52 protein-coding genes (1 of these 52 cut by a window edge) are annotated in these 56,371 nt (G+C 72.7%); 13 read left to right on the top strand and 39 right to left on the bottom strand.

Annotated features, from left to right (window positions below):
• The 4 genes from ACFRAC_RS10880 to ACFRAC_RS10865 form a co-directional block, all read right to left on the bottom strand.
• Positions 1-943, bottom strand: partial view of a serine/threonine-protein kinase gene (locus ACFRAC_RS10880; protein WP_382923337.1) — the 5' portion only. 704 nt of this gene lie to the left of the window's left edge; only the first 943 of its 1,647 coding nucleotides appear in the window; the start codon lies at positions 941-943; the stop codon falls past the left edge of the window.
• Positions 944-1,106: 163 nt separating this feature from the next.
• Positions 1,107-3,587, bottom strand: a complete 2,481-nt coding sequence (locus ACFRAC_RS10875; RefSeq protein ID WP_382923335.1) for a protein kinase — start codon at positions 3,585-3,587, stop codon at positions 1,107-1,109.
• A gap of 183 nt (positions 3,588-3,770) precedes the next feature.
• The gene (locus ACFRAC_RS10870; RefSeq protein WP_382923333.1) at positions 3,771-5,804 is read right to left on the bottom strand and encodes a serine/threonine-protein kinase; all 2,034 of its coding nucleotides are present in this window, start codon (positions 5,802-5,804) and stop codon (positions 3,771-3,773) included.
• Between the two features lie 240 nt (positions 5,805-6,044).
• The gene (locus tag ACFRAC_RS10865) at positions 6,045-7,751 is read right to left on the bottom strand and encodes a glycerol-3-phosphate dehydrogenase/oxidase (RefSeq protein WP_382923331.1); all 1,707 of its coding nucleotides are present in this window, start codon (positions 7,749-7,751) and stop codon (positions 6,045-6,047) included.
• Between the two features lie 258 nt (positions 7,752-8,009).
• On the opposite strand from ACFRAC_RS10865, the gene ACFRAC_RS10860 reads away from it, so the two are divergent.
• A complete protein-coding gene (locus tag ACFRAC_RS10860) occupies positions 8,010-9,218 on the top strand; it encodes a nucleotide sugar dehydrogenase (RefSeq protein ID WP_382923329.1) in 1,209 nt (402 codons plus the stop codon).
• A gap of 135 nt (positions 9,219-9,353) precedes the next feature.
• Here the strand turns inward: ACFRAC_RS10860 and ACFRAC_RS10855 are convergent, their stop codons facing one another.
• The 4 genes from ACFRAC_RS10855 to ACFRAC_RS10840 all read right to left on the bottom strand — a co-directional run bounded on the left by ACFRAC_RS10855 (position 9,354) and on the right by ACFRAC_RS10840 (position 13,758).
• Positions 9,354-10,478: a GuaB3 family IMP dehydrogenase-related protein gene (locus ACFRAC_RS10855; RefSeq protein ID WP_382923327.1), complete on the bottom strand. Its 1,125-nt coding sequence runs from the start codon at positions 10,476-10,478 to the stop codon at positions 9,354-9,356.
• 108 nt (positions 10,479-10,586) lie between these two features.
• Positions 10,587-12,089: an IMP dehydrogenase gene (guaB, locus tag ACFRAC_RS10850; protein WP_382923325.1), complete on the bottom strand. Its 1,503-nt coding sequence runs from the start codon at positions 12,087-12,089 to the stop codon at positions 10,587-10,589.
• A gap of 140 nt (positions 12,090-12,229) precedes the next feature.
• Positions 12,230-12,817: a sigma-70 family RNA polymerase sigma factor gene (locus tag ACFRAC_RS10845; protein WP_055622496.1), complete on the bottom strand. Its 588-nt coding sequence runs from the start codon at positions 12,815-12,817 to the stop codon at positions 12,230-12,232.
• Positions 12,818-13,146: 329 nt separating this feature from the next.
• The gene (locus ACFRAC_RS10840; RefSeq protein WP_003948568.1) at positions 13,147-13,758 is read right to left on the bottom strand and encodes a response regulator transcription factor; all 612 of its coding nucleotides are present in this window, start codon (positions 13,756-13,758) and stop codon (positions 13,147-13,149) included.
• A 380-nt stretch (positions 13,759-14,138) separates the two neighbouring features.
• On the opposite strand from ACFRAC_RS10840, the gene ACFRAC_RS10835 reads away from it, so the two are divergent.
• A complete protein-coding gene (locus ACFRAC_RS10835; protein ID WP_062663964.1) occupies positions 14,139-14,468 on the top strand; it encodes a WhiB family transcriptional regulator in 330 nt (109 codons plus the stop codon).
• 42 nt (positions 14,469-14,510) lie between these two features.
• Here the strand turns inward: ACFRAC_RS10835 and ACFRAC_RS10830 are convergent, their stop codons facing one another.
• A complete protein-coding gene (locus ACFRAC_RS10830; protein WP_382923322.1) occupies positions 14,511-15,434 on the bottom strand; it encodes a LysR family transcriptional regulator in 924 nt (307 codons plus the stop codon).
• Positions 15,435-15,515: 81 nt separating this feature from the next.
• On the opposite strand from ACFRAC_RS10830, the gene ACFRAC_RS10825 reads away from it, so the two are divergent.
• From ACFRAC_RS10825 to ACFRAC_RS10815, 3 genes are all read left to right on the top strand, one after another.
• Positions 15,516-16,184 (top strand): MOSC domain-containing protein, encoded by a 669-nt coding sequence (locus ACFRAC_RS10825; RefSeq protein WP_382923320.1) that lies wholly within the window; start codon positions 15,516-15,518, stop codon positions 16,182-16,184.
• Between the two features lie 116 nt (positions 16,185-16,300).
• Positions 16,301-17,074, top strand: a complete 774-nt coding sequence (locus tag ACFRAC_RS10820; RefSeq protein ID WP_382923318.1) for an SDR family NAD(P)-dependent oxidoreductase — start codon at positions 16,301-16,303, stop codon at positions 17,072-17,074.
• A 151-nt stretch (positions 17,075-17,225) separates the two neighbouring features.
• Positions 17,226-17,858, top strand: coding sequence for an ester cyclase (locus ACFRAC_RS10815; protein WP_382923317.1), 633 nt, complete (start codon positions 17,226-17,228; stop codon positions 17,856-17,858).
• A 173-nt stretch (positions 17,859-18,031) separates the two neighbouring features.
• On the opposite strand, the gene groL is transcribed toward ACFRAC_RS10815, so the two are convergent.
• The 4 genes from groL to ACFRAC_RS10795 all read right to left on the bottom strand — a co-directional run bounded on the left by groL (position 18,032) and on the right by ACFRAC_RS10795 (position 22,121).
• A complete protein-coding gene (gene groL / locus ACFRAC_RS10810; protein WP_382923315.1) occupies positions 18,032-19,657 on the bottom strand; it encodes a chaperonin GroEL in 1,626 nt (541 codons plus the stop codon).
• Positions 19,658-19,779: 122 nt separating this feature from the next.
• Complete coding sequence (groES, locus tag ACFRAC_RS10805; protein ID WP_013001368.1) at positions 19,780-20,088, bottom strand: co-chaperone GroES; 309 nt, start codon at positions 20,086-20,088, stop codon at positions 19,780-19,782.
• A gap of 207 nt (positions 20,089-20,295) precedes the next feature.
• A complete protein-coding gene (locus ACFRAC_RS10800) occupies positions 20,296-21,120 on the bottom strand; it encodes a polysaccharide deacetylase family protein (protein WP_382923312.1) in 825 nt (274 codons plus the stop codon).
• Positions 21,117-22,121, bottom strand: coding sequence for a polysaccharide deacetylase family protein (locus tag ACFRAC_RS10795; protein ID WP_382923310.1), 1,005 nt, complete (start codon positions 22,119-22,121; stop codon positions 21,117-21,119). Before ACFRAC_RS10795 ends, ACFRAC_RS10800 begins: the two co-directional genes overlap by 4 nt.
• A 52-nt stretch (positions 22,122-22,173) precedes the next feature.
• Between ACFRAC_RS10795 and ACFRAC_RS10790 the strand changes: the two genes are divergently transcribed.
• On the top strand, positions 22,174-23,385 hold the full coding sequence (locus ACFRAC_RS10790; RefSeq protein ID WP_382923308.1) for a methyltransferase domain-containing protein: 1,212 nt from the start codon (positions 22,174-22,176) through the stop codon (positions 23,383-23,385).
• Here the strand turns inward: ACFRAC_RS10790 and ACFRAC_RS10785 are convergent, their stop codons facing one another.
• From ACFRAC_RS10785 to tsaB, 8 genes are all read right to left on the bottom strand, one after another.
• Complete coding sequence (locus ACFRAC_RS10785) at positions 23,386-24,645, bottom strand: RNA polymerase sigma factor (protein WP_382923306.1); 1,260 nt, start codon at positions 24,643-24,645, stop codon at positions 23,386-23,388.
• Between the two features lie 47 nt (positions 24,646-24,692).
• Complete coding sequence (locus tag ACFRAC_RS10780; RefSeq protein ID WP_382923304.1) at positions 24,693-25,049, bottom strand: YciI family protein; 357 nt, start codon at positions 25,047-25,049, stop codon at positions 24,693-24,695.
• A gap of 109 nt (positions 25,050-25,158) precedes the next feature.
• A complete protein-coding gene (locus tag ACFRAC_RS10775; protein ID WP_382923302.1) occupies positions 25,159-26,208 on the bottom strand; it encodes an LCP family protein in 1,050 nt (349 codons plus the stop codon).
• A 118-nt stretch (positions 26,209-26,326) separates the two neighbouring features.
• Complete coding sequence (locus ACFRAC_RS10770) at positions 26,327-27,421, bottom strand: LacI family DNA-binding transcriptional regulator (RefSeq protein ID WP_382923300.1); 1,095 nt, start codon at positions 27,419-27,421, stop codon at positions 26,327-26,329.
• A 122-nt stretch (positions 27,422-27,543) separates the two neighbouring features.
• Positions 27,544-27,807 (bottom strand): hypothetical protein, encoded by a 264-nt coding sequence (locus ACFRAC_RS10765; RefSeq protein WP_382923723.1) that lies wholly within the window; start codon positions 27,805-27,807, stop codon positions 27,544-27,546.
• A 14-nt stretch (positions 27,808-27,821) separates the two neighbouring features.
• On the bottom strand, positions 27,822-28,922 hold the full coding sequence (gene tsaD / locus ACFRAC_RS10760) for a tRNA (adenosine(37)-N6)-threonylcarbamoyltransferase complex transferase subunit TsaD (protein WP_382923298.1): 1,101 nt from the start codon (positions 28,920-28,922) through the stop codon (positions 27,822-27,824).
• On the bottom strand, positions 28,915-29,412 hold the full coding sequence (gene rimI / locus ACFRAC_RS10755) for a ribosomal protein S18-alanine N-acetyltransferase (RefSeq protein WP_382923721.1): 498 nt from the start codon (positions 29,410-29,412) through the stop codon (positions 28,915-28,917). The genes tsaD and rimI overlap by 8 nt, the downstream gene beginning before the upstream one ends.
• A gap of 50 nt (positions 29,413-29,462) precedes the next feature.
• Positions 29,463-30,119, bottom strand: a complete 657-nt coding sequence (gene tsaB / locus ACFRAC_RS10750) for a tRNA (adenosine(37)-N6)-threonylcarbamoyltransferase complex dimerization subunit type 1 TsaB (protein ID WP_382923296.1) — start codon at positions 30,117-30,119, stop codon at positions 29,463-29,465.
• Between the two features lie 111 nt (positions 30,120-30,230).
• Here tsaB and ACFRAC_RS10745 point away from each other — a divergent pair, with 111 nt between their 5' ends.
• Positions 30,231-30,782, top strand: coding sequence for a hypothetical protein (locus ACFRAC_RS10745; protein WP_382923294.1), 552 nt, complete (start codon positions 30,231-30,233; stop codon positions 30,780-30,782).
• A gap of 9 nt (positions 30,783-30,791) precedes the next feature.
• On the opposite strand, the gene ACFRAC_RS10740 is transcribed toward ACFRAC_RS10745, so the two are convergent.
• The 5 genes from ACFRAC_RS10740 to ACFRAC_RS10720 form a co-directional block, all read right to left on the bottom strand.
• Complete coding sequence (locus tag ACFRAC_RS10740; protein ID WP_382923292.1) at positions 30,792-30,968, bottom strand: hypothetical protein; 177 nt, start codon at positions 30,966-30,968, stop codon at positions 30,792-30,794.
• Between the two features lie 149 nt (positions 30,969-31,117).
• The gene (tsaE, locus tag ACFRAC_RS10735) at positions 31,118-31,630 is read right to left on the bottom strand and encodes a tRNA (adenosine(37)-N6)-threonylcarbamoyltransferase complex ATPase subunit type 1 TsaE (RefSeq protein WP_382923290.1); all 513 of its coding nucleotides are present in this window, start codon (positions 31,628-31,630) and stop codon (positions 31,118-31,120) included.
• Positions 31,596-32,840, bottom strand: coding sequence for an alpha/beta fold hydrolase (locus tag ACFRAC_RS10730; RefSeq protein ID WP_382923288.1), 1,245 nt, complete (start codon positions 32,838-32,840; stop codon positions 31,596-31,598). Before ACFRAC_RS10730 ends, tsaE begins: the two co-directional genes overlap by 35 nt.
• Positions 32,841-33,018: 178 nt before the next feature.
• Complete coding sequence (gene alr / locus ACFRAC_RS10725) at positions 33,019-34,185, bottom strand: alanine racemase (RefSeq protein WP_382923286.1); 1,167 nt, start codon at positions 34,183-34,185, stop codon at positions 33,019-33,021.
• A gap of 63 nt (positions 34,186-34,248) precedes the next feature.
• Positions 34,249-35,136, bottom strand: coding sequence for a L,D-transpeptidase family protein (locus ACFRAC_RS10720; protein ID WP_382923284.1), 888 nt, complete (start codon positions 35,134-35,136; stop codon positions 34,249-34,251).
• Positions 35,137-35,221: 85 nt separating this feature from the next.
• On the opposite strand from ACFRAC_RS10720, the gene ACFRAC_RS10715 reads away from it, so the two are divergent.
• Positions 35,222-35,593 (top strand): holo-ACP synthase, encoded by a 372-nt coding sequence (locus ACFRAC_RS10715; protein ID WP_361347689.1) that lies wholly within the window; start codon positions 35,222-35,224, stop codon positions 35,591-35,593.
• A gap of 42 nt (positions 35,594-35,635) precedes the next feature.
• Positions 35,636-37,072 carry an NAD(P)H-hydrate dehydratase gene (locus ACFRAC_RS10710; RefSeq protein WP_382923282.1) on the top strand — a complete coding sequence of 479 codons (1,437 nt, stop codon included), beginning with the start codon at positions 35,636-35,638 and terminating at the stop codon, positions 37,070-37,072.
• Positions 37,073-37,222: 150 nt separating this feature from the next.
• On the opposite strand, the gene glmS is transcribed toward ACFRAC_RS10710, so the two are convergent.
• Positions 37,223-39,070, bottom strand: a complete 1,848-nt coding sequence (gene glmS / locus ACFRAC_RS10705; protein ID WP_382923280.1) for a glutamine--fructose-6-phosphate transaminase (isomerizing) — start codon at positions 39,068-39,070, stop codon at positions 37,223-37,225.
• Between the two features lie 165 nt (positions 39,071-39,235).
• Here glmS and coaA point away from each other — a divergent pair, with 165 nt between their 5' ends.
• Positions 39,236-40,225, top strand: coding sequence for a type I pantothenate kinase (gene coaA, locus ACFRAC_RS10700; protein WP_361347699.1), 990 nt, complete (start codon positions 39,236-39,238; stop codon positions 40,223-40,225).
• A gap of 16 nt (positions 40,226-40,241) precedes the next feature.
• Positions 40,242-41,180, top strand: coding sequence for a DUF389 domain-containing protein (locus ACFRAC_RS10695; RefSeq protein ID WP_382923277.1), 939 nt, complete (start codon positions 40,242-40,244; stop codon positions 41,178-41,180).
• A 74-nt stretch (positions 41,181-41,254) separates the two neighbouring features.
• Here the strand turns inward: ACFRAC_RS10695 and glmM are convergent, their stop codons facing one another.
• From glmM to ACFRAC_RS10675, 4 genes are all read right to left on the bottom strand, one after another.
• Positions 41,255-42,613: a phosphoglucosamine mutase gene (gene glmM / locus ACFRAC_RS10690; protein ID WP_382923275.1), complete on the bottom strand. Its 1,359-nt coding sequence runs from the start codon at positions 42,611-42,613 to the stop codon at positions 41,255-41,257.
• A 237-nt stretch (positions 42,614-42,850) separates the two neighbouring features.
• Complete coding sequence (rpsI, locus tag ACFRAC_RS10685; RefSeq protein WP_019754544.1) at positions 42,851-43,363, bottom strand: 30S ribosomal protein S9; 513 nt, start codon at positions 43,361-43,363, stop codon at positions 42,851-42,853.
• A 42-nt stretch (positions 43,364-43,405) separates the two neighbouring features.
• Positions 43,406-43,849 (bottom strand): 50S ribosomal protein L13, encoded by a 444-nt coding sequence (gene rplM / locus ACFRAC_RS10680; protein ID WP_382923273.1) that lies wholly within the window; start codon positions 43,847-43,849, stop codon positions 43,406-43,408.
• Positions 43,850-44,122: 273 nt separating this feature from the next.
• Positions 44,123-45,331, bottom strand: coding sequence for a glycosyltransferase 87 family protein (locus tag ACFRAC_RS10675; RefSeq protein ID WP_382923271.1), 1,209 nt, complete (start codon positions 45,329-45,331; stop codon positions 44,123-44,125).
• A gap of 73 nt (positions 45,332-45,404) precedes the next feature.
• Here ACFRAC_RS10675 and ACFRAC_RS10670 point away from each other — a divergent pair, with 73 nt between their 5' ends.
• Positions 45,405-46,289: a hypothetical protein gene (locus ACFRAC_RS10670; protein ID WP_382923269.1), complete on the top strand. Its 885-nt coding sequence runs from the start codon at positions 45,405-45,407 to the stop codon at positions 46,287-46,289.
• A 49-nt stretch (positions 46,290-46,338) separates the two neighbouring features.
• Here ACFRAC_RS10670 and ACFRAC_RS10665 read toward each other — a convergent pair whose 3' ends face one another.
• The 5 genes from ACFRAC_RS10665 to ACFRAC_RS10645 all read right to left on the bottom strand — a co-directional run bounded on the left by ACFRAC_RS10665 (position 46,339) and on the right by ACFRAC_RS10645 (position 53,363).
• Positions 46,339-47,409 (bottom strand): C40 family peptidase, encoded by a 1,071-nt coding sequence (locus tag ACFRAC_RS10665; RefSeq protein WP_382923267.1) that lies wholly within the window; start codon positions 47,407-47,409, stop codon positions 46,339-46,341.
• Between the two features lie 17 nt (positions 47,410-47,426).
• The gene (locus ACFRAC_RS10660) at positions 47,427-47,909 is read right to left on the bottom strand and encodes a poly-gamma-glutamate biosynthesis protein PgsC/CapC (protein ID WP_062664017.1); all 483 of its coding nucleotides are present in this window, start codon (positions 47,907-47,909) and stop codon (positions 47,427-47,429) included.
• 72 nt (positions 47,910-47,981) lie between these two features.
• Positions 47,982-49,712: a poly-gamma-glutamate synthase PgsB gene (gene pgsB / locus ACFRAC_RS10655; protein WP_382923265.1), complete on the bottom strand. Its 1,731-nt coding sequence runs from the start codon at positions 49,710-49,712 to the stop codon at positions 47,982-47,984.
• Between the two features lie 6 nt (positions 49,713-49,718).
• The gene (locus ACFRAC_RS10650; protein ID WP_382923719.1) at positions 49,719-51,983 is read right to left on the bottom strand and encodes a HAMP domain-containing protein; all 2,265 of its coding nucleotides are present in this window, start codon (positions 51,981-51,983) and stop codon (positions 49,719-49,721) included.
• Positions 51,984-52,193: 210 nt separating this feature from the next.
• Positions 52,194-53,363, bottom strand: a complete 1,170-nt coding sequence (locus ACFRAC_RS10645) for a CapA family protein (RefSeq protein ID WP_382923263.1) — start codon at positions 53,361-53,363, stop codon at positions 52,194-52,196.
• Between the two features lie 125 nt (positions 53,364-53,488).
• Between ACFRAC_RS10645 and ACFRAC_RS10640 the strand changes: the two genes are divergently transcribed.
• A complete protein-coding gene (locus ACFRAC_RS10640) occupies positions 53,489-54,379 on the top strand; it encodes a hypothetical protein (protein WP_382923261.1) in 891 nt (296 codons plus the stop codon).
• A gap of 2 nt (positions 54,380-54,381) precedes the next feature.
• Here the strand turns inward: ACFRAC_RS10640 and truA are convergent, their stop codons facing one another.
• The 3 genes from truA to ACFRAC_RS10625 all read right to left on the bottom strand — a co-directional run.
• The gene (gene truA, locus ACFRAC_RS10635) at positions 54,382-55,239 is read right to left on the bottom strand and encodes a tRNA pseudouridine(38-40) synthase TruA (RefSeq protein WP_382923259.1); all 858 of its coding nucleotides are present in this window, start codon (positions 55,237-55,239) and stop codon (positions 54,382-54,384) included.
• Between the two features lie 72 nt (positions 55,240-55,311).
• Positions 55,312-55,803: a 50S ribosomal protein L17 gene (gene rplQ / locus ACFRAC_RS10630; protein ID WP_382923257.1), complete on the bottom strand. Its 492-nt coding sequence runs from the start codon at positions 55,801-55,803 to the stop codon at positions 55,312-55,314.
• A 164-nt stretch (positions 55,804-55,967) separates the two neighbouring features.
• Positions 55,968-56,371 (bottom strand): DNA-directed RNA polymerase subunit alpha C-terminal domain-containing protein (locus tag ACFRAC_RS10625; protein ID WP_382923255.1); only part of this gene is annotated, 404 nt, incomplete at its 5' end.

Raw genomic sequence — 56,371 nt, 5'->3', positions numbered from 1 at the left:
ACGCCGTCGGCCCGGTGGTCGGGGGGTACGGCGTGGAGCTGTGGACACCGGCCTGGTCGAGGGCGAGGCGCACCTCCGGCTCGTACCGGTTGCGCTGGGTGGGCACATAGGCCTGCGCCCCGCTGGGCCGCCGGCCCTCCGCCGCCTCGGCCAGCAACTGCTCCGCCTCGGCGGCGTCGGGCCGGGTGCCCGGATCCTTGCGCAGCAGGGCGGTGATCACGGGCCCCAGGGGCCCGGCCTGGTGGGGCTCCCCCGCGTCCTCCTCGACGACCGCCTGCATCGTGCTCAGCGGAGAGGTCCGGCGGAAGGGCGAGCGGCCCTCGACCGCCGTGAAGAGCGTGGCGCCCAGCGCCCACAGGTCCGACGCCGGACCCGGGTCGTGCCCGCGGACGCGCTCGGGCGCCAGATAGTCGACGGAGCCGACGACCTCCCCGGTGCGGGTGATCGTCGTGTCGCCCTCGATCTGGGCGATGCCGAAGTCGGTGAGCAGGACGCGGCCGTCGTCGGCGAGCAGGACGTTGCCGGGCTTGATGTCGCGGTGCAGGACGCCGGCGGTGTGCGCGGCACGCAGCGCCCGCAGCACCCACAGCCCGATCCGCGCGGCCTCGGCGGGCTCGACGCGCCCCTCCTCCTTGACCGCGTCGGCCAGCGAGCGGCCCTCGATCAGCTCCATCACGATCCACGGGCGCCCGTCGTGCTCCAGGACGTCGTGCACGGTCACCACGGCGGAGTGGTTGATGCGCGCGGCGGCCCGCGCCTCGGCCCGCGTCCGGGCGAGCAGCCGCTCCTGGTCGTTCTCGGAGACGTAGAGCGCGGCGGTGAGTTCCTTGATCGCCACGGCCCGGTGGAGCACCTCATCGTGCGCACGCCAGACGCGGCCCATACCGCCGCTGCCGATGGCCTCGGTGAGCCGGTAGCGGCCCGAGACGAGCTGGCCCTGCATCTTATTCACGTTGCCCCGCAATGTTCTTGACAGGGTCAGGTTAGGGACCGGACCATCCGACCGGAACCGCGGGGGTGCCAAGGAGACCGCACTGTGACAGTTCTCGCCTTCCGCTCGCCGAAGCAACCCCAACACCGTTGTCACACACGGTTTTCGGGCCGCCTCACCTGGTGATGCGGTACGTCGTCGACGCCTGCTCGAACAGCCGTGTGACCTCGTCCCGCTCGGCCTCCGGCCCCCGCACCTGGACCACGTGGTACCGCCCGTCGGCGAGGATCGCCAGGTTCCGCACGAACAGTTCGCGTCCTTGGCCGTCGGTCCAGGTGAACTGCCCCTCCGCCATCTTGCGTTCGCCGACCTGAATGGTCTTCAGCCCGCCTGAGGAGGCCCAGCTGGAGTCCCGGTACGGCTGCAACTCCTGCTCGTGCTCCCGCTGGTAGACCATCGGGTCGCCCCCGTACTGCTTCGCGGTGTCCCGGCCGGCCACGACGATCAGGTCGAAGTCGCCGTGCGCGTAGACGACCTGACCGCGTCCGCTGCCGCCGCTGCGGCTCCAGCCGTTGGCCACGGCGACCTCGAAGCCGGCCGGGTCCTTGCGGACGGTGAAGCCGTCGGAGACCTCGGGCCCGGTGGTCTGCGTCTCGTCGGACCCGGCCGACTCCGAGGAGCCGTCGCCGGGAGTCGGCGAGGTCTGCTCGGGGCGCGGCGCGCTGCTCGCCTCGGCGGATTGCTCGGGCGGCGCCTGGCCCGCGGCGGGGGTGCGCCCGGCGTCCGCGCCGGCGCCGCTGTCCCGGTCGTCCTTGGGCATGAACAGCATGGCGTACGCGATCGCCGCGGCCATGCCGAGCAGGACGAGCAGCAGCAGGGTGCGGCCGAGCCGGCGCGGTGAACGCGCCTCCTGGCGGGCCCGCTTGTGCCGGCCTTGGTGGGCGGGCAGCCGGGCCCGCCGTCTGCGCACCAGCTCTCCACGGCGCCGCACGATCGGCAGGCGGTTCGGGTCGACCGGTGGGGCGGCGACGACGTGCGCGCCGGCCTCCGGTTCGGGCGCCGACCGCACGAGGGAACGCAGCCAGCCGCGCAGCTCCTCGAAGTCGGGTCGCTCGGTGGGGTCCTGACGCAGCAGCGATTCCACGACGGGGCGCAGCGGGCCGCACTCCTCGGCGAACGCGGGCGGTTCGGCGCACACCATCTGCACCAGCTCGGCCGTCGACTCCTCCGGGTACGGCGCGTGCCCCTGCACGGCCCGGAAGAGCAGCGCGCCGAGTCCCCACAGGTCGGTCGCCGGCCCGATCGGCGCGGCCAGCTGCCAGTTCTCGTGGACGGGCCCGGCCTGCTCCGGCGCCCACCGCTCGGTGACGGGCCCGACGACGGCCATCCTGGCCTGCCGGGCCCGCTCGGCGGCCAGCGCGGTGCCGGGCCCCTTGCGAGCGGCGGCACCGGACACCAGTTCGTCCCAGCGGGTCCCGGAACGCGTCGGGGGCAGGACGGCCTGGGTCCCCGCCGGGCCGTCCGCGGCGGGCGCGCTGTCGTCCCGTGGGGCGAAGCCCGGCTGGGAGCTCGCGGGCGGGAGCGCCGCACGGCCGCCGTCGGCGTCGGTGGGGGCGCGCCCGGTCCCGGGGCGGGGAACCACGCCCTGCCAGGACGCGGCCCGCACCCCGTACGGGTCGGCGATCTGCCCCGGCGGTGTGCTGCCGCCGCTGCCGGAGAGGTACGCCTGCGGCGTCCGGCCCTCCGGGGCGGTGCGGGCGCCGGGCAGGGCGGCGCGTTCGCCCTGCTGGGCCTCCTGCACCCGGGCCGCGGCACGGGCGCCCGCCCGGTAGGCGGCGATCGCTCCGGCCCGGGCGGCCCGGACGTCGGCGCCGGTCTCCAGGACGCCGCCCGGTGCCGGGCCGGGGCCGTCGGTGCCGGGGACCGGCCGGGTCCCGTTCGTGCGCGCCTCTATGGCGGCCCGCCGGGCCGCCTCCGGGTCGGTGTCCGGGCGGGGGACGGAGCCGGTGGGGCCGGTGCCCGCGGCGGGCGCCGGGCCCGGGTCGTCACCGTCCTCGGGAGGCACCGGGTCGTAGCCGCACAGCGCCTCCTCGGCGGCGCCGGCCGCGAGCCCGGTGAGCATCACCCGGCCGTCGTCGCAGACCAGGACCGTCCGGGCGGTGATGTTGCGGTGCACCCAGCCGTGGGCGTGCAGGACGCGCAGCGCCATGAGGACGTCGGAGGCCACCTCGGCCGCCCGGTACGGCGACAGAGGCTGCTCCGCGAGCAGCGCGGCGAGCGGCCGGGCCGCCACCAGCTCGCTGACTATCCACAGCGAACCGCCCTCGGCGAACACGTCGAAGACCTGGTCGAGGCGGGGGTGGTCGGGGATGCGGGCGGCGGCCTGCGCGGCCTCGACCGCCCGGCGCACGGCGGGGTCGGCGGGCCGGCGGCCGGTGTCGCGGGCCCGCGCGTCCCGGGCGGTGAAACCGTCGGGCAGCCCTTCGGCGTCGAGCACCTCGGCCTCGACGACCTCGGGCAACGGCACCTGCCGGACGAGGACTTCCTGTCCGCTGTAGGTGTCGAAGGCGCGGCTCTCGGTGAGTTCGTACGTGTCGGAGGGCGGCAGCGGCAGGCGGTAGCGGTCGGCGAGCACCCGGCCCGCGTAGTCGTCCACGTTGCCTCCCCCGGCCGCCCGGTCGGTCAATTCCGTTCGCCTCGTGTCGCGTTCCGGACGTCTGAAGGGATGCGTACGGTCCGCAAGCTTTCACGATACGTGCCGGAGACAACTCGCAAAGAGAGGTTGCCGTATCTCACGGCGCAATACCGGTGGCCTCCCCCCGGAGGGGAGGCCACCGCTTCACGCCTTCGGCTTGAACGTGCCCGTGAGCGCCTTCCATGTGCCCTTGCGCAGATCGCTGTCCCAGTCCGCGGCCTTCGCCGTGTACATCAGGGCGTACCCGGAATGGTCGTTCACGACGAACCCACGGTCGATCGTGCGGTACTTCGTGCCGCCCTCGACGTAGGTGAACTCCCAGTCGGCGGCGTTCCAGCCGCGGTAGTCCACCTGCTCTATGCGGATCTTCTTGTACTGGGAGCGCACCATGTAGCGCTCCTGGCTCTTCCAGTCCGCCACCGGGTCGCCCTTGGGCGTCGACGTCCAGGCCACGAGCAGCTTCTGCCCGTCCGGCCCGGTGAACCGGTCGCCGGCCGAGCCCGTGGACTGGAACTTCCAGCCCTTCGGCAGCCCGATCGAGTATCCCTGGCCGCCCTTGTGGGTGGACTCCACCCCGGCGCCGCCCGAGCCCCGTCCGTCACCGCCGTCACCGCCGGCGGTCGCGCTCGGCCCGGCGCTCGGCTCGGTCCCGCCGCCCTTGCCGGAGCCGGAGTCCTGGCCCGCCGTGGACTTGGACTCGTCGTCCCCGCGGTCCGTGCCGCCTTCGTCGTCGCGCTTGGTGTCGGGGGTCTCCTTCGACGCGGACGAGGAGCCGGCCCCTCCGCCGTTCCCCGACGCCTCGGAGCCGCCGTCGTCGCCCAGCGTCAGCGCCAGCACCACACCGAGGACGGCGACCAGGACGACGACCGCGACGACCAGCAGCGTCCGCTTCGGGACGACGTCGGTCAGCGGTGCCCGCTGGACGGGCCGCGCGGGCAGGTCCGGCGGCGTCATCACGGGCCAGCCGGAACTCGGCCCCGAACCGGCGTCGCCGGACGTCCTGGCGTCCTTCTCGGAGGAACTCGCGTCGGTGGACGCGGAGGTACCGGTCGTCGCCGAGGGCGACCCGGTGGCCGCGTCGGCCCCGGCCTTCCCCTCGCCGGACGCGGTGCGCGCCGCTCCGGCCGCCCCCGCGCCGACCGCGGCCTTGCGCACCGAGCGCAGCGCTCCGCGCAGCCGGTCGCCGGCCTCCTCGGCCTTCTTGCCCGCGGAACCGGCGCCCGAACGCCCCTTGCGCGACGGCGCGTCGGACTGCGACGGCAGCGGTACGACCTTGGTCGCGTCCGGCGCCTCGGCGGCGGAGTCGGTCCGCGGCGCCTGGATGACGGCGTTGAGCATCGCCCGCGCACGGGCGTCGTCGATGCGGTTCTCGGGGTCCTTGGTGAGCAGGCCGTAGATGACGTCCCGCAGCGGTCCGGCGTTCTTCGGCTCCTCCAGCGGCTCGGTCATCACGGCCGTGAGCGTCGCGATCGCGGAGCCCTTGTCGTACGGCGGCACGCCCTCGACCGACGCGTACAGCAGACCGCCGAGCGACCACAGGTCGGCGGCGGGGCCCGGCTTGTGGCCGCGCGCCCGCTCCGGGGAGATGTAGGAGGGGGCGCCGACGAGCATGCCGGTCGACGTGATGGACGGGTCGCCCTCGACCTGGGCGATCCCGAAGTCGGTGAGCACGACCCGGTCCGTGTCGGACTCCAGCAGCACGTTGGACGGCTTCACGTCACGGTGCAGGATGCCCTCGCGGTGCGCGGAGCGCAGGACGTCCAGCACGGCCAGGCCGACCTGGGCCGCCCGCCTGGGCTCCAGCAGGCCGTCCTCCCGGATGACCTCGGCGAGCGACTTGCCCTCGACGAGCTCCATCACGATCCAGGGCCGGTCGTCCTCGTCGACCACGTCGTACACCGTGACCGCGCTGTTGTTCCGGATCCGGGCGATCGCCTTGGCCTCGCGCAGCGTGCGGGTGATGAGCCGCCGCTTCTCCTCCTCGTCGATGTTCGACGGGAAGCGCAGCTCCTTGACGGCGACGGTCCGCCCGAGCGTCTCGTCGACGGCACGCCAGACCGTGCCCATGCCGCCCCTGCCGAGCACGCCTCCCAACCGATACCGCCCCGCGAGGAGACGCTCGTGGTCGTCCTGACGAGTCTCCTGACGAGATGTGCCCGCCCGCTCCGCCTCCGACATGCGTCCCCTCATACAACCCGCCCTGACAGAGCCTTCATTGTCCCTCACCCGACAAGCGCCTGACGCCCAGGGTGCCCCTCGTGCCGCAACTTGTTCGAATGCACCCGGACGACGGGAGCCGAGGGAGGCCGAGCCGTCCGAAGCGCGCGCTCCCCCGGCACGGTGGGACGGCGCCGGCCGCAGTGGCCGGACCGCCCACGACGTGCGGAGGCAGGGCGACTTCGGGCCCGGCCCCCTCCCCTACCGCGGCACGATGTCCGGCGCTCCCAGGCGGGCCGCGTCCGCGGTCAGGTCGTCGGGCTGGCGCTGGGACTCGCGTTCGGCCTCCACGCGCTTGTGGTAGTGCTCGACCTCCCGCTCGATCTGCTCCTCGTCCCAGCCCAGCACCGGCGCCATCAACTCGGCCGCCTCGCGGGCGCTCCGGGTGCCCCGGTCGAAGGTCTCGATGGAGATGCGGGTGCGCCGGGTCAGGACGTCGTCCAGATGCCGCGCGCCCTCGTGGGAGGCGGCGTAGACGATCTCGGCCCGCAGATAGTCGTCGGCGGCCTGGAGCGGTCGGCCGAGGGTCGGATCGGCGGCTATGAGCTCCAGGATCTCCTCGGTCAGCGATCCGAACCGGTTCAACAGGTGCTCCACGCGCACCACATGAAGGCCCGTCCGCTCCGCGAGGCGCGCCCGGGCGTTCCACAGGGCGCGGTAGCCCTCGGCGCCCAGCAGCGGGATGTCCTCCGTCACGCACTCCGCGACCCGCATGTCGAGGCCGTGCGCCGCCGCGTCCACGGCGTCCTTGGCCATCACGCGGTAGGTCGTGTACTTGCCGCCGGCCACGACGACGAGGCCCGGCACGGGGTGGGCGACGGTGTGCTCGCGCGAGAGCTTGCTGGTGGCGTCCGACTCACCGGCGAGCAGCGGACGCAGTCCCGCGTACACGCCTTCGACGTCGACTCTGGTCAGGGGGACCGCCAGCACCGAGTTCACATGGTCGAGCACATAGTCGATGTCGGCGCTGGACGCCGCCGGGTGCGCCTTGTCGAGGTCCCAGTCGGTGTCGGTGGTGCCGACGATCCAGTGCCGCCCCCAGGGGATGACGAACAGCACGGACTTCTCGGTGCGCAGGATCAGCCCGGTCGTGGAGTGGATGCGGTCCTTGGGCACGACCAGGTGGACGCCCTTGGACGCGCGGACGTGGAACTGGCCGCGCTCCCCGACCATCGCCTGGGTGTCGTCCGTCCACACCCCGGTGGCGTTGACGACCTGCTTGGCGCGGATCTCGTACTCGCCGGCGCCCTCGGCGTCCTGGATGCGGACCCCGACGACGCGCTCGCCCTCCCGCAGGAACGAGGTGACCCGCGCGCGGTTGGCGACCTTCGCGCCGTAGGCCGCCGCGGTCCGCACCAGGGTGGCCACATAGCGGGCGTCGTCCATCTGGGCGTCGTAGTACTGCAGGGCGCCGACCAGCGCGTCCTTCTTCAGGGCGGGAGCCACGCGCAGGGCTTGACGGCGGGTCAGGTGCCGGTGCATGGGCAGGCCCCGGCCGTAGCCGCTGGCCATCGACAACGCGTCGTAGAGGGCGACGCCCGCGCCCGCGTACAGGCGCTCCCAGCCCCTGTGCTGCAGCGGGTACAGGAACGGCACCGGCTTCACCAGGTGCGGGGCCAGCCGCCCCAGGAGCAGCCCGCGCTCCTTCAGGGCCTCCCGGACGAGGGCGAAGTCGAGCATCTCCAGATAGCGCAGGCCGCCATGGATGAGCTTGCTGGACCGGCTGGAGGTGCCGGACGCCCAGTCGCGGGCCTCGACCAGCCCGGTGGAAAGTCCGCGGGTCGCCGCGTCGAGAGCCGTGCCCGCGCCGACCACTCCGGCGCCCACGACCAGCAGGTCCAGCTCGCGCTCGGTCATGTCCGCCAGGGACGCGGCCCGCTCCGCCGGCCCCAGTGTCGCTGTCCTCACCGCTGCCTCCCGATGATCGGTCGGTAAGCCGCACCCGTGGGGCGAAGCCCGTCTCGTTCCCCCTGCCCAGAATTCTGACCGGGTTGCCCGAGTTCGGCCACCACGTACCCCAGCTTGTGGACAACACTCCCGGAAACGCGATCATTCAATGCGGCAAATCGGTCATATTTACTCCTAGTCTGACATTGCGCTCCCTCGTCCTGGCCACCGGGGTTGCGCACCAGCCCCATGTCGGTTACTGGGAAGGACGGCCCACGTATGCCCGCAGATCTCGCCGTCATCGGACTAGGCCCGTACGGCCTGCCCCTGGCCAAGGCCGCCATCGCCGCCGGTATCCCCACACTCGGTTACCGCACCGGTCCGGAGGCCGCCTCTCTCAGTCCCGCCGAACTGCGCCGGATGCTCTCGGGGGGCTTCCGGCACGCCACCAGCCCCGCCGACCTCGGCCGGGTCCGCACCGCCGTCATCTGCTCGCCGACGCCGCTCGGGGCGGACGGCGCGCTGGACCTGAGCGAGGTGGAGGCCGCCGCGCGCGCCCTCGCGGCCCGTCTGCGGCCGCACTCGACGGTCATCCTGGAGTCGCCGGTGCCGCCCGGCACGACGGAGAGCGTGCTGCTGCCCCTGCTGGAGGAGGGATCGGGGATGCGCGCCGGCCGCGACTTCCACCTGGCCTACTCGCCCAGCCGCGTCGACCCCGGCAACCGCGACTTCCACCCCGCCAACACCCCCAAGGTGATCGGCGGCCTCACCCCCGCCTGCACCGAGTCGGCGGCCGCCTTCTACGGCCGCCTCACGGACAAGGTGGTCCGCGCGCGGGGTCTGCGCGAGGCGGAGACCGTGCAGGTGCTGGAGACCAACTTCCGGCATGTGAACATCGCCCTCGTCAACGAGATGGCCGTGCTCTGCCACGACCTGGGTGTCGACCTGTGGGACGTCGTGCGCTGCGCCGAGACCAAGCCCTTCGGCTTCCAGGCGTTCCGTCCGGGCCCCGGCGTCGGCGGGCACGCCGTCCCGCAGGGCCTGACGGCCCCCACGGGCCGCTCCCTGCGCATGGTCGAACTGGCTCAGCAGGTCAACAGCCAGATGCCCCGTTACGTCGTCCAGCGCGCCGCCACCCTGCTCAACGAGCACGGCAAGTCCGCGCGCGGCGCCCGCATCCTCCTCCTCGGCGTCACGTACAAGCCGGACCTCGCCGACCAGCAGTCCACCCCCGCCCAGGAGGTCGCCGTCCGCCTGCTGGAACTGGGCGCGTCCATCAGCTACCACGACCCGTACGTGCCGTCCTGGAGCGTCCTGGACCGCCCGGTCCCCCGCGCCGACTCCCTCTACGAGGCCGCCGCCGACGCCGACCTGACGATCCTGCTCCAGCAGCATCGCACCTACGACCTCCAGGGCCTGTCGGTGAAGGCCCAACTACTCCTCGACACCCGGGGCGCGGCCCCCACAGGGGCGGCGCACCGGTTGTGAGGAGGGGCGCACAGCGCAGGCGGACGCCGACCCGCGGCCGGTGGCACGCGCCGGCGGCCCGGGTTGCGCTCGGGGCATGGGAAAGGGGCCGGTCGCCGCTCGGGCGACCGGCCCCTCAGGGCGTACGGGTGTCGGCTAGCGCTGGTGCTGGGAGTCCGCCACCGTGACCTCGACCCGCTGGAACTCCTTGAGCTCGCTGTAGCCGGTCGTGGCCATGGCGCGGCGCAGGGCGCCGAAGAAGTTCATGGAGCCGTCGGGGGTGTGCGAGGGGCCCGTCAGGACCTCCTCGATCGTGCCGACCGTGCCCAGGTCGACCTTCTGGCCGCGCGGCAGCTCATCGTTCACGGCCTCCATGCCCCAGTGGCAGCCGCGCCCCGGCGCGTCCGTGGCACGGGCCAGCGGGGAGCCCATCATCACGGCGTCGGCGCCGCAGGCGATCGCCTTGGGGAGGTCGCCGGACCAGCCGACTCCCCCGTCCGCGATGACGTGGACGTACCGGCCGCCGGACTCGTCCATGTAGTCGCGCCGCGCCGCGGCCACGTCCGCGACCGCCGTGGCCATCGGGACGCGGATGCCGAGGACGTTGCGTGTGGTGTGCGCGGCGCCGCCGCCGAAGCCGACCAGGACGCCGGCCGCGCCGGTGCGCATCAGGTGCAGGGCCGCGGTGTAGGTGGCGCAGCCGCCGACGATCACCGGGACGTCGAGCTCGTAGATGAACTGCTTCAGGTTCAGCGGCTCGTGCGAGGAGGAGACGTGCTCCGCGGAGACCGTCGTGCCGCGGATGACGAAGATGTCGACGCCCGCGTCGACGACCGCCTTGGAGAACTGGGCGGTGCGCTGCGGGGAGAGCGCGGCGGCCGTGACGACGCCGGAGTCCCGCACCTCCTTGATGCGCTGCCCGATCAGCTCCTCCTTGATCGGAGCGGCGTAGACCTCCTGGAGGCGGCGGGTGGCGGCCTCCGTGGGCAGCTCGGCGATCTCGTCGAGCAGCGGCTGCGGGTCCTCGTACCGGGTCCACAGGCCCTCGAGGTTCAGCACGCCGAGGCCGCCGAGCTCGCCGATGCGGATGGCGGTGGCCGGGGAGACGATCGAATCCATGGGGGCGGCCAGGAACGGCAGCTCGAAGCGGTAGGCGTCGATCTGCCAGGCGATCGAGACCTCCTTCGGGTCCCGCGTACGGCGGCTGGGGACGACGGCGATGTCGTCGAAGGCGTACGCCCGGCGGCCGCGCTTGCCGCGCCCGATCTCGATCTCAGTCACGTCTGTGGCCTTTCCCTGATGCGTTGCAGCGTCTTCCAGTATCGCCGACGGGCACGACGAGGGCGGCCCCGGATACGTCCGGAGCCGCCCTGTCGCGGGAGCCGGCGGCTACTTGTTGCTGTAGTTCGGCGCCTCGACCGTCATCTGGATGTCGTGGGGGTGGCTCTCCTTCAGACCCGCCGAGGTGATGCGGACGAAGCGGCCCTTGGACTCCATCTCGTCGATGGTGGCCGCGCCGACGTAGCCCATGGTCTGGCGCAGACCGCCGACGAGCTGGTGCAGCACGTTGGCCAGCGGGCCGCGGTAGGGGACCTGGCCCTCGACGCCCTCGGGCACCAGCTTGTCGTCGGAGGAGACCTCCGCCTGGAAGTAGCGGTCCTTCGAGTACGACTTGCCCTGGCCGCGGGACTGCATGGCGCCGAGCGAGCCCATGCCGCGGTAGGACTTGAACTGCTTGCCGTTGATGAAGAGCAGCTCGCCCGGCGACTCCTCGCAGCCCGCGAGCAGCGAGCCCAGCATCACGGTGTCGGCACCGGCGGCGAGCGCCTTGCCGATGTCACCGGAGTACTGCAGGCCGCCGTCGCCGATCAGCGGGATGCCGGCGGGGCGGGCGGCGAGGGAGGCCTCGTAGATGGCGGTGACCTGCGGGACGCCGATACCGGCGACGACACGGGTCGTACAGATGGAGCCCGGTCCGACACCGACCTTGATGCCGTCGACACCGGCGTCGATCAGGGCCTGCGCGCCGTCGCGGGTGGCGACGTTGCCGCCGATCACGTCGACGGAGACGCTGGACTTGATCTTCGACATCCAGCTGAGGGCGTTGCTGTTGTGGCCGTGCGAGGTGTCCACGACGAGGAAGTCCACCCCCGCCTCGGCGAGCGCCTGCGCCCGCTCCAGCGCCTCGGGGCTGGCGCCGACGGCGGCACCGACCAGGAGGCGGCCCTCGGCGTCCTTCGCGGCGTTGGGGTACTTCTCGGCCTTCACGAAGTCCTTGACCGTGATCAGGCCCTTGAGGGTGCCCTGGTCGTCGACCAGCGGCAGCTTCTCGATCTTGTGCCTGCGCAGCAGCTCCATGGCCTCGACGCCGGAGATGCCGACCTTGCCCGTGACCAGCGGCATCGGGGTCATGACCTCGCGCACCTGGCGGGAGCGGTCCGGCTCGAAGGCCATGTCGCGGTTGGTGACGATGCCGAGCAGCTTGCCGGCCGGGTCGGTGACCGGGACGCCGCTGATGCGGAACTTGGCGCACAGGGCGTCCGCCTCGCCGAGGGTCGCCTCCGGGTGCACCGTGATGGGGTCGGTGACCATGCCGGACTCGGACCGCTTCACCAGGTCGACCTGGTTGACCTGGTCCTCGACGGAGAGATTGCGGTGCAGCACACCGACGCCGCCCAAGCGGGCCATCGCGATCGCCATGCGGGACTCGGTGACCTTGTCCATGGCGGCGGAGAGCAGGGGGATGTTGACCCGTACGTTGCGGGAGATGCGGGACGAGGTGTCGACCGCGTTGGGCAGGACCTCGGAGGCGCCCGGCAGCAGCAGCACATCGTCGTAGGTAAGCCCGAGTGTCGCGAATTTGGCGGGCACTCCGTCGACGTTGGCAGTCATGACACCTTCCCCAAATGGCCTTGATCGGTGCGGATGTCCATGCTAACGGGAAGCCGCGGTGGCAAATTCCACAGTTCCTGACGGCCGTCTGCTTCGTATGTTCGTACGGAAGCCGGGCAACGCCCGTTCACCCGAGGCGACTACTGCTCGGCGAGTGCCCGCAGTCTGCTCAGGGCCCGATGCTGGGCGACCCGGACGGCCCCGGGTGACATTCCCAACATCTGGCCGGTCTCCTCCGCGGTCAGCCCCACCGCGATCCGCAGCAGCAGCAGCTCCCGCTGGTTCTCGGGCAGGTTGGCCAGGAGTTTCTTGGCCCACTCGGCGTCGCTGCTCAGCAGCGCGCGCTCCTCGGGGCCCAGCGAGTCGTCCGGCCGCTCGGGCATCTCGTCCGAGGGGACGGCCGTGGAGCCGGGGTGCCGCATCGCCGCACGCTGGAGGTCCGCGACCTTGTGCGCGGCGATGGCGAAGACGAACGCCTCGAAGGGGCGGCCGGTGTCCTTGTAGCGCGGCAGCGCCAGCAGGACGGCGACGCAGACCTCCTGGGCGAGGTCCTCGACGAAGTGCCGGGCGTCCCCCGGCAGGCGGGACAGCCGGGTGCGGCAGTACCGAAGGGCCAGCGGGTGGACATGCGCGAGAAGGTCGTGTGTGGCCTGCTCGTCCCCGTCCACCGCGCGATGGACGAGTGCACCGATCGCCCCTGCGGCGTGAGCCGCCTCGTCGTCGCGCATCGGTCCATGGTGCCCTGCGGCCGCGGCGTCCGCGGCATCGCGGCCGTCGTTGTGCACCGAAGCGTTATGAGCAGGTGCGCCGGAACTCATCTCCTGCGCCCTCCCCTTCCGCTCGACCGACTCGTCCCCGAGAGACTCCACACCTCAAGGATGCGGCATCCGCGGCGAAACGAGCACCGGGCACCGACCGGACCCGCTGCCCGGCCTCGAAGCCGCGCCCCCACGGGGGCGCGGGCCGAGACATGGTGCGGCCGTGCCGCGCGCACGCGACCAGCCACGACGAACCCGGGGTCACCGGCCGACACGACGCGGGCCCCACGGCGGGACGCTCAGCGCACCAGGCCCCATCGGAACCCGAGCGCCACCGCGTGGGCCCGGTCCGAGGCGCCGAGCTTCTTGAACAGCCGGCGGGCGTGGGTCTTCACGGTGTCCTCGGACAGGAAGAGCTCGCGGCCGATCTCTGCGTTGGAGCGGCCGTGGCTCATGCCCTCCAGCACCTGGATCTCCCGTGCGGTCAGCGTCGGCGCGGCGCCCATCTCGGCGGAGCGCAGCCGGCGCGGGGCGAGCCGCCAGGTCGGGTCGGCCAGTGCCTGCGTGACCGTGGCCCGCAGCTCCGCGCGCGAGGCGTCCTTGTGCAGATAGCCGCGGGCACCGGCGGCGACCGCGAGGGCCACGCCGTCCAGGTCCTCGGCGACGGTGAGCATGATGATGCGCGCACCGGGGTCGGCGGACAGCAGCCGCCGGACGGTCTCCACGCCGCCCAGACCGGGCATGCGCACGTCCATCAGGATCAGGTCCGAGCGGTCGGCACCCCAGCGGCGGAGGACTTCCTCGCCGTTGGCCGCCGTCGTCACGCGCTCGACGCCGGGCACGGTCGCGACCGCGCGGCGGAGCGCCTCTCGGGCAAGCGGGGAGTCGTCGCAGACGAGGACGGATGTCATGGCCGCCCTCCGCAGCTGATGCACGTCACCTTGAGCCTCCAGGCTGGTACGAAATGTCACCTGTGCGGTCGACCGTCTCGGACGCCTGCCCGAGCGCTTCTTCCTTCAACCGCCTCCGCCTTCTCAACGACGGTCACTCGAAAGAGTTACGGGGACATGTGTCGTCTTCAGCACTCTACGTGAGGGGACGGATACAGGACCCACATGCGGGGCGGACCCTCCCCGTTTCATCACAAGCGGTGCCCCATTCAGCCCTTTTTCTTCCTGTTTCACGGCGTTTGGGGCTAGATTCGCAATGAGTCATATTTTCATCTTCTTAGATCGTAGATGTACGGTCGTAGACACCGTATCCGGCCAGAACGGCTACAAGGGGTCACGCAATGGCAGATTTCTCCCGCCTTCCCGGACCGAACGCGGACCTGTGGGACTGGCAGCTGCTGGCTGCATGCCGCGGGGTGGACAGCTCCCTCTTCTTCCATCCGGAGGGCGAGCGCGGGGCGGCCCGGAGCGCTCGAGAGAACTCGGCCAAGGAGGTCTGCATGAGGTGCCCCGTGCGCGCACAGTGCGCGGCGCACGCGCTGGCGGTACGCGAACCGTACGGCGTATGGGGCGGCTTGACCGAGGACGAGCGCGAGGAGCTCATGGGGCGGGCACGCAACCGGCTGGTGTCGGCGTCGACCACCGGCGGGGACGCGGGTCCCGACCACTGAAGGAACGTTTCTCCGATCAGGGCACGCATTGCGTGCCCTCTCTCATGCCCGGGGCTCCCCCGGGCCCCCGGCGGCGCGGGCGAGCTGGTCCAGGGTCGCGGCCACGGCCGGCACCTGGGCGAGGTCCGGCAGCGTGAGGGCGACGATCTCGCGGCGGACCGCCGGTTCCAGCGCCACCACGCGCACGCCCCGCGGCCGTACGGACTCCACGGCCAGCTGGGGCAGGACCGCCACGCCGAGACCGGCGCCCACCAGGCCGACCACCGCCGGGTAGTCGTCGGTGGCGAAGTCGATGCGCGGGGTGAAGCCGGCGCTCGCGCACACCTCGACCAGCTGACCGCGGCAGCGCGGGCACCCGGCTATCCACGGCTCGGCCGCCAGATCGCCGATGGCGACCGACGCCGGTGATGCCGCGCGGGCGAGCCGGTGCCGCTCCGGGACCAGCCCGACCAGGCGGTCGGTGAGCAGCGGGCGGACCACGAGGTCGTCCCATTCCTCGGTGCCGGCGGCGCTCTCGTACCGGAAGGCCAGGGCCACGTCGCAGTCGCCCTCGCGCAGCATCTCGACCGACGTCGGCGGCTCGGCCTCCTCCAGGGAGACACGGGTGCCGGGGTGGGCGGCGCGCAGGGCGGCGAGGGCGGTCGGGACGAGGGTGGAGCTGCCGCTGGGGAAGGAGACGAGCCGGACCCGTCCGGCGCGCAGACCGGCGATGGCGGCGACCTCCTCCTCGGCGGCGGTCAGTCCGGCCAGGATGCCGGTGGCGTGCCGCACGAGCGCCTCGCCGGCCTGGGTCAGCCGCATCGCGCGCCCGGTGCGGATCAGCAGTGGGGTGCCGACGGCCGTCTCCAGTGCCTTCATCTGCTGGCTCACGGCGGGCTGGGTGCAGCCCAGCTCGCGGGCGGCCGCCGAGAAGGAGCCGGTGGTCGCGACGGCGCGCAGGACACGGAGATGACGGGCTTCGAGCACGTCTTCGAGCATAAGCCGCGCTTGGAGAGCGCGGTTCATATCGCGTCGACACTTTGACCACTGGTCGCCTACCGTGCCGCCATGAAGCTTCTGTCAGTCAATCTCGGCCGCCCTGAGGCGGTGCCGTACACGGACCACGCCGAGGGTGTGACCGGCATCGACAAGCGCCCTGTCGAGGGCCCGGTGCGGGTGACGGCACCCGGCGCGAAGGGCGTCGGCGGGAGCGGTCTGGCCGGGGACGCGGTGTGCGCCAGGCAGCATCACGGCGGTGACGACCAGGCCGTGTACGCGGTGGCGCGGGAGGACCTCGACGCCTGGGAGCGCGAGCTGGGGCGCCCGCTGCGCAACGGCGTGTTCGGCGAGAACCTCACGACGTCCGGGGTGGACGTCTCCGGGGCGCTGATCGGCGAGCGCTGGCGGGTGGGGCCCGACCTGCTGCTGGAGGTCACGAGCGGCCGTATCCCCTGCCGCACCTTCCAGGGCCATCTGGGTGAACGGCAGTGGGTCAAGCGGTTCACGGCACAGGCCGCGCCGGGGGCGTATCTGCGGGTGATCGAGCCGGGAGAGATCCGGGCGGGCGACGCGATCGAGGTCGTCCACCGGCCGGACCACGAGGTGACGGTGGCGTTCCAGTTCCGGGCGGTCACGACCGAGCGGACGCTGCTGCCGCGCGTCCTGGCCGCGGCCGAGTGGCTGCACCCGGAGGCGGTGGAGACGGCGAGGAAGTACGTGGCGAAGTACGGGTCCTGACGCGACGCCGCGTGAAGGGACGCGGGAGCGGGTCGCCGTCGGGTACGGCCGCAGCCGGTGGCCCGCCGGGCGGCCGGGGGGCGGAACGGGCCGGTCCGGGTCACTAACCTTGCGCCATGACAACGGCATTGATCACGGGATCGACGGCGGGCCTGGGCTCCGCGTTCGCGCGACGGCTGGCCGCCGACGGACATGACCTCGTCCTGGTGGCCCGGGACACCAAGCGGCTGCGCGAGCAGGCCACCGAACTGCACGACCGGCACGGCGTCGAGGCGGAGGTGCTGACGGCGGACCTCGCCGAGGACGCCGGCATCGAGTCGGTCGCCGCCCGCCTCGGCGACCGCCGCAACCCGGTCGACCTGCTGATCAACAACGCGGGGTTCGGCAACAAGGGCCGCTACCTCGACGTGTCCATGGCCGACGAGCTGCGGATGCTGAAGGTGCACTGCGAGGCGGTGCTGCGGCTGACCTCGGCGGCGGCCGAGTCGATGCGCGAGCGGGGCCGGGGCGGTGTCGTGAACGTCGCCTCGGTGGCGGCCTTCGTGCCGCGCGGGACGTACGGCGCGTCCAAGGCGTGGGTCGTGCAGTTCACCCAGGGCGCGGCGCGGGACCTGGCCGGCAGCGGGGTGCGGCTGATGGCGCTGTGCCCGGGGTTCGTACGGACCGAGTTCCACGAGCGCGCGGGCATGGGCACGGACAACATCCCCGGGTGGATGTGGCTGGACGCCGACAAGGTGGCGGCCGCCGCGCTGGAGGACCTGGCGCGAGGGCGGACGCTGTCCGTCCCGGACCCGCGCTACAAGGTGCTGCTGGGCGCGGCGAAGCTGGTGCCGCGGGGCATGCTCGGCACGATCTCGTCGCGGACGGGCCGCAAGTACGGGCCGCAGTAGCGGGCGGTCCCGGCGGGAGGCGCCGGGCGGCCCCGGCGGGGAGAATGATGCTGTCCAGCCGCACCCAGGGGGACCGGGAGGCGCCGGCGTCAGGACGTTCCTACAGCTCATCGACTGCAGGACGGACCGGTTCGACGAGATGAACCGGCTGATGGACAGGTGGGTCGAGCAGACCAAGGGGAAGCGGACGGTCAGGCACGACGTCATCGGCCGGGACCGGTCCGACGCCTCGCACTTCGTGGAGATCGTGGAGTTCCCGTCGTACGACGAGGCGATGCGCAACTCGCGCCTCCCGGAGACCGGGCGGATCTACGAGGAGATGGTGGCGCTGTGCGACGGGCCCCCGGTCTTCACCGACCTGGACGTGGTGCGGGACGAGCAGGTGAACGTCCTCACCGCGCGCGCCTTCTTCACGGCGCTGGGCCGCAGGCCCCCGGAGCGGATCATCGAGCACCTCACGGACGACTACGTCGACCACGATCCGTCCTCCCCGCGCCCCGTCCAGGGCCTGGACGGGATGCGGGCGGTGCTGGAGGGCTGGTACGGCGCCTTCGACTTCACGTTCCGCATCGACGACCAGGTGGCCGAGGACGACCGGGTGTGCAGCCGCTGGACCCTGACGGGCCGCCACAAGGGCGAGTTCCTGGGCATCCCGCCGACCGGCCAGGACGTGAGGATGCAGGGCATGACCTGGCAGCGCTTCCGGGACGGCCGCATCCGCGAGGGCCACTGGATCTACGACCGCGCGGGACTGATGGAGCAGTTGGGGGTACTCGGCGCATGACCGCGAAGGGGAAGGCCCCGCTCCCGTCCTGAGGACGGGGCGGGGCCTTTGTCCGCCCGAGGGGTGACCGTCGCGTCCTGGGCCGGGATCACACGGGGCAGGGTGCGGCGAGGGCCCGGCGCCCCCGTGGCGGGGGTGCCGGGCCCTCGTGCGTCGTCCTAGGAGCCGCTCACTCAGTGGGCGTGGCCGTGCCCGTGGCCGGCCGCGGCCGACTCCTCCTCTTCCTTCTTCTCGACGACCAGGGTCTCGGTCGTGAGCAGGAGGGAGGCGATGGAGGCGGCGTTCTCCAGGGCGGAGCGGGTGACCTTGACCGGGTCGATGACGCCGGCCTTGACCAGGTCGCCGTACTCGCCGGTGGCGGCGTTGAAGCCGTGGCCCTTCTCGAGCTCGGCGACCTTGGAGGTGATGACGTAACCCTCCAGGCCGGCGTTCTCGGCGATCCAGCGCAGCGGCTCGACGGCGGCCCTGCGGACCACGGAGACACCGGTGGCCTCGTCACCGGTCTTGCCGAGGTTGTCCTCGAGGACCTTCACGGCGTGGACGAGCGCGGAGCCGCCACCGGAGACGATGCCCTCCTCGACCGCGGCGCGGGTCGCGGAGATGGCGTCCTCCAGACGGTGCTTCTTCTCCTTCAGCTCCACCTCGGTGGCGGCGCCGACCTTGATGACGCACACGCCGCCGGCCAGCTTCGCGAGGCGCTCCTGGAGCTTCTCGCGGTCCCAGTCGGAGTCGGTGTTCTCGATCTCGGCCTTGATCTGGGCGATGCGGGCCTGGACGTCCTCGGACTTGCCGGCGCCGTCGACGATCGTGGTGTCGTCCTTGGTGACGGTGACGCGGCGGGCGGAGCCGAGCACGTCGAGGCCGACCTGGTCGAGCTTGAGGCCGACCTCCTCGGAGATGACCGTGGCGCCGGTGAGGACCGCGATGTCCTGCAGCATCGCCTTGCGGCGGTCACCGAAGCCGGGGGCCTTGACCGCGACCGCGTTGAAGGTGCCGCGGATCTTGTTGACGACCAGGGTCGACAGGGCCTCGCCCTCGACGTCCTCGGCGATGATCAGCAGCGGCCTGGAGGCGTTGCTCTGGATGATCTTCTCCAGCAGCGGCAGCAGGTCGGCGATGGAGGAGATCTTGCCCTGGTTGATGAGGATGTACGGGTCCTCCAGGACGGCCTCCATGCGCTCCTGGTCCGTCACGAAGTACGGCGACAGGTAGCCCTTGTCGAAGGCCATGCCCTCGGTGAAGTCCAGCTCCAGACCGAAGGTGTTGGACTCCTCGACGGTGATGACACCGTCCTTGCCGACCTTGTCCATCGCCTCGGCGATGAGCTCGCCGACCTGCTGGTCCTGGGCGGACAGCGCGGCGACGGCGGCGATGTCGGACTTCTGGTCGATCGGGCGCGCGGTCGCGAGGAGGTCCTCGGAGACGGCGGCGACGGCGGCGTCGATGCCCCGCTTCAGCAGGGCCGGGGAGGCGCCCGCGGCGACGTTCTTCAGACCTTCGCGTACCAGCGCCTGGGCGAGCACGGTGGCGGTGGTGGTGCCGTCACCAGCGATGTCGTTGGTCTTGGTCGCCACCTCCTTCACCAGCTGGGCGCCGAGGTTCTCGAACGGGTCCTCGACCTCGACCTCACGGGCGATGGTCACACCGTCGTTGGTGATGGTGGGAGCGCCGAACTTCTTGTCGATGACGACGTTGCGGCCCTTGGGGCCGATCGTCACCTTGACCGTGTCGGCAAGCTTGTTGACGCCGCGCTCGAGGGCGCGACGGGCGTCCTCGTCGAACTTCAGGATCTTCGCCATGACAGCGGGAGCCCTCTCGGATTCTGTGGGTTCTCAACAAAAGACACTGCGCCCCGGGCGCCCGGTTCTTATGTGGTCGCGGGGGCCAGGGGCGCAGCTGGAAGCAAGAGCTTCGAGGTGTCTTACTTCTCGATGACCGCGAGCACGTCGCGGGACGAGAGGACGAGGTACTCCTCGCCGTTGTACTTCACCTCGGTGCCGCCGTACTTGCTGTACAGCACGATGTCGCCGACCTTCACGTCGAGCGGAAGGCGCTCGCCGTTCTCGAAGCGGCCCGGACCGACGGCGAGGATGACGCCCTCCTGGGGCTTCTCCTTCGCGGTGTCCGGGATGACCAGGCCAGAGGCGGTGGTCTGCTCGGCGTCGAGCGGCTGGACCACGATGCGGTCCTCAAGCGGCTTGATGGCAACCTTGGAGCTGGTGGTCGTCACGATCCGACCTCCCCCTTCGGAGATCTCACGGGGTTAACTGTCTGAGGTGGCGACCAGGTCGATCCGTCGTCGCGGGTGCCGGACCTGCCCGTCGCGTGTTGGCACTCTCCAGTGGGGAGTGCCAAGACCGAGACTATGACCGCGATTAGCACTCGGTCAAGCGGAGTGCCAATTCGCCGTGGCGCGGCGCGCCGTGGACGGTGCTCGTCAGACGTAGTCCTCGAGGCGGCCCACGGTCAGCCCCCGCTCCTGAATTGCCTGCAGCAGCAGGGTGGTGCGCTCGCGCAGCGGCAGCCCGCCCGGCTCACCCGAGGGGATGGAGACGACGTCGCCGGGGCGCAGCCGCGCGGGCCCTTTCGCGAACGTCAGCCGGCCGTCGCCCGCCATCGCCGCCCGCCACAGCACGACGGCGGTGACCCCGCAGTCGGCGGCGGCGCGCAGCGTGGTGGTGTCGTAGGTGCCGTGGGGCGGCCGGAAGAGCCGGGGGCGGACGCCGAAGCGGGCGTGCAGCTTGTCCTGCTGGCCGCAGATCTCGGCGCGCTGGCCGGCGTAGGGCAGTCCGCGCAGGGCGGCGTGGTCGAGGGTGTGGTTCTGCAGGGACGCGCCGACCGCGCGGAGCCGCGCGAAGTGCCCGTATCCGGGGCCGACCACGCTGTCCGTGAGGAACATGCTGACCGGCAGCCGCAGTTCGCGGACCATGTCGATGAAGCGGGGGTCCTTCTCGGCGCCGTCGTCGTAGGTGAGGAAGACGACCCGGTCGCGGGTGGGGACGCGGTGCAGGACGGGCGGCGGGCCGCCGGGGCGCCGCGCCACCCGCCGGGCGGGTGGCGGGGGCGGCGCGGGCAGCGGGTCGCTCAGGCCCCAGCGGCGGTGCGGCTGCGCGGCGTGCGTGGCGTTCTTCGCCGAGCGCGTCGCCTCGTGCGCGGTCCCGGCGCGGGGGCCGGTGGCGGAGGTGCCGGCGGCGCATCCGGCGAGCAGGAGGGTCGCCAGGGCCACGGCGACGGGCGCGCGTGTCCGCCGCGGCGGCGTCACAGGTAGTCCTCCAGCCGGGCCACCGCGAACCCCTCGGCCGTGACCCTGTCCAGGAACCGGCGGATCATGTCGGGCATTGTGCCCTTCCACTCGTCCCGGCCCCGGAAGTGACTGAGCACGATGTCACCCGGACGGATCCTGCGGTCTTCCTCCCGGTGGTCCCAGCGGTCGACGAAGACCTCCTCGTTCCACAGGGCGACATACCGCACCCCGCAGGACCTGGCCGCGCGCAGGGTGTCGCGGTTGTAGTTGCCGAAGGGCGGCCGGAACAGCACGGGGCGTTCGCCGTAGCGCTCCTCCATGACCTCCTGCATGCCGCAGATCTCGTACTGCTGGTGGCGGTAGGACAGGGCGGGCAGGTAGCGGTGGTGGAGGGTGTGGTTGTGCAGATCGGCCCCCGCGCGCTGCAGCCGCCGGAAGTAGCCGTAGTCGTCCTTGATCACGTAGTCGCTGAGGAAGGCGGTGTACGGCACCTTCAGGTCGCTCATCATGCGCAGGAACGCAGGGTCCTTCTCGGCGCCGTCGTCGATGGTCAGGAAGACGACCTTCCGGTTCGTGGGGACGGTCGTGAAGACCGGCGGGAGGCCCGACTCCTCGTGCCCGTCGACCTCGAAGCCCTTGCGGGTGGTGATCCGCGGCTTGACCGCGGGCGGCGGCGGGGGCACCAGGGGGACGCGGGCGAGCCGCCAGCGCCGGGCAGCGGCGACCCGGGCGGCGTGGGCCTGCTGGGCGGACTGCGGCTTCCTGCCGTCCGGCGTCCGGGTGGCGCTCGGAGGCGACACCGGTACGGCCGAGCGGCTCGGCACGGGACCTCCCGCCGGGGAGGTGCCGACCGCCGGATCGGCGATACCGCCCTGCGCGCAGCCCGAGGCGACGGCGGCGACCGCGAGCCCGGCGACGGCACCCCGCAGCCGCGTTCGCCGGACCGCCCGGGCGACGGGACGGCTCCAGGCCGCGATCCCCAGGAGCCCCTTTTTGTCATTTTGTCCTACAAGTCGCATGGAGCCGGATCCTGACAGGCGCCCCCGCCCGGACCGGGCCGACAGCGCCGCCATGGAGCCGACCATCCTCCGACTGGCCGACAATGACCCGGTGAACGACCACCTCGACGCCTTCACCGCCCTGCTCGCCCCCGAGGGCCGCGCCCTCCTCGACGCCGTGCGCGACACCGACCCCGCCGACGAGCTCGCCGTCGCGACCAGGCTGCGCCGCGGGCACCCGGCCGGGCTGGTGTCCGCGGCCCTCGGGCAGGCCCGGCTGCGGCAGCGGGCGGCGGCGAAGTTCGGCGCCGAGGACGCGGGGCGCATGTACTTCACGCCCAACGGCGTCGAGCAGTCGACGCGGGCGAGCGTGGCGGCGTACCGGGCGGCCCGGATGCGGGAGCTGGGCATCGGCTCGGTCGCCGACCTCTGCTGCGGCATCGGCGGCGACGCGATCGCGCTCGCGCGGGCCGGCATCCGGGTGCTGGCCGTCGACCGGGACCCGCTGACGGTGGCGGCGGCCCGGGCCAACATGGCGGCGCTCGGACTGGCGGACCTGGTCGAGGTGCGCCAGGCGGACGTCACCGAGGTCGCGACCGCCGGCTTCGACGCCGTGTTCGTCGACCCGGCCCGGCGCGGCGGACGCGGCCGCATCTTCGACCCGGAGGCGTACTCGCCGCCGCTGTCCTGGGCCGTCGAGGCGGCCCGCACCGCACCCCACGCCGCCCTGAAGGTGGCACCCGGCATCCCGCACGAGGCGGTCCCCGGCGACGCCGAGGCCGAGTGGATCTCCGACGGCGGGGACGTCAAGGAGGCGGTGCTGTGGTTCGGCACGGCCCCCGGAGCCATCCGCGCCACACTGCTGCCGGGCCCGCGCTCGCTGCTCTCCCGCGGCCTGCCCGATCCGGCGGTGCGACCCGTCGGACGGTATCTCTACGAGCCGGACGGCGCCGTCATCCGGGCCCATCTGGTCGCCGAGGCCGCCGAGTCGCTGGACGGCGGGCTGGTCGACGCGACCATCGCGTACATCACGGCGGACGCGCTGCGCCCCACCCCGTACGCCACCGCGTACGAGATCACCGACCAGCTGCCGTTCAACGTGAAGCGGCTGAAGGCGCTGCTGCGGGAGCGCGGGGTGGGCACGCTGACCGTGAAGAAGCGCGGTTCGGCGGTCGAGCCGGAGGAACTGCGCCGCAAGGTCAAGCCGCAGGGGCCGAACGCGGCCACCGTGTTCCTGACCCGGGTGGCGGGCGCGCCGACCATGCTGGTGGGGCGCCCCGCGTAGTCACGGCCCGGCCTCCGCCGCCCGTCGGCGCAGCATCTCCCGCTCCGCCTCGTTGCGCGTCAGCGCCGCCGCGCGCTCGAACTCCGCCCGCGCCTCGGCCGTGCGGCCGAGGCGCAGGAGCAGGTCGCCGCGCACGCTCGGGAGCAGGTGGTAGGCCCGCAGCGCCGGTTCGCCCGCGAGGGCGTCGACGATCTCCAGGGCGGGCCCGGGGCCCTCGGCCATCGAGACGGCGACCGCCCGGTTCAGCTCCACCACCGGCGACGGCGACCGGGCGGCGAGCAGCCGGTACAGCGTGGCGATGGACCGCCAGTCGGTGTCCTCGTAGCGGAACGCGTGCGCGTGGCATGCGGCGATGGCGGCCTGGAGGGCGTACGGGCCGGGGGCGCCCGTCGCCGTCGCGCCCGCCCGGTCCAGGGCGGTGATGCCCCGGGCGATCAGCATGCGGTTCCAGCGGCGCCGGTTCTGGTCGCGCAGCAGGACGGGCGTGCCGTCGGAGGCGGTGCGGGCGGCCGTGCGGGACGCCTGGAACTCCAGCAGCGAGGCCAGTGCGTGCACCTCGGGCTCCTTCGGCATCAGCGCGGCCAGCTGCCGGGCCAGCCGCAGCGCGTCCTCGCACAGCGCGGGGCGCAGCCAGTCGTCGCCGGCGGTCGCCGCGTACCCCTCGTTGAAGATCAGGTAGATGACGTCGAGGACGGAGCCGAGCCGCGCCTCGCGGTCGGGTCCGTACGGCACCTCGAAGGCGACGTTCCGGGTGGCCAGGGTGCGCTTGGCGCGGACCACGCGCTGGGCGACCGTGGCCTCGGGGACCAGGTAGGCGCGGGCGATCTCGGCCGTGGTCAGACCGCCGGCCAGACGCAGGGTGAGAGCCGTGCGGGCCTCCGGGGACAGCACGGGATGGCAGGTGGTGAAGACGAGCCGGAGCAGGTCGTCGTCGATGGCGTCGGGGTCGGCGGGCTCCGGCGGCGGCACGTCCTCCAGGTTCCGGCCGATCTCCCGGAGCTTGCGGGCGTAGTTCTCCCGGCGGCGGACCAGGTCGACGGCGCGGTGGCGGGCGGCGGCGGTGAGCCAGGCGCCCGGCCGGTCGGGCACGCCGTCGCGCGGCCATTTCTCCAGCGCGGCGACCAGGGCGTCCTGGGCGAGTTCCTCGGCGATGCCGACGTCCCGGACGACCCGGGTGACGGCGGCGACGACGCGGGGGAACTCCAGCCGGAAGACGGTCTCGAGGGTGGACCGGGTGTCGATGGTGCGCGGTGTCTCCACAGCCCACCATCGAACACCCTGCCCGTCCCGCGGCCCAGCGGGAGCGGTCACCCCTCGGCGATCTCCCGCACCTCGCAGGTGACGGTCCAGAACTCCTCGTGCACCTTCAGGAACCGGGTGGCCCACTCGATGGCCTCGGCCCTGTCCTTGCACTGCATGATCGCGTACCCGCCGACGACCTCCTTGGCCTCGGTGAAGGGCCCGTCGGTGACGGAGATCCTTCCGCCCTCCCAGTGCACCCGGGTGCCCTGCGCGGACGGCAGCAGCCCGGCGGTGTCGAGCATGACGCCGGCCTTGGTGACCTCCTCGATCAGCTCCCCCATGCGCCGCATCAGTTCGGGGCTCGGGCCCTCGGCGGGGGCGGACGCCTCGTCGATCTTCACGAGCGACAGGTATCGGGGCATGGTGACTCCTCGTGCTGCGGTGACCGGGCCCTTCCCGGCCTCTCACCCCTGCGTCGAACGGCCGGCCGCCGGATCGACACGTCCCCCGGGATCTCTGAGAAGTTTTCTCTCAGCGCAGCGACTCCCACAGCTTCCCCGCCTCCGGCTCGTCCGCCACCACCCGGTTGTGGTTGGACGGCGCCGGCACCACCGGCATGGTCAGGGTCCTGACACCGGCCGACGTCAGCCCCCGCAGGCTCTGCCCGAGGCCGGTCAGCTCGCTCAGCGAGTCGAGTCCCGTGTCCGTGGTCAGGGCGCCGGTCACCGCGTCGGCGACCCGGTAGAGCCGGGCGGGCTCGGTGAGCAGGTCGGTGGCGGAGATCTGGTCGAGCAGCGCCTTCACCAGCTTCTGCTGGAGCTCGATGCGGCCCAGGTCGCTGCCGTTGCCGATGCCGTGCCGGGTGCGGGCCAGGGCCAGCGCCTGCTCCCCGTCCAGGTGGTGCGTGCCGGCCGCCAGGTCCAGATGGCTGTCCTCGTCCTGGATGTCCTGGTCCGTGGTGACCGTGACCCCGCCGAGGGCGTCCACCAGCTTCGCGAACCCGGAGAAGTCGAGCTCGACGTAGTGGTCCATCCGCACGCCGGTCAGGGACTCGGCCGTCTTGACCGCGCAGACCGGACCGCCCAGCGCGTAGGCGCTGTTGAACATGGCCTGGTACGCCTGCCGGGTCGACCCGCCCGACGGCAGCGGGCAGGACGGCCGGGTGACCAGGGTGTCGCGCGGGATGCTCACGACCGTGGCCGTGGTGCGGCCGGCGTCGATGTGGAACACCATCGCGGTGTCCGAGCGGGCGCCCCCGCTGTCGCCCCCGCCGAGCTTCCTGTTGGCGGCGCCGCTGCGCGAGTCGGAGCCGAGGACCAGGATGTTCAGCGCGTCCGTCGGCAGCGGTGACGCCGACGGCGTCGGGGTCGTCATCGCCCGGGGCGGGCGGTCGTCGCCCAGCGCCTGGTCGATGTCGACACCGGTGATGTTGTCGTCGAGATGCCGGTAGGCCCAGGCCGCCGCCCCGATCGCCAGGGCCAGTAAGGCCGCGAGGGCGATCCCCGCCCTTCGCCACACGGACGCCCGCCGGTCCCCGCGTCCCGCGTCGTCCTCGCCCGTTCCCCGCCCGCGTCCCCTCATAGGTAGGAACGTACGTCCGAATTATTACGGCCAGGGAGCCCAGGGCGGGTTTTCGCGCGAAATTCTCAGACTTCTCTCAGAAAGGAGCCGAAAGTTTCGCGCCGGGCCCCGGCGGGCGTCACAGCCGGGGCGCCGGGGCCGTGCTGCTCCGCACCACCAGGCTCGTCGCCAGGTCCACCCTGGTCGCCGAGGGGGTGCCCTGCTCGCGGGCGAGGTCCAGCACCAGCTTCGCCGCCGCCTCCGCCATCTCCGTCAGCGGCTGCCGCACGGTCGTCAGCGGCGGCCCGACCCACCGCGCGACCGGCAGGTCGTCGAACCCGACCACGCTCAGGTCCTCCGGCACCCGCAGCCCGAGCTCCCGCGCGGCCTCGTACAGCCCGAGCGCCTGCAGGTCGTTGCCGGCGAAGACCGCGGTGGGCCGGTCGGGGCGGCGCAGCAGTTCCAGGCCCTGCCGGTAGCCGGTCTCATGGTGGAAGTCGCCGGTCCTGACCAGGTCCTGGTCGACCGTCAGCCCGGCCGTCTCCAGGGCGGCGCGGTAGCCGTCGAGGCGGGCGCGGCTGCACATCATCCGGGACGGTCCGGTGATCGCGCCGATCCGCCGGTGGCCGAGCTCGATCAGATGCCGGGTGGCGGCGAGGCCGCCCTGCCAGTTGGTCGCGCCGATGGACGGCACGTCGGCGCCCGGGTCGCCCGCCGGGTCCATCACGACGAACGGGATCGAACGGCTGGTCAGCAGCGCGCGCTGGGACTCGTCGAGGTCGGACAGCACGAGGATCACGCCGTACGGGCGGCGGGCGGCGACCTGGTCGGCCCAGGTCCGGCCCGGAGTGAGGCGCCCCGCGCTCTCGCTGAGCACGACGCTCAGCCCCGCGTCCCGGGCCACGTTCTCGACGCCCCGGATGACCTCCATCGCCCACGCGCTCTCCAGCTCGTGGAAGACCAGGTCGATCAGGGGCGAGCGGCCGGTCTCGGCCCGCCGGCGGCGGTAGCCGTGGGCGCGCAGCAGCTCCTCGACACGGCTGCGGGTGCCCGGGGCCACGTCCGCGCGTCCGTTGAGGACTTTCGAAACAGTCGGCGCCGAGACGCCGGCCTCGCGGGCGATCTCGGCGAGCGTGGCCGTCCGCCCGGACCGGCCGGTCGTCGCTGCCGTCGACGGTGCCGGCCGGTTCTCCGGCTCTGCCGTCCGGGATGCGGCGGTCTCACGGGCTGTCATGGCGGCGATCGTAACCCCGCCCGGCCCGGCGACGAACCCTTTCCGGCCCAGTCCGCATCCCGGAACATTCGACAGGCACCACGAAACCTTCGAGGCATGGGACCGCACGCGTGACGGCTCTCTCAGCCGCCGGACCGGCCGGGACCCTCCGTACCGAGCGACTCGAACCGCCACCGGTGCACGGCCCGCGTGACCAGCTCGCCGTCGGGTTCCGGCAGTTCGGGGACCTCCGCGTCGGCGTCCGCCTCCCACCACGTGATGACGAGGACCCGGTCCTGCGCCGCCCGGAGAGTCTCCCGGCGCAGGGGCGGCCGCGGCAGCTCCTGCGCCCGCGCCCAGGCGAGCAGGTCCCCGCCCCGCCCGGGCACCGCCCGCGCCTCCCACATCAGGGCGACGACGCTCACGAGTACAGGTTCTCGTTGCTCACCTCGTGCACGTGGTCGTGCCCGGCGCCCGGCACATGCGGCTCCGTCACCGGCAGCGAGGAGTCCGCCGACAGGTCCCAGTCGGAGGCCGCCCGGTTGCGCGCGATCATCTCGGCGCCGAGCGCGGCGACCATCGCGCCGTTGTCCGTGCACAGCTTCGGCCGGGGCACCCGCAGCCGGATGCCGGCCGCCTCGCAGCGCTCCTGGGCCAGGGCCCGCAGCCGGGAGTTCGCGGCCACGCCGCCGCCGATCATCAGGTGGTCGACGCCCTCGTCCTTGCAGGCCCGTACGGCCTTCCGGGTCAGCACGTCGACGACCGCCTCCTGGAAGGAGGCCGCGACGTCCCGCACCGGCACCTCCTCGCCCGCGGCCCGCTTCGCCTCGATCCAGCGGGCGACGGCGGTCTTCAGGCCGGAGAAGGAGAAGTCGTACGCCGGGTCGCGCGGGCCGGTCAGACCGCGCGGGAACGCGATCGCGTTCGGGTCGCCCTCGCGGGCGTAGCGGTCGATGACCGGTCCGCCGGGGAAGCCGAGGTTCAGCACGCGGGCGATCTTGTCGAACGCCTCGCCCGCCGCGTCGTCGATGGTCGCGCCCATCGGGCGGACGTCGGAGGTGATGTCGGAGGACAGCAGCAGCGAGCTGTGCCCGCCGGACACCAGCAGCGCCATCGTCGGCTCCGGTAGTGGCCCGTGCTCCAGCTGGTCCACGCAGATGTGCGAGGCGAGGTGGTTGACGCCGTACAGCGGCTTGCCGAGCGCGTAGGCGTACGCCTTGGCCGCCGACACGCCGACCAGCAGCGCGCCCGCGAGGCCGGGACCGGCCGTGACCGCCACGCCGTCGAGGTCGCGCGCGCTGACGCCCGCCTCCTTCAGCGCCCGGTCGATGGTCGGGATCATCGCCTCCAGATGGGCCCGGGAGGCGACCTCCGGCACGACGCCGCCGAAGCGGGCGTGCTCCTCGACGCTGGAGGCCACGGCGTCGGCGAGCAGGGTGGTGCCGCGGACGATGCCGACGCCGGTCTCGTCGCACGAGGTCTCGATGCCCAGAACGAGGGGTTCGTCCCGCGAGTCAGCCATTGATCTCAGTTCCTTGTACGGAGTCGTCACCCGCGGCGCTGCCGCTGTCGGGCGCTGTGGTCAGTCGCATCACCAGGGCGTCCACGTTCCCCGGCTGGTAGTAGCCGCGCCGGAAGCCGATGGCCTCGAATCCGAAGCGCTCGTAGAGCTTCTGCGCGCGGACGTTGTCCACCCGGCACTCCAGCATCACCTCGGCGCACTCGAACTCGGTGGCCGCGCGCAGCAGCTCGGCCAGCATCCGCCCGCCGAGGCCGGTCCCCCAGCAGTCGCGCGCGACGGCGATGGTCTGGACGTCCCCCAGGTCGCCGGCGGCGGCGAGCCCGGCGTAGCCGACCAGGCGCCCGTCCTGCTCGGCGACGACATAGCGGCGGGTGGCCTCGGCCCCTCGGGAGTGGGCCAGTTCGGACCAGAACATGCCCCGGGACCAGGCGTCCTCGGGGAAGAGCGCCTTCTCCAGCTCCAGCACGGGGTCGATGTCCCACCAGCGCATCTCGCGCAGTTCGGGGCCCTCGGCGCCGCCGGGGGTGGTCACGGGTCCGGTCACTTGGGGGTGACCACCTTGTAGTTCTTGGGGACCTGGGCGTCGGGGCGGCGCAGATACAGCGGCCGCGGCGCGGGCAGTTCCTCCCCCGCGGCCAGCCGCTCGGCGGCCAGGGCGGCCAGGGCGGCCGCCGACACGTGCTCGGGCTCGTGGGTCCACGGGAACGTGTCGGGGTAGAGCAGGGCGCCGGCGCCGACGGCCGGCAGTCCGGCCACCTCGGCGGCGATGTCGGCGGGCCGGTCGACGGCCGGGTCGGTCAGCCGGGTGCGGGAGTCGGCGTACCGGGCCCAGTAGACCTCTTTGCGCCGGGCGTCGGTCGCCACGACGAAGGGGCCCTTCTCGATGTCGGCGGCGTAGGCGAGACCGTCCAGCGTGCACACGCCGTGCACGGGGACGCCGAGGGCGAACCCGAAGGTGTCGGCGGTCATCAGGCCGACGCGCAGCCCGGTGTAGGGGCCGGGGCCGATGCCCACGACGACGCCGGTGACGGCGTCCAGCCGGACACCGGCCTCGGCGAGGACCCGGTCGACGGCCGGCAGCAGCAGCTCGCCGTGCCGGCGCGCGTCCACCTGGCTCGAGGAGGCGATGACGTCCGTGCCGTCGTGCAGCGCGACGGTGACGGCGGGGGTGGCGGTATCCAGAGCGAGCAAGAGCACGCAAACAGCCTACGGCGCCCGGGGCTCCGGAAGTGCCGCCCCGGTCGGGCGGGCGGTGACTGCTACGGTCGGCATGATCACGTGGCGCGAGCGAACGCTGAGGTGGTGACGGTGGCGGGCAGCAGTTCCGGATTCGTCGTGGGCCTGGCCGCGGCCGCCCTCGCCGCGGTCGGCTTCCTCACCTTCCAGGCCGCCGCGAACGTCCCGCCCGACCTGGGCGAGCCCCCCGGCGGGGCGCTCGCGGCGAGTACCTCCGAGGCCCCCCGGGAGGCCGCCGACCCCGAGGCGCTGCCCGCCCTCTCCGGCACCGGGGAGCGGGTCGTCTACTCCCTGGGCGACGACCGGGTGTGGCTGGTCGGGAACGGCGACAAGGTCAGGAGGACGTTCCGGGTGACCCCCGGATCGGTCGACCCGGCACCGGGCCTCTACCCGGTCGTGTCGCGCTCCGGCTCGGTCACCGGGACCGACGGGCTGCCGGTGGAGCACGTGGTGCGGTTCGCGGCGGTGGACGGCGTGACGATCGGCTTCAGCGCGGCCGTGCCGGGCGGCACCCCGCAGCCGGACCCGACCGCGCGGACGGGCGGCATCCGCGAGTCACGTGGTGACGGGACCGCCATGTGGGAGTTCGCGACGATCGGCCGCATGGTGGTCGTGATCCCCTGACCGCCCTGGTCAGGCCGCCTCGGGCCGAGGCTCGGCGACCGGATGGGGCTCGGGCGCGCGCGGAGGTGTCGAGACGAGCCGCGCGGCGGCGTTGGCCGCCAGCAGGTCGCGCACGGACAGCGAAACGCCGTGGGCCGGCGGGTGCGGCCGCGCCTCACCGTCGGGCGTGTTCTCCGGTACCGGCATGGGGCGCCTCCTGAGGTCGGGGGCGGGCGTGGTTAGGCACGCCTAACCACTGGCTGGATACCATGTGACCACGCCCACGACCGCGAACGCAACGGTTTCCCGACACGTTGTCGGAACGGCCTCGCGGGCCGGCTCCGGCCCGGGGCGTGTCAGGCGGACAGCACGCTCAGGTCCACGGCCGCCCAGCGCTCGCCGAGCCCGGTCACCGTCACCTGCCGCACCTCGTCCGTCGTGTCGCCGACGGCCCGGTGGATCACGACCTGGAGGCGCTCCTCGGTCAGCTCCTCGACCTTGCCCTCGCCCCACTCCACGACGACGACCGACTCGGGCAGCGAGACGTCCAGGTCGAGGTCCTCCATCTCGTCCAGGCCGCCGGACAGCCGGTAGGCGTCGACGTGGACGAGCGGCGGGCCGTCACCGAGCGACGGGTGCACCCGGGCGATCACGAAGGTCGGGGACGTCACCGCGCCCCGGACCCCCAGGCCCTCGCCGAGCCCCCGGGTCAGCGTCGTCTTGCCCGCGCCGAGCTCCCCGCTGAGCATCAGGAGGTCGCCGGCGCGCAGCAGCTTGGCGAGTCGCCGGCCGAGCTCCCGCATCTGATCGGGGGAGGTGACGGTCAGCTGTAGGTCACCCGCGTTGTGCGGTGCTGCTGGTGCTTCCATAGCCACTAACCGTAGCCCCTGCGGGCACGGCGCCCGCGCGGGTGAGGAGGTCGGCGAGGCGGTCGGTGACCACCTCCGGGTGCTCCAGCATCACCAGGTGCCCGGCGTCCGGCACCAGCACCAGTTCGGCGTCCGGCAGCAGGTCGGCGATGGCCTCGCTGTGCTCGCTCGGCGTGACCAGATCGCCCACACCGGCGAGGACGAGCACGGGCATCTCGGTGAACAGGGCGAGCGCCTCGGTCTTGTCGTGGTCGGTGAAGGCCGGGTAGAACTCGGCGACCACGTCGATCGGGGTCCCCTCGATCATCCGCTCGGCGAACCGGACGATGGCCGGGTCCACGTCCCGCGACGAGAACGAGTACCGCTTGATGATCCCCGCGAACAGGTCGGCGGTGGCCCGGCGCCCCTTCTCCACCAGCTCGGCGCGCTGCCCCAGCGCCTTGAGGACACCCGGCAGCACACGGCGCACGGCGTTGACCCCCGCGACGGGCAACCCGAAGTTGACCTCGCCGAGCCGCCCGGACGACGTACCGACCAGGGCGGTGGCGACGACCCGCTCGCGGATCAGCTCCGGGTACTGGTCTGCCAGCGCCATCATGGTCATCCCGCCCATGGAGTGCCCCACCAGGACGAGCGGCCCCTCGGGCGCCGCCGCGTCGATGACGGCCTTCAGGTCCCGGCCCAGCTGCTCGATGTCGACGTGCCGGCCCTCCTGTGTCTGGGCGACCCCGCGCCCGGACCGCCCGTGGCTGCGCTGGTCCCAGTGCACGGTGCGCACGACGCCCCGCAGCGCCGCCCGCTGGAAGTGCCAGGAGTCCTGGCTGAGGCAGTAGCCGTGGCTGAAGACGACGGTGACGGGGGCCGGCGCCTTGCGCCCGAACAGCCGGCGCCGGCGGGGGCTGAGCGCGGGCGCGGACTCGGGGTCGACGTCGTCGACCTCGTAGTACAGCAGGGTGCCGTCGTCGGCGTACGCCTTGCCGGGCGTGCCGCGCAGCGAGCCGTACGGTCCCGCCGAGTCCAGGGCGAGGCGCGCCTTCTGGCGCATGCCGCGGCCCACGGTCATCCGCTCTATGGCGACGCCGGCGGCCGCGCCGGCCGCGACCACGCCTATCGCCGCGCCGGCGAGACCGGTCGCCCTGCGCCAGCTCGCGGCCGCCCCCGTCGCGGAGGCGATGGCCGCGACGCCGGCCTCCGCGCTGCTCTCGCTCACGTACCGCTCCTCTTCGCTGGGTCCGGTGCCGGTATGACGACGGTGGTGGACCGTCCCGTGGTCCGAGCGGGGTCCCGCTACGGGGTACCCCTCTCGTTCCTCCTTCACATGAATGTACTCAGTGGTAGCAACCGCGTGGCCGCACACACCGCGGTTCGCCCGGAACCAGCGGCCGCGGCTACCGGCCCTCGTCCACATAGACGCGGGGAACGCGCGCGGAGATGCGTGTGACGACCTCGTAGGCGATGGTTCCCGTGGCCTGCGCCCAGTCCTCGGCCGTGGGCTCCCCGCCGTCGCCCGGTCCGAACAGCACGGCCCGCGCGCCCGCCTCCGGCTCGTCCCCGCCGAGGTCGACGACGAACTGGTCCATCGCGACCCGCCCGGCGACCGTCCGCCACTTGCCGCCGGCCAGGACGGGCCCGGCACCGGAGGCGTGCCGCGGGATGCCGTCGGCGTAGCCGAGCGGGACGAGGCCGAGGGTGGTCTCGCCGGGGGTGACGTAGTGGTGCCCGTAGCTGACGCCGTGCCCGCCGGGCACGTGCTTGACCAGGGCCAGGGACGCCGAGAGGGTCATCACCGGACGCAGCCCCAGGTCGGCGGGGCTGCCCAGCGCGGGGCTCGGCGAGATGCCGTAGATGGCGATGCCGGTGCGCACCAGGTCGAAGTGGCTCTCGGGGAGCGTGAGCGTGGCCGGCGAGTTCGCGATGTGCCGCACCTCGGGGCGCACGCCCCGCTCCTCGGCGTACGCGGTCATCTCCCGGAAGCGGTCGAGCTGGGCGGCGATGGAGGGGTGGCCCGGCTCGTCGGCGCAGGCGAAGTGGGACCACAGCCCGGTGATCCGGATCAGCCCGTCGGCCTCGGCGCGCAGCGCCTCACGGACCAGCTCGGCCCAGTCGTCCCCCGGCTGGCAGCCGCCCCGCCCCAGGCCGGTGTCGGCCTTGAGCTGCACCCGCGCGGGCGTCCCGGCCCGCCGGGCGGCCTCGGTGACCTCGCGCAGCGCCCACATCCCGCTGACGGACACGTCGAGGTCGGCCTCGATCGCCTCCTGCCAGGGTCCGCCGGGCGTCCACAGCCAGCACATCATCCGCACGCCCTGGATCCCGGCGGCCCGCAGCGCGAGGGCCTCCTCGGGGGTGGCCGTGCCCAGCCAGGACGCCCCGGCCTCCAGCGCGGCGCGGGCACAGCGCAGCGCCCCGTGGCCGTACGCGTCCGCCTTGACGACGGCCATCAGGGCGGCGCCGGGGGCGCGGCCGCGCAGGGTCCGCACATTGGCCCGCAGGGCGGCCAGATCGATCTCGGCGCGGGCACGCGCGGGCGCGGTCCGCTGTGGTGCTGTCTTCGTCATCGCGCCCCCAGTGTCTCAGAGGGGCCCGGCGACGCCGTCGTGCCGGACCCCCTCGGGCACCTCTCAGCCCTCCGTGCGGTGGCCCCACACGTAGACGCGGTCGCCGTTCCTCAGCAGCTTCCACAGGGCGCGGGCGTCGTCCAGGCGCAGGTTGACGCAGCCCATGGAGCCGACCTCGGTGAAGATGCTGCCGTAGACACCGTGGAAGGCCTGGCCGCCGTCGAAGAACTGCGCGTACGGCATCGGGCTGTTGTAGAGCGTCGACACGTGGTTCTTGTGCCTCCAGTAGACGCGGTGCCATCCGACGCGGGTGCCGTAGCCCTTGCGTCCGCTGCGCACGGACACCGGCTGGAAGACGACCTGGCGGCCCGTCTGCACCCAGGCGATCTGCCGGTCGAGGTCCACGCAGGCGACCCGGTACGCCCGCACGGGGCACTTCCCGGCGGCGTTGGGGTTCTTGCGGGCGGACTCCAGCCGCATGGTGGCCCAGGTGACGGGCCCGGCGAAGCCGATCGCGGGCTTGATCTTGTGCTTGACCTGGAAGCGGCGGACGGCACGGCAGTCGGCGGCCGACTGCTCGCCGTCCGCCTTCAGCCCGAGCCACCGCTCGGCCTCCCGCTGGTACGGACCCGTCTCGTCGCTGCACCTGACACCCCCGAGGGCGTCCATCGGAGTGACGTACTCGACGAGGTCGTGCGTCGCGTCGGGGGCGTCCTTCGGCTCGACGGCGTCCTCCTCGGCGCTGGGCTCGTACACCTTCGGCGGCAGGGCCTGGTCCGAGGTGTCGGCCGGGGCGAGCGGGAGCATGTCGAGGGGGACACCCGGTACGAGGCCGGCACCCGGTCCGGTGGCCGGGGGCTCGGGGTCCGCCGAGGCGCTGCCGACGGGCAGCAAGGAGGCCGCCGCGAGCATCACGGCGATGCTCCGGCAGGCGATACGTCCGCTGATCATGCGCACAGGGAAGCGTGCGCGGCGGGCCCGACGGGAGGCGCCGCGCGGCGGGGTCACCCGAAGGAGGAACCGTAAGGTGCTCGCCATGAGCATCATCGGGGTCGGCATCGACGTGGCCGAGATCGACAGGTTCGACGCGGCGCTGCGCCGCACGCCCGGGCTGGCCGAACGGCTGTTCCTGGAGAGCGAGTTGCTGCTGCCCGGCGGTGGACGCCGGGGCATCGCCTCGCTCGCCGCGCGCTTCGCCGCCAAGGAGGCCCTCGCGAAGGCGCTCGGCGCGCCGGCGGGCCTGCTGTGGACCGACGCCGAGGTCTACGTCGAGGACAGCGGACGGCCCCGGCTGCGGGTGCGCGGCACGGTGGCGGCCCGCGCGGCCGAACTCGGCGTGCGGTCCTGGCACGTCTCCCTCAGCCATGACGCCGGGGTCGCCTCGGCGGTGGTGATCGCCGAGGGCTGATTCGATGCGCCGGGCCGCGCCCCGTGCGTCAGACTCGGTCGTATGCGGACTGCTTACGGCGTGGAGACGGTGAGGGCGGCCGAACGGGAGCTGATGGCACGGCTCCCCGAGGGCGCACTGATGCAGCGGGCGGCGGCCGGACTCGCCGCGGCCTGCGCGGACCTGCTGGGCCGGGTGTACGGCAGCCGGATCGTGCTGCTGGTCGGCAGCGGCGACAACGGCGGCGACGCCCTGTACGCCGGGGCCCGGCTGGCCCGGCGCGGGGCGGGCGTCACGGCGGTGCTGCTCTCCCCGGACCGGGCGCACCCCGGCGGCCTGGCCGCGCTGCGCAAGGCGGGCGGCCGCAGCGCCGGCGCCGACGCGGGCCGGGAGTTGATCGAGCGCGCCGACCTCGTCGTGGACGGCATCGTCGGGATCGGCGGCAAGGGCGGGCTGCGCCCGGAGGCGGCGGCGCTGGCACACGCGGCGGAGCGGGCCCGGGTGCCGGTGGTCGCGGTGGACCTGCCGAGCGGTGTGGACGCCGACACCGGTGAGGTGCGGGGAACGGCGGTGCGGGCGGACCTCACCGTCACGTTCGGCACGCACAAGCCGGGGCTGCTGATCGACCCGGCACGTGAACACGCCGGTGTGGTGCGGCTCGTCGACATCGGGCTGACGCTGCCGCACGACGCGGTGGAGCTGGAGGCGCTGCAACACGCGGACGTCGCGCTGCTGTTGCCGGTGCCGGCGCCGGAGTCCGACAAGTACCGCCGGGGGGTCGTCGGCATCGCGGCCGGTTCGGCCCGCTATCCGGGGGCCGCCGTGCTCGCGGTGTCGGGGGCGTTGCGCGGCGGGGCCGGTGCGGTGCGGTACGTCGGCCCGGCCGGTGACGCGGTGATCGCCCGGTTCCCGGAGACCCTGGTGTCGGAGGGGGGGCCGCGGAAGGCCGGGCGGGTGCAGGCCTGGGTGGTCGGGCCGGGCGCCGGGGACGACGCGGCGACGGTCGCCGAGGTCCTGTCGACGGACGTGCCGGTGCTGATCGACGCCGACGGCCTGCGGCTGGCGGACCCGGAGGCGGTACGGACACGGACGGCGCCGACGCTGATGACCCCGCACGCCGGGGAGGCGGCGGCGCTGCTCGGCGTCACCCGCGAGGAGGTCGAGGCGGCCCGGCTGACGTCGGTCCGGGAACTGGCGGCGCGCTACACGGCGACCGTCCTGCTGAAGGGGTCCACGACCCTGGTGGCCGGTGCCGGGGGCACCCGCCCGGTCCGGGTGAACCCCACGGGCACCTCGTGGCTGGCCACGGCCGGGAGCGGCGACGTCCTGTCGGGCCTCGCGGGCTCCCTGCTCGCGGCGGGCCTCGCCCCGCTGGACGCCGCGAGCGTCGGGGCCTATCTGCACGGACTGTCGGCCCGGTTCGCGGCGGACGGCGCCCCGCTGGCCGCGCATGACGTGGCGGAGGGCATCCCGCAGGCGTGGCGGGACGTGTTGGGGTGATTCGGGGGGCCGCCGGGTCAGCGCCGGAGTCGACGTGCGGCCACCGACAACCCGCCGAGCGCGCCCCCTCGGCGGCGACGGCCACGGGCTCGGTCCCGACGAGCCGGCCGTCCCGGCGCACGCCAAGAGATCCGATGGGCTTCCGCCCGCCTACTCCACCGTCACCGACTTCGCGAGGTTGCGCGGCTGGTCCACCTCGTTGCCGCGGGCCGTCGCCAGTTCGCAGGCGAAGACCTGCAGGGGCACCGTGGCCACCAGCGGCTGGAGCAGGGTCGGGGTGGCCGGGATGCGGATGAGGTGGTCGGCGTACGGCACGACCGCCTCGTCCCCCTCCTCCGCGATGACGATGGTGCGCGCGCCCCGGGCCCGGATCTCCTGGATGTTGGAGACGATCTTGTCGTGCAGGACCGACCGGCCCCGCGGCGACGGCACGACCACGACGACGGGCAGGTCGTCCTCGATCAGGGCGATCGGACCGTGCTTCAGCTCGCCCGCCGCGAAGCCCTCGGCGTGCATGTAGGCGAGCTCCTTCAGCTTCAGGGCGCCCTCCAGGGCGACCGGGTAGCCCACGTGCCGGCCGAGGAACAGCACCGTGTTCTTCGCGGCGAGGCCGCGGGCCAGTTCCCGCACGGGCTCCATGGTCTCCAGCACCCGGTCGACCGCGCCGGAGATCTGCGAGAGGTCCCGGACGACCGCCCGGATCTCGTCGCCCCACTTGGTGCCCCGCACCTGCCCCAGGTACAGCGCCACCAGATAGCAGGCGACCAATTGCGTCAGGAACGCCTTCGTCGAGGCGACCGCCACCTCCGGCCCGGCGTGCGTGTACAGCACGGCGTCCGACTCGCGCGGGATCGTCGACCCGTTGGTGTTGCAGATCGCCAGCACCCGGGCGCCCTGCTCGCGGGCGTGGCGCAGCGCCATGAGGGTGTCCATGGTCTCCCCGGACTGGGAGATGGCGACGACCAGGGTCTGCTGGTCCATGATCGGGTCCCGGTACCGGAACTCGCTCGCCAGCTCCACCTCGCACGGGATGCGCGTCCAGTGCTCGATGGCGTACTTGGCGATGAGCCCGGCGTGGAAGGCGGTGCCGCAGGCGACGATGACCACCTTGTCGACCTCGCGCAGCTCGGAGGCGCTGATCCGCACCTCGTCCAGCCGGAGCGAGCCGGCCGCGTCGATGCGCCCCAGCAGGGTGTCGGCGACCGCCTTGGGCTGCTCGGCGATCTCCTTGAGCATGAAGTAGTCGTAGCCGCCCTTCTCCGCGGCGGCGGCGTCCCAGTCGACCCGGTAGGACCGCACGTCCGCCGGCCGCCCGTCGAACCCGGTGACCCGCACCGCGTCCCGGCGCAGCTCCACCACCTGGTCCTGGCCCAGCTCGATCGCCGAGCGGGTGTGGGTGATGAACGCGGCGACGTCCGACGCGAGGAAGGCCTCGCCCTCACCGACGCCCACCACGAGCGGCGAGTTGCGCCGCGCGCCCACCACGACGTCCGGCTCGTCGGCGTGCACGGCCACCAGCGTGAAGGCGCCCTCCAGCCGGCGGCACACCAGCCGCATGGCCTCGGCGAGGTCGGCCGTCGCCGAGAACTCCTCGGCGAGCAGATGGGCGACCACCTCGGTGTCCGTCTCGGAGGCCAGGTCGTGGCCGCGCTCCGCCAGCTCGGCGCGCAGGTCGGCGAAGTTCTCGATGATGCCGTTGTGGACGACGGCGACCCGTCCGGCGTTGTCGAGGTGCGGGTGGGCGTTGGCGTCCGTGGGTCCGCCGTGCGTGGCCCAGCGGGTGTGCCCGATGCCCGTCGTGCCCGTCGGCAGCGGCCGCTCCGTCAGTTCCTTCTCCAGGTTGACGAGCTTCCCGGCCTTCTTCCCGGCCGCCAGCCCGCCGTCCGCGAGCACGGCGACCCCGGCCGAGTCGTACCCCCGGTACTCCAGCCGCTTCAGTCCGGCCATCACGATGTCGAGCGCCGACTGCGACCCCACGTAACCCACGATTCCGCACATGCGCGGCAGCCTACGGCCGGAGCCTGAGCCCGAAGGGCCGAATCGTGCCCGATTTCGGAAATTCCTACGGTGGTACGAACGCCCTCGGCGCCCGGAAGCAGCCGGATCGCCGCCGAGTGACGGATCCCACCCCGCCGTCCGTTCGTACTGCCGTAACAATGGACTGTGATCTCTCCGGTCTCCTCGATCCCCCGGAGCGCCCACCGGCAGCGGCCGGAGGCGACTCCCTACGTGGACCTCACCCGCTCGGAGTGGAGTGCGCTGCGCGACAAGACCCCGCTGCCGCTCACGGCGGAGGAGGTCGAGAAGCTGCGCGGCCTCGGCGACGTCATCGACCTCGACGAGGTGCGGGACATCTACCTCCCGCTCTCCCGCCTCCTCAACCTCTACGTCGGTGCCACCGACGGCCTCCGCGGCGCGCTGAACACCTTCCTCGGGGAGCAGGGCTCCCAGTCCGGCACCCCCTTCGTGATAGGGGTCGCCGGCTCGGTCGCGGTGGGCAAGTCCACGGTGGCCCGTCTGCTGCAGGCGCTGCTGTCGCGCTGGCCCGAGCACCCGCGCGTGGAACTGGTCACCACCGACGGCTTCCTGCTGCCCACCCGGGAGCTCCAGGCGCGCGGCCTGATGTCCCGCAAGGGGTTCCCGGAGTCCTTCGACCGGCGGGCGCTCACCCGGTTCGTCGCAGACATCAAGGCCGGCAAGGGCGAGGTCACCGCCCCCGTCTACTCGCACCTCATCTACGACATCGTCCCGGACAAACGGCTCACGGTGCGCCGGCCCGACATCCTGATCGTCGAGGGCCTGAACGTGCTCCAGCCCGCCCTCCCGGGCAAGGACGGCCGCACCCGGGTCGGTCTCGCCGACTACTTCGACTTCAGCGTGTACGTCGACGCCCGCACCGAGGACATCGAGAGCTGGTACCTCCACCGCTTCAAGCGGCTGCGCGAGACCGCCTTCCAGAACCCGTCCTCGTACTTCCGCAAGTACACCCAGGTGTCCGAGGACGAGGCCCTGGACTACGCGCGCACGATGTGGCGGACCATCAACAAGCCGAACCTGGTGGAGAACATCGCCCCCACCCGCGGCCGGGCCACCCTCGTCGTGCGCAAGGGCCCCGACCACAAGGTGCAGCGGCTGAGCCTGCGCAAACTGTGACGGCTACCCTGCTCCCATGCTCCACTTCCGGCTGATCTCGCCGCCCGAACGGACCGAGGACGTCGTCCGGCTGATCGAGCGGACGGTGGGGACGGCCCATCTCGTCGTCCTGGCCGGTGCCGCCCGCGACCCCGCCGGGGACCTCGTCCTGTGCGACGTGGCGCGCGAGGCGGCCGACGCGCTCCTCACCGGGCTCCAGCGCCTGGGCATCGAGGACGACGGGGCGATCGCCGTGGAGAACGTCGACCTGTCGCTGTCCCGGCGGGCCGAACGGGCCGAGAAGGACGCGCCCGGCGAGGCCGCGGACGCGGTGCTGTGGGACCACCTGACGGAGGCCACGCACGAGGAGTCGACGCTCTCCGTGACCTATCTGGCGTTCATCACCCTGGCCACCATGATCGCCGCCTGCGGTGTCGTGCTGGACAACGCGGTGCTGATCGTCGGGGCGATGGCGGTCGGCCCGGAGTTCGGGCCGCTGGCCGGGATCTCCACGGCGATGGTGCAGCGCCGGCCCCGGCTGGCCCTGCGCTCGGTGATCGCGCTCATCGCCGGTTTCGCCGCCGCGATGGCGGTCACCGTGGGCTTCAGCTGGTTCATGGACGCGCTGGGGCTGTTCTCCGAACGGCAGTTGGAGGCCGACCGGCCCAACACGGCCTTCGTCTACGCCCCCGACTGGTTCTCGTTCATCGTGGCGGTCCTCGCCGGGATCGCCGGCACCCTCTCGCTGACCTCGGCCAAGTCCGGCGCCCTGGTGGGCGTGGCCATCTCGGTGACGACGGTGCCGGCCGCCGCCAACGCGGCCGTCGCCCTCAGCTACGGCGACACCCGGCAGACCTTGGGCTCCTCGCAACAGCTCCTGCTGAACCTGCTGGGCATCGTCCTGGCGGGCACGCTCACGCTGCTGCTGCAGAAGTGGTCCTGGTCCCGGCAGCCGCGCAAGGTCAACGCCGTCTAGGACGGCGCCTGTCGGGGGCTCGGGACCGCGCGCCCCTTCATGGCCGCGCGGTCCGGCACACCTCCGGCACGGTGTCAGCCGAGCGCGGACTTCACCACGTCGGCCAGCCGTCCGGCCACGGACTGCGCCTGCTCGATGTCGGCCGCCTCGACCATCACGCGCACCAGCGGCTCGGTGCCCGAGGGGCGCAGCAACACCCGTCCGGTGGCCCCGAGTTCGCGCTCGGCCTCGGTGACGGCCGCCGAGAGCTCCGCCGACGTGCTCACCCGCGACCTGTCCACGTCGCGGACGTTGATCAGCACCTGCGGCAGCCGGTCCATCACCCCGGCCAGTTCCCGCAGCGAGCGTCCGGTCTGCGCGACACGGGCCGCCAGCAGCAGCCCGGTCAGCGTGCCGTCGCCGGTGGTGGCGTGGTCGAGGATGATGACGTGCCCGGACTGCTCGCCGCCGAGGGCGTAGTCGTGCTCCTTCATCTCCTCCAGCACGTACCGGTCGCCGACGGACGTCTGCACCAGCTTCAGGCCCTCGCGCTCCAGCGCCAGTTTGAAGCCCAGGTTGGACATCACGGTCGCCACCACGGTGTCGGACCGCAGAACGGACCGCTCCCGCATGGCCAGCGCCAGCACGGCGAGGATCTGGTCGCCGTCCACCTCGTCACCGGTGTGGTCCACGGCCAGGCAGCGGTCGGCGTCCCCGTCGTGCGCGACACCGAGGTCGGCGCCGTGCTCGACGACGGCGGCCTTCAGCTTGTCCAGGTGGGTGGACCCGCAGCCGTCGTTGATGTTGAGCCCGTCCGGCTCGGCCCCGATGGTGACGACCTCGGCACCGGCCCGCCGGAACGCCTCCGGTGACACACCCGCCGCGGCGCCGTGCGCCTCGTCGAGGACGATCTTCAGGCCCTCCAGGCGGTTGGGCAGCACCCCGAGGAGGTGCCCGACGTAATCGTCGGAACCCTCGCCGTAGTCACGCACCCGGCCGACGCCCGCGCCCGTCGGCCGCTCCCACGGCTCGCCGTGCCGGTGCGAGTCGTACACGGACTCGATCCTGTCCTCCAGTTCGTCGGCGAGCTTGTGGCCGCCGCGGGCGAAGAACTTGATCCCGTTGTCGGGCATGGCGTTGTGGCTGGCGGAGAGCATGACACCGAGGTCGGCGCCGAGCGAACCCGTGAGGTACGCCACCGCGGGCGTCGGCAGCACACCGACACGCAGGACGTCCACCCCGGCGCTCGCGAGGCCGGCGACCACGGCGGCCTCCAGGAACTCCCCGGACGCGCGCGGGTCCCTCCCGACCACCGCGGTCGCCCGGTGGCCTGCGAAGGTGCCCGCCTCGGCCAGTACGTGCGCCGCCGCCACGGAGAGACCGAGAGCCATCTCGGCCGTCAGATCCGCGTTGGCGACACCCCGCACGCCGTCCGTGCCGAAGAGTCGTCCCACTTGTCCTCCTGAGGAAACTTCACTACCCGGAAAGCGGAGCCGGCGCGCGCCCTGCCGCCTGCCGCCGGTGGCTCCCGCTTCCAGGCATTCCATGCCTGAGCATCGGATCACACAAGCCTTTGAACGCCTCGTGCCGTTATACGCCCGCGTCCGGTGATAAGACGAACGCCCCGGTGGCACAGTGGTGTGCCGCCGGGGCGTTCGGAGTACCGGAGTACGTGCAGAGGCAGCCGGCGCTTAGCGCTTGCTGTACTGCGGGGCCTTGCGGGCCTTCTTGAGACCGGCCTTCTTGCGCTCGACCGCACGGTCGTCGCGCTTGAGGAAGCCGGCCTTCTTCAGCGGGCCGCGGTTGTTGTCGACGTCGGCCTCGTTCAGCGCACGGGCGACACCGAGACGGAGCGCACCGGCCTGACCGGAGACACCGCCACCCGCGATGCGGGCGACGACGTCGTAACGGCCCTCGAGCTCGAGCACCTTGAAGGGCTCGTTGACTTCCTGCTGGTGCACCTTGTTCGGGAAGTAGTCCTCGAGGGTGCGACCGTTGATCTTCCACTTGCCGGTGCCCGGGACGATCCGGACACGGGCGATGGCGTTCTTGCGACGGCCCAGGCCGGCGGCCGGCTGGGGCTCACCGAAGCGCGAGGCGAGGGACTCGGAGGTGTACTCGCCCTCCACCGGAACCTCGGACTCGGTGGTGTAGCTGTCGATGTCAAGCTCTTCGAGCGGCTGCTCGGCAGTGGTCTCGGCCACGATTCTCCTCAGATTCTCTTCAGTCTTAGGTGGTGGCCGGACTTACTGCGCGACCTGGGTGATCTCGTACGGCTGCGGCTGCTGCGCGCCGTGCGGGTGCTGGTCACCCCTGTAGACCTTCAGCTTCGAGAGCATCTGACGGCCCAGCGTGTTCTTGGGGAGCATGCCCTTGACGGCCTTCTCGATGGCCTTCTCGGGGTTCTTGTCGAGGAGCTCGTCGTAGCGGACGGAGCGCAGACCACCCGGGTAGCCGGAGTGGCGGTACGCCATCTTCTGGGTCCGCTTGTTTCCGGAGAGGTGCACCTTGTCGGCGTTGATGATGATGACGAAGTCACCAGCGTCGACGTGCGGCGCGTAGATCGGCTTGTGCTTGCCCCGGAGGAGCGTCGCGGCAGTGGTGGCGAGACGACCCAGGACGACGTCCTGAGCGTCGATGACGTGCCACTGGCGCGTCACATCGCCGGGCTTGGGGCTGTACGTACGCACGGTTCGTAGCCTTCGCTTCGAGTGAATGGTCCTGAACAGGTCACCGAAACGATCACGACAGCCTGAGCCACTGCGGCGACGCATACCGCGTACGTGGGGTTGCTGGTCATCGGCCCGGTGGACCGGTGTAAGGGCCCGTCCCGTGAGAATGAGCAAGCCAATACACAACGAACATGCAGGATACCTGCGGCGCCCCAGCCGGGTCAAAACGGGTTGCCCGCGGCCGGCGCCACTGTTCCGGGTCCAGAGTAGACGACCCCGGGGCCTGCCCGGTCACACACCGGCCGCGCCGCTCGGCGCCGCCGCCGCCCGCGAGGACGGGACGGGCACGGCAGGCGCCGCCTGCCGGCCGGCCCGGCGCCAGGAGTGCAGGCCCAGCGTCACCGCCAGGGCGCACAGCGTCACGGCGTCCCGGAAGGCCCGGCGCTCCCCCGCCTCCAGATAGGGCCAGGTCACCCCGGGCAGCTGCGGCAGCAGGGCCATCCAGAACCAGACCGTGCGGGACACCGACGCCGCGTAGGGCAGCCCCGCCAGCAGCAGCGGCACCGGGACCAGCAGATAGTGGTCGTACGACGGCCTGGAGACCAGGAACGCCGAGAGCATCAGCAGCGCCCCGGTCTCCGCGTACCGCAGCGGTCCCCCGCCGCCGCGCCAGCGCCGGTGGGCGCACACCAGGCCCGCCGCGGCCAGTGCGAAGGCAAGCGCCCCGGCCGGCGCCGCGGGCACCCCCAGCCGGGGCAGCACGGCCGCCGGGGACGCCTCGTAGAGCCGGACGAACCGGTCCTCGCCGCCGAGCAGGAACGGCACGGTCCGGGTGAAGAACCCCGCGGGGTCCGGCAGCGTCAGGGCCGCGCCGGCCGAGGCCGCCACCGGCACCGCGACCAGCAGGCCCAGGGCCCGCCACCGCCGGGCGAACACGAACAGCAGGCCCATCGGCGCGAGCAGCGGCTTCAGCGCCACCGCCGCCCCGAGCACCGCCGCCGCGGCCACCCACCGCCCGCGCCCCGCGAGCAGCAGCGCCAGGGGCAGGGCCAGGGCCGCGGTCGCCGTCCAGTTGCCCAGCCAGACGAGGTGGGCGAAGGGGGCGAAGCCCGCCGCGAGCGCGAGCAGGCCGAGGGCCGCGAAACGGCTGCGCAGGGGGACGCCGTGCAGCCGCAGCGCGCAGATCCACCCCCCCACCAGGCACCCGGTCACCACGAGGGGCGCCAGCACGCACAGCACGGCCTGCGGCAGCAGCACCTGCGGGGCCGCGGCCAGCACCGCGCTCGGCAGATAGAGGAAGTGGGGGTCGTCATACGGCGAGCCGCCGTCCAGCCACGCCTTCGCCGCGCGCACGACGATGGCGTTGTCCATCCCTCCGCGCGAGGTCAGCCGGGCCGTGCGCGTCACGAGGGCTCCCAGCACGGCGACCAGTGCGACCCACAGCGGCCAGGACGCCCGTCGTACCAACCACCCGGAGATGTCGCTTTTGCGCTCGCTCACGCCCTGAACGCTAGGTGCCGAAGGGCCCTTTGGGGCGGACCGGCACACCCGAGGTCCGTCTAAGATGCGCCCCATGAGCTACGGGCAGCAGGGGGGACCCCCGTCCCAGTGGGATCCCTGGAAACCGCATTCCCAGCAGCCGTGGGACGGCGGCACCGACCAGACCCCGGACTGGGCGGCGCTCGCCGAGGCGTCGGAGACCCGCAACAAGCGGCGCCGGCTGCTGTTCATCGGCGGTGGCGCACTGGCCACCGTCGCCATCGGTGCGGCCGTCGCCGTGGCGGTGGTGTCGGCGAACGGGGACGACTCGGCGTCCGGCAAGCCGGCTACCGGCCTGCCCTCGACGGCCGACCTGCCGGGTGAGTCGGCGGCGGCCCCGTCGTTCGCGCCGACCAGCGCCCCGCCGCCGCTGGACCCGAAGGACTTCATCGCCAGCAAGAACAAGGACACGGCCCCGCTCGGCGCCCAGATCCTCTTCCCCGGCACCCAGCTGACCATGGGGGAGACGGTCTACAAGAAGGGTGCGACGGACGACACGAAGAACTGTTCCGCCGCCACCAAGGGCGGGCTGCCGAAGCTCCTCGCCGAGGGCGGCTGCACCCGCTTCATGCGGGTCTCCTACGTCAAGGACGGCATCGCGGTGACCGTCGGCGTGGCCGTCTTCGACACCGAGGCGAAGGCCCAGAAGGTCAAGGGCAAGGTCGACACGAAGAAGGACATCGTCCGGTCGCTGTCCGGCAAGGGCGTCAAGGACTTCTGCACCGCGGCGGTCTGCCGCTCGACGTCCAACTCCTACGGCCGGTACGCCTACTTCACCATCACCGGTTTCACCGACGGCCGGAACATGACGGACAAGGACACCGCCGCCTTCAAGGCCGGTGACGACCTCGCGGAGTTCACCTTCCGTCAGATCCGCCGGCGCGGCGAGGCGCAGGCGTCGGCGGCGGCCGGCGAGTGACCGGCCGCCGCACCGGCGGGCTCCACCGGGCCGGGGAACCCGGCCCGGCTCAGAGCCGCTTGGCGCTGCGCAGCGTCTTGGCGTAGTAGCCGTTGCCGTCGAGCCGGGAGACGCCGCCGACGTCGCCGATGGTGGGTCCGTTGACCTCCTCGCGGCTGGACACGAAGATCAGGTGCCCCTCGGTGTCGTGGCCGAGGACCATGCCGACGTGGTCCAGACGCTCGCCGGTGCGGGTGTCCAGCTTGAAGAAGACGAGGTCGCCCGGCTGGAGCTGGTCGATCGCGGAGGGCCGGTCCTTCGCGGAGATTCCGGTGAGCGGCAGGATGTCGACGCCCGCCTTGGAGCGGGCCATGCCGTTGGCGGTGCGGGGCAGGCCGTCGCCGGAGGTGTCGGTGGACATCAGCGGGAAGCGGGCCCGGTAGCCGAGCACCATGCGCATGAAGCCCGAGCAGTCGATGGACTTGGCGCGCATCGGCTCCGGCTGCCCGACGGTGCCGTCCCGGAAGGGGTAGGGCACCTGGAGGTAGTCGTAGAAGTCGGACTGCTCCAGGCGCAGGTCGCCGCCCTCGGCGCCGGTGGTGTTCAGCGGCCCGAAGTTGGCGTCACCGGCGTAGACGACGCCCTGCTCGTCCTTCTTCTCCGGGGCGCCCGCCACGTACTGGAAGGCGAACGCGAAGATGTCGTCCTCCTTGCTGTCCTGGTACTCGGCGTACCAGTCCTTGAACCACTTCTTCTTCTCCGCGCCCTTGGTCCACGGCTCCGGCATCAGCCGCACCCAGTCCGTGGTGCTCACCTTGGACGAGGTCGACGCGGGCTCCTGGAAGGTGCGGGCCGGGCCGGTCAGCGTCGCCATGCGCGCGCCGTCCGTGAAGACGGCCTTGATCTGGCCGTCGGCCCCGCGCAGCACCGAGCGCGCCGGGTTCTCCAGCCGCGACCAGGTCGTCCTGCCCTCACTGGCCCCCGTGCTGCGGCCGCCCTCCAGGACGCCGACGTTGCGCACCTCGGCGATGCCCGGGTCCTCCTGCTTGCGCAGCTCCACCGTGAGGTAGCCGGAGGTGCCGACCAGCGCCAGCAGCACCAGGCCGGTGACGACGGGCCTCGACTTCTTCTTCCCTGCCATCGATTGCTCCTCGGATCTCAGACGGTCGGCATGACGCCGAGCAGCAGGCCGGCGGCGACGACGATGTAGGCCATCAGGGACACCGTTCCGGTGGCCAGCAGCGTGGCCCCCTTGGGCTGGCGCACCATCTGGTAGGCGACCAGGCCCGGCACGATGAAGCCGAGCGTCTGGTTGCCGTAGAGCAGCGGGAACTCCAGCGAGAGCACGATCATCACCGTGGCCTGCAGGAGTACGCCGAGCAGCACCACCGCGGCGAACAGCCGTTTGCCGTAGAGGATCACCAGCCGCTGCATGATCTTGGTGCCGCCGTAGGTGAGGGCGGTGACGCCGACCACCATGGCCGCGCGCTGGAGGTCCTCGATGAGGGTGAGCGCGATCCAGCCGGGGGTGATCATTCCGCCGGGCGACAGATTGGTCGTGAGATAGCACAGCAGCGAGAAGAACAGGCCGATGGCGATGCCCAGGGCGGCCATCTCGGGGGTCAGGGCGGCGGTGGTCAACGGGGTCTCCGGACAGAGGGGTGCGGGTTCGTGGGCGGGGCGGGCGGCCTGCGGGGCGGCCGCCCCGCGGGATCAGGCGCGCGGGTGGTGTCCGCCGTCGCCGGCCGGTGGGCGCGGTGGCCGGCCCTGGTGCTCGTCGGGGTGCGGCTGCCCCGGTGCCCGGCCCGTGCCGTAGGGCTGCCCGGGGTGCCCGTCCGGGCCGGCGCCCTGCGGCAGCTGCGGACGCGCGGGCTGCTGGGGCGCGCTCGGCCGGCGCACCGGCGGGGACCGGAACCAGCCGGCCTGCCCGGGCGCGGGCTCCGCGCCGGGGCCCGGCTGCCGCTGCACCGGCTGCTGTCCGTACGGCGCCGCCGCCGGGCCGTGTCCGCCCTGCGCCGGGTACGCCCCGTCGCGCGCGTCCCAGCCGTCGGCCCGCTGCTGACCGGGCGCGCTGGCGTAGGCCGCCGCGGTGTCGCCGTACGGCGCGGTCGGCTGCTGCGGGAGGCGGACCACCGGGATCTCCTGGGTCTGCGAGGCCTGGTACCGCTCCTCGTAGGCCGTGGGGTAGGAGGCGTACGGGTCGAGGCGCTGGGCCTGCTGCGGTGCGCTGGCCACCGCCTCGGGGACCTCCTCCACCGCGCTCTCGTCGGCGGGGAGCTCGGCCAGGTACTCCAGCAGTTCCTCGCCCTGTCCGTGGATGTTGCCGATGGCGACCAGGGAGGAGCCGTCGGCCATCCGGTCCAGCAGGGTCGGCATGAACTCGTCCGCCGAGCGGCGCTCGCCGCCGAGGTCGACCGCGCGGTCGCGCCAGTCGGCGGGGATGGCGTCGATGGCGCTCTTGGCCGGGTGGCCGATGACGAAGACGTTGTCCGGCTGCAGGTCCGGGATGATCTCCCCCATCTGCCCGTTGCGCTCCACCCGGTCCGGGCGGCAGTTGATCACGACGTTCAGCGGGCGGCGGATCGCGCCGAGGTCGAGCAGCTGGTTGATGTTCATCAGCGTCGACTCGGGGTCGTTGGCCGCGAACACGTTGGCGAAGGCGAGCCGCTTGCCGTCGGGGGCGACATAGCGCTCCACGGAGAGCACACCCGGGTCCGGCGGGGCGTCGTACATGCCCCGCAGCGCGACCTCGCGCTCGACGCCCAGCAGTTCCGCGACGACCAGGGCGATCGCCACGTTCTCCTTGAAGGTGAACCAGCTGAAGCCGCGCAGCTCCTCGTCGCTGACGGTCTCCGGGTCCGCGTAGATCAGCTTGCAGTTCCGGGCGTCCGCCTCCTCCTGGAGGATGTGGAAGCGCTCCTTCTCCGCGGTGACGCAGATGCCGTCCTCCGGCATGGAGCGGCACAGCGAGCGCGCCACGTCGTCCAGGGTCGGGCCCATCTCGGCGAGGTGGTCCTCGCGGACGTTGCACAGCACGCCGATCGTCGAGCGGATCAGCTTGCTCTGGTTGACCTCCTGGAGCGCCGGCATGACCGCCATGCACTCGATGACGAGGGCGTCGGGGCGGTAGGTGGCGGCCCGGCGGACGATGCCGATCTGCTCGACGACGTTGGCGATGCCGAACTTGCGGTAGACCGGCTCCTCCGTGGCGTCCGGGTGGATGAAGCGGGCCGCGGTGCCCGTCGTCTTGGCCACGGTGACCAGGTCACCGCCGCGCAGGGCGCCCGCGCACAGCCGGGTGATGGAGGACTTGCCGCGGATGCCGTTGACCAGCACCCGCGCGGGGATGGTGTGCAGGGCGGCGTAGTGCCTGCGCTGCTCGATGATGCCGGCCACCAGCAGGGACACCCCGCCGATCAGCAGCACGACGTAGAGATAGAGCACGTCCGGTCACCTTCCTCCGGCGCCGGGCCGGGGCTCGGCAGTCCGGCGCGCCTGGTTCTGCCTGCGGGCCTGCAACTGCTGGCGGACCAGTTCGAGGCTGCGGACGACGGCCCCCACCTCGTCGTGGTAGCGGGGGTACAGCACGGTCTTGAGGTCGCCCTCGGCCAGCTTCTCGGCGCTGCTCGCGAGGGCGCGCAGCGGCCGGACCACGACCAGGTGGATCCAGCCCAGGCAGACCACGATCAGGGCGAGCCCGAGCATCCCGGCGAGCACGCTGCGGTCCTCGCGCTCGTACGCGGCGATCTCGAAGTGCTTGGCGTTCTGCCAGCTCACGACGGTCCAGCCGACGTCGGAGGCCACACCGCCGCCGGAGAACGGCGCCGCCGCGGCGACGGTGACGGAGCGGCCCTCGCGGATGAGCAGGCCGTTCTCCACGGGACCGGCGCCGACCTTGACGCCACCGGCCCGCACGAGGTCGGTGAGCGCGTCGCGCGGCAGTCCCTCGAAGGCGAGGAAGCCGTCGCTCGCGGCGATGGTCCTGGCCCGGGCGTCGACCACGCGGACCTCGCCGAGGCCCGGCCGGGCCAGCAGCGAGTTCAGGAACTCGACGCGGATCTCGCCGACGAGCGTCATGCCCTTCTGGTCCGGCAGGGCGGCCGCGGCCTGGATGACCGGCTTCTTGCCGCCCTCGCCGCTCACACGGATGAGCCGGGCGTCCTGGCCCTTGGTCTCCTCGTCGCCGCCCCAGCCGGCCTGCGGAGTGGCGCCGGCGCGCGCGATCACCTCGCCGCCCCGGTCGATGACGTACAGGGAGCCGTAGCGGGCGTGCTCGCGCAGGGCCTCGGACAGCACATCGGAAGCGGCGCCGGGGTCGGCCGGGTCGATCAGCCGGGTCATGGACGCGAGGTCGGCCTGGGCCTCGTTCAGCGCCCGGCGGACCCGGTCGGCGACGAGGTCGGTGCGGTCGCGCTGGTCGTTGACCATGGTGCTGGGCACGCTGACCGAGGCGTCCGTGCGGTTGAGGAGCAGCCCCACCGGGACGCACCACAGCAGGAGCAGTACGGCCGTCAGGGCGAGCGGCACCCGCAGCCCGAACCGGCCGCGGCGGCCGGTGCGCTGCGTCGAGGGCTCCACGTCCCCGCCGGCCAGCTGCGCGCGCAGCCGCTCCAGGGCGGCGCCGACCCGGGCGGCCTCGCCCCAGCGGGGCACGGCGACGGGCCGGGTCAGATCGCCGCGGGCGAGCCGGCGGGACTCCAGGAAGAGGGCGAGCAGGGGGTGCTGCACGGCCCTCCAGAGCAGGGCGGCCGCGAGCAGGCCGACGACGACGAGCACGCCCGCCGTGATCAGCCCGTACAGCTCCCGCTCCTGACCGGCGGCCTCCTCCTGCACCACGGGCAGCATGGCCACGACGGTCAGGCCGAGGCCCGCGCCGACGCTCTTGCGCTGCTCGGGGTCGGCGGAGGCGAGGGAGGCGTAGCCGGCGGTGGCGATCCGGCCGTTGTAGGAGTCGCCGAGCAGGGTCCCGCTGACGCCGGGGTAGCCGTGGGAGCCGGGCTCGCGGGCACTGACCGGGTCCTGCTCGGTCTCCTTGGCGGCCCCCTCGGAGAGGCGGCTCATCTGCTTCTGGAGGAAGGTCAGTTCGTCGCGCTCGGCGTCGGAGTTCAGCGCCTCGGCCTGCTCGAAACCGGCCGTGGCGAGGACCTCGCCGCCCCGGGCCACGACCGCCATGGAGCGGAACGGGCCCAGGTTGATGGCGGGCACGGACAGGCTGTTGGAGGCGATGAGGAGCTGCTGCGGGCGGTCCTTCCAGTCGAGGAGCGCCATGGTCATCAGCCGGACGTCGCCGGTCTTCAGCCGGACCATGCGCGGGGTGAGGGCGTTGTCGCCCTTGAGCACGTCTTTGTCGAGCCAGCCGAGGGGAATCGTTTCCCCCCTGGCGGCGAGCACCTTGCCGCTCTCCAGGTCCAGCACCGTGGTGCCGGTCCACTTCTGGTACGTGTCGCTCAGGTCCGACAGCACGCGCTCCGGGTCCGCGGACCTGCCGGCGGTCAGCACGGCCGCGGTGCGGTTCAGGTCGGTGACCCGTTCGTCGATCGACGCGCGTAGGGCGATGGCGCCGTCCTCCGCGAAGTGCTGCTGGGAGCCCAGCACCGCCTGCGGGACGACGGGGTCGCCGCCCGGGCCCAGCACCTTCGCGGTCAGCCCGGCCAGGGCGACGATCAGCAGGCACAGCAGCGCGATCGGCGGTCGAACGCCGCCCAGCAGCGGCATGTCCGCGCGTCTGCGCATGCGCCGCCGACCGCCGCGTCCGGGACGCGCGGATGCTTGGGTTGGAGTCACCGGTGGTTTCCTTCGCCTCTTCACTACTCAGGCGCTCGCAGGAGCCACCGCTGACGCGGGCATGAGACGCCGTCCCTTTAAAAGACTTCCGACACGCGCTGGGGTTGGGCTCCGGCACGTAAGAGCTTGTTGTGTCCCTCGTCACTTCCCGAGGGACAGCGGCTCGAGGCCGTCGCCGCCGGGTGCGCCCCGGTTGTAGAGGAAGCCTCGCGTCCGGTCGGCGGCCAGCCGGTAGCGGGCGATCCTGTCCTCGGACAGGTCTCCGGGGTGGTCGAGCGCGTCCTGCACGTCCACCAGCCGGTGGTCGACGACCGCGCCCTCCGGGGCCTTCTCCCCCGCCTCCAGCTCCGGCGGGATGTCGACCAGCGTGGTCCGGTAGCGCGCGTCGACCTTCCAGCCGTCCGTCGTCTCCTTGAACTCGAACCAGCCGATCGCGCCCTCCTCGGTGAGGCCGGTCGGCGAGGAGTGGCGGGCCACCTGGTTGCCGAGGCTGTAGGCGACCCAGGTGCCGTTGACCTTCTGGATGGGCTGCACGACGTGGGCGTGGTGGCCGATCACCAGGTCGACCCCGGTCTCCTTGGTGATCCGCTCGGCCAGCTTCAGCTGCGGCACGCTGGGCTCGTTGTAGTGCTCCAGACCCCAGTGGACGGAGAGGATCACGACCTCGGCGCCCTTCTTGCGGGCCCGCGCCTCGGCCTTCTTGATCGCGTCGATGCCGATCCGGTTGAACGCCCACTTCTGCTTCTCGGGCGTGGGGTTCAGGAACGACTCCCACGAAAAGGCCAGGTGAGCGACCTTGACGCCGTTGACGTCCCGGATGTTGATCTGTTCTGCTTCCTGGGGCGTCCGCGCGGACCCGGTGTGTCCCAGACCCGCCTTGTCCATCGCGTCCAGGGTGCGCTTCACGGCCTTGAGGCCGTGGTCGAAGGTGTGATTGGAGGCCGTCGAGCAGGTGTCGTACCCCACGTCCTTGAGGGTCGTGAGGATCTGCGGCGGGACCAGGAATTCGGGGTACCCCTCGAAGGGTCCCTTGGGGGTGCCGACCGGCGTCTCCATGTGACAGATGGCCAGGTCGGCCTTGCTGATGATGGGCTTCACACCCGCCATCAGCGGTCCGAAGTCCAGCCCGGCCCGCCCCTTGCCGGTCTTCTTGGCGTCCTTGGCCGCCTGGTCGATCAGCTCGGGGTGGATGAGCACATCACCCGCGGCGGCGACGGTGAACGAGCGGCCCCCCGGCTTCACCTGGGCCCCGGACGGCTCGGAGGAGGTGCAGGCGGCCACGAGGCCCGCCAAAGCCCCCAGAACCGCCACCGAGCGACCTATACGGAGAGACTTACGGAATGTCACCGCGACATACTCACATGCCACTCACACCTCGATCGCCCTCGTTCATCACAAGAAGATCACGTTTCACTCGCATTCTTGCCCCGGCGGTTTTGACCCTCGCACTGGCCGCCTGCGACTCGACGTCCGCCGAGCACCCGGAACCATCGGCTCCGCAGGCCCGCGAACTCGTCGATCTACGCAGCCGCATCCTCACGTACACGGCGGACTTCGCCCCCGACGGCGACTACGCCCCGCCCGGCGACGACGAACGTGAGCGGCTGGCGGACGGCGTGGGGGCGCTGCTCGACGGTGACGCCGCGGAGGCGGAGCGCCGGCTCTCCCCGCTCGGCCTCTCCGTGACCCGCCTCACCGACACCGACTCCGGCCGCCGCTACGACGAGATAGCCGCCACCCGGCCCGACGGCGACGCCGCGCACTGGGGACGCCTCTATCTGAACGCCGACTCCACCCTGCGCTGGAACGTCCAGGTGCCCCACCCGGTCTCCGACCGCGACACCGAGGAACTGGGCGTCCGGCTGCTGGAGGACACCCCGTCCGGCGCGCTCGTCCTGGCCGGCGCCCACCGCAGGGCCGGCAGCTCCGGCACCGCGGACGTGGCCCACCGCGAGGACAGCGCCTTCCACACGGTCGTCGAGGAACTGCAGAAGCGCGGGGTGCCCGGCCTCCAGCTGCACGGATTCGCCCGGACCCGCCAGCGTCCCTACGAGGCCATCGTGTCCGGCGGCGCGGCCGGCAGCGCGCCCGGCGAGGCCACGGCCCTGGCGGACCGGCTGGAGGCCGACGGCCTGCGGGTCTGCCGCGGCTGGTCGGCCCGCTGCCCGCTGGAGGGCACGGCCAACGTGCAGGGCAGGTCCGCCGAGCGCCGGCACGCCCTGTTCCTGCACGTGGAGCTCGCCCCCGTCGCCCGCGGGGACGGCCCCGACGCCGACGACGCCGCCGACGCCCTCGTCGACACGCTGGCCACCTGGGACCGGGACTGAACTCAGCAGCAGCCGGCGCCGGGCAGCGTCCGCCTGTTGCGCGCCTCCTTGTTCCGCGCGGCGAGCAGCTCGTCCGCCGGGTAGCCGACCTCTTCGAGGGTCAGCCCGTGCGGCCGTACGACGTGCACGGCGGAGTCCCTGACACCGGCGGCGAGCACCTTGCCGGGCCAGTCGGGGGGCCGGTGCCCGTCCCCCACGAACAGCAGCGCCCCGATGAGCGAGCGCACCATGTTGTGGCAGAACGCATCCGCCCGCACGGTCGCCGTGACGATCCCGTCGTCCCCGCGCACCAGGCTCAGGTCCTGGAGGGTGCGGATGGTCGTGGCGCCCTCCCGCTTCTTGCAGTAGGCCGCGAAGTCGTGCTCCCCGAGGAGCCGCCGGGCCGCCTCGTTCATGGCGTCCACGTCGAGCGGCCAGTCGTGCCACAGGACGTGGTTGCGTAGCAGCGGATCGACGCCCCCGGGGTTGTCGGTCACGCGGTAGGCGTACCGCCGCCACACCGCGGAGAACCGGGCGTCGAATCCGGCGGGCGCCTCGCGCAGCGCCCACACGCGCACGTCCCTGGGCAGCCGTCCGGCGAGCCGCTTGAGCAGCTTCTCGCTGTGCTCGGCCCACACCGCGCGCGGCAGGTCCACGTGCGCGACCTGCCCGCGCGCGTGCACCCCGGCGTCCGTCCGCCCCGCGACGGTCAGCTCGTACGTGGTGTCCCCGGACCGTGTGACGGTCCGCAGCGCGTCCTCGATCTCCCCCTGCACGGTCCGCCGCCCGCCGGCCTGCTTGGCCCACCCGGAGAACTCGGTGCCGTCGTACGACAGGTCGAGGCGCAGCCGTACGTATCCGGGTTCCACTTCGTCACTCACCCGTAGATCCTCTCAGCGACACGAAAGCGGGCCCGCCCCGGAAGGGACGGACCCGCGATCGAACAGCCCGGACTAGGCGTCCTTCGACTCCTCGGCGGGAGCCTCGTCGGCCTTGGTCGTGTCGACCTTGGTCTCGGCTGCCTCGGTGTCCTTGGCGGCACGCTTGGTGGCGGCCTCGGCCTCACCGGTGGCCTCCTGGGCGACCGTCAGCGCCTCGACCAGCTCGATGACAGCCATGGGCGCGTTGTCGCCACGGCGGTTACCGACCTTCGTGATCCGGGTGTAGCCACCCGGACGGTTCTCGTACCGCGGGCCGATCTCGGTGAAGAGCGTGTGGACGATGCCCTTGTCCGTGATGACCTGGAGCACCTGACGGCGGTTGTGAAGGTCGCCCTTCTTCGCCTTGGTGATCAGACGCTCGGCGTACGGCCGCAGACGGCGGGCCTTCGCCTCGGTGGTGGTGATCCGGCCGTGCTCGAAGAGGCTCTTCGCCAGGTTCGCGAGGAGGAGCTTCTCGTGCGCGGCGCTGCCGCCCAGACGGGCACCCTTGGTGGGCTTCGGCATGTTCTTTCTCCTGTGTGTCTGCCCCGGCCGTATCAGGTACCGGGGTCAGTATCCGAGCGAGCGGGTTTGCTCGTCGGAGACCCCGCGCCCCAGAGGAGCGCGGGGAAGTGCGGACCAGCCACGGCCGGTCCGCAGCCAACATCGAACCCGTCGGGCCCGAGCTCTCAGTACTGCTCGGTCTCGACGAACCCGGCGTCCGCGTCGTCGTCCGCGCCGAAGGCGTCCGCGGCGGCGGTCGGGTCGAATCCGGGCGGGCTGTCCTTGAGGGCCAGGCCCATGCCGGCCAGCTTCGCCTTGACCTCGTCGATGGACTTCGCACCGAAGTTGCGGATGTCGAGGAGGTCGGCCTCGGAGCGGGCCACGAGCTCACCCACGGAGTGGATGCCCTCGCGCTTGAGGCAGTTGTACGACCGAACGGTGAGCTCCAGCTCCTCGATCGGCAGCGCCAGATCGGCGGCGAGCGCGGCGTCCGTCGGGGACGGACCCATGTCGATGCCCTCGGCGTCGATGTTCAGCTCGCGCGCGAGACCGAACAGCTCGACCAGGGTCTTACCGGCGGAGGCCATGG

Source organism: Streptomyces sp. NPDC056628, from assembly GCF_042792555.1.
In the GTDB taxonomy this organism is placed as follows: Bacteria; Actinomycetota; Actinomycetes; order Streptomycetales; family Streptomycetaceae; genus Streptomyces.
This window is presented reverse-complemented; position numbering and strand designations above follow the sequence as displayed.

What these genes read in the sequence shown, in the direction of transcription:
- ACFRAC_RS10860 (WP_382923329.1), top strand. Translation starts at nt 8,010, where the DNA reads ATGCCCGCAGATCTCGCCGTCATCGGACTAGGCCCGTACGGCCTGCCC.
- rplQ (WP_382923257.1), bottom strand. Translation starts at nt 55,803, where the DNA reads ATGCCGAAGCCCACCAAGGGTGCCCGTCTGGGCGGCAGCGCCGCGCAC.
- ACFRAC_RS10790 (WP_382923308.1), top strand. Translation starts at nt 22,174, where the DNA reads ATGGAGCCGACCATCCTCCGACTGGCCGACAATGACCCGGTGAACGAC.
- tsaD (WP_382923298.1), bottom strand. Translation starts at nt 28,922, where the DNA reads ATGGCTGACTCGCGGGACGAACCCCTCGTTCTGGGCATCGAGACCTCG.
- ACFRAC_RS10715 (WP_361347689.1), top strand. Translation starts at nt 35,222, where the DNA reads ATGAGCATCATCGGGGTCGGCATCGACGTGGCCGAGATCGACAGGTTC.
- ACFRAC_RS10815 (WP_382923317.1), top strand. Translation starts at nt 17,226, where the DNA reads ATGGACAGGTGGGTCGAGCAGACCAAGGGGAAGCGGACGGTCAGGCAC.
- ACFRAC_RS10820 (WP_382923318.1), top strand. Translation starts at nt 16,301, where the DNA reads ATGACAACGGCATTGATCACGGGATCGACGGCGGGCCTGGGCTCCGCG.
- ACFRAC_RS10795 (WP_382923310.1), bottom strand. Translation starts at nt 22,121, where the DNA reads ATGCGACTTGTAGGACAAAATGACAAAAAGGGGCTCCTGGGGATCGCG.
- ACFRAC_RS10845 (WP_055622496.1), bottom strand. Translation starts at nt 12,817, where the DNA reads ATGCGCGACGACGAGGCGGCTCACGCCGCAGGGGCGATCGGTGCACTC.
- ACFRAC_RS10840 (WP_003948568.1), bottom strand. Translation starts at nt 13,758, where the DNA reads ATGACATCCGTCCTCGTCTGCGACGACTCCCCGCTTGCCCGAGAGGCG.
- ACFRAC_RS10765 (WP_382923723.1), bottom strand. Translation starts at nt 27,807, where the DNA reads ATGTGGGAGGCGCGGGCGGTGCCCGGGCGGGGCGGGGACCTGCTCGCC.
- glmS (WP_382923280.1), bottom strand. Translation starts at nt 39,070, where the DNA reads ATGTGCGGAATCGTGGGTTACGTGGGGTCGCAGTCGGCGCTCGACATC.
- ACFRAC_RS10835 (WP_062663964.1), top strand. Translation starts at nt 14,139, where the DNA reads ATGGCAGATTTCTCCCGCCTTCCCGGACCGAACGCGGACCTGTGGGAC.
- ACFRAC_RS10710 (WP_382923282.1), top strand. Translation starts at nt 35,636, where the DNA reads ATGCGGACTGCTTACGGCGTGGAGACGGTGAGGGCGGCCGAACGGGAG.
- ACFRAC_RS10775 (WP_382923302.1), bottom strand. Translation starts at nt 26,208, where the DNA reads ATGAGGGGACGCGGGCGGGGAACGGGCGAGGACGACGCGGGACGCGGG.
- alr (WP_382923286.1), bottom strand. Translation starts at nt 34,185, where the DNA reads ATGACGAAGACAGCACCACAGCGGACCGCGCCCGCGCGTGCCCGCGCC.
- ACFRAC_RS10870 (WP_382923333.1), bottom strand. Translation starts at nt 5,804, where the DNA reads ATGTCGGAGGCGGAGCGGGCGGGCACATCTCGTCAGGAGACTCGTCAG.
- ACFRAC_RS10770 (WP_382923300.1), bottom strand. Translation starts at nt 27,421, where the DNA reads ATGACAGCCCGTGAGACCGCCGCATCCCGGACGGCAGAGCCGGAGAAC.
- ACFRAC_RS10650 (WP_382923719.1), bottom strand. Translation starts at nt 51,983, where the DNA reads ATGCCGCTGCTGGGCGGCGTTCGACCGCCGATCGCGCTGCTGTGCCTG.
- ACFRAC_RS10665 (WP_382923267.1), bottom strand. Translation starts at nt 47,409, where the DNA reads ATGGCAGGGAAGAAGAAGTCGAGGCCCGTCGTCACCGGCCTGGTGCTG.
- guaB (WP_382923325.1), bottom strand. Translation starts at nt 12,089, where the DNA reads ATGACTGCCAACGTCGACGGAGTGCCCGCCAAATTCGCGACACTCGGG.
- ACFRAC_RS10780 (WP_382923304.1), bottom strand. Translation starts at nt 25,049, where the DNA reads ATGCCCCGATACCTGTCGCTCGTGAAGATCGACGAGGCGTCCGCCCCC.
- groL (WP_382923315.1), bottom strand. Translation starts at nt 19,657, where the DNA reads ATGGCGAAGATCCTGAAGTTCGACGAGGACGCCCGTCGCGCCCTCGAG.
- ACFRAC_RS10670 (WP_382923269.1), top strand. Translation starts at nt 45,405, where the DNA reads ATGAGCTACGGGCAGCAGGGGGGACCCCCGTCCCAGTGGGATCCCTGG.
- ACFRAC_RS10740 (WP_382923292.1), bottom strand. Translation starts at nt 30,968, where the DNA reads ATGCCGGTACCGGAGAACACGCCCGACGGTGAGGCGCGGCCGCACCCG.
- rimI (WP_382923721.1), bottom strand. Translation starts at nt 29,412, where the DNA reads ATGCGCTGGTGGGACATCGACCCCGTGCTGGAGCTGGAGAAGGCGCTC.
- ACFRAC_RS10720 (WP_382923284.1), bottom strand. Translation starts at nt 35,136, where the DNA reads ATGATCAGCGGACGTATCGCCTGCCGGAGCATCGCCGTGATGCTCGCG.
- ACFRAC_RS10695 (WP_382923277.1), top strand. Translation starts at nt 40,242, where the DNA reads ATGCTCCACTTCCGGCTGATCTCGCCGCCCGAACGGACCGAGGACGTC.
- ACFRAC_RS10825 (WP_382923320.1), top strand. Translation starts at nt 15,516, where the DNA reads ATGAAGCTTCTGTCAGTCAATCTCGGCCGCCCTGAGGCGGTGCCGTAC.
- tsaE (WP_382923290.1), bottom strand. Translation starts at nt 31,630, where the DNA reads ATGGAAGCACCAGCAGCACCGCACAACGCGGGTGACCTACAGCTGACC.